This is a genomic window from Eikenella glucosivorans, assembly GCF_016025525.2.
Classification (GTDB): domain Bacteria; phylum Pseudomonadota; class Gammaproteobacteria; order Burkholderiales; family Neisseriaceae; genus Eikenella; species Eikenella glucosivorans.
The window spans coordinates 351,417-404,336 of sequence record NZ_JACSGR010000002.1 but is presented as its reverse complement, the minus strand read 5'-3'; the positions used below and the strand labels follow the sequence as shown (position 1 = coordinate 404,336).

General features: G+C 59.6%; 53 protein-coding genes, 1 tRNA gene and 1 other RNA gene (1 of these 55 cut by a window edge). 35 read left to right on the top strand and 20 right to left on the bottom strand.

The annotated features are described in order from the left end of the window. Positions 1-277: 277 nt before the first annotated feature. The 3 genes from H9Q10_RS03995 (at position 278) to rnpB (ending at position 3,114) form a co-directional block, all read left to right on the top strand. Positions 278-1,204, top strand: a complete 927-nt coding sequence (locus H9Q10_RS03995) for a patatin-like phospholipase family protein (RefSeq protein WP_197902729.1) — start codon at positions 278-280, stop codon at positions 1,202-1,204. 313 nt (positions 1,205-1,517) lie between these two features. Continuing rightward, the gene (locus H9Q10_RS03990) at positions 1,518-2,492 is read left to right on the top strand and encodes a hypothetical protein (protein ID WP_197902728.1); all 975 of its coding nucleotides are present in this window, start codon (positions 1,518-1,520) and stop codon (positions 2,490-2,492) included. A 267-nt stretch (positions 2,493-2,759) separates the two neighbouring features. After that, positions 2,760-3,114: RNase P RNA component class A (gene rnpB / locus H9Q10_RS03985), an RNA gene on the top strand. Positions 3,115-3,218: 104 nt separating this feature from the next. On the opposite strand, the gene H9Q10_RS03980 is transcribed toward rnpB, so the two are convergent. Further along, positions 3,219-3,425, bottom strand: a complete 207-nt coding sequence (locus H9Q10_RS03980) for a glycine zipper 2TM domain-containing protein (RefSeq protein ID WP_197902727.1) — start codon at positions 3,423-3,425, stop codon at positions 3,219-3,221. A gap of 105 nt (positions 3,426-3,530) precedes the next feature. Between H9Q10_RS03980 and H9Q10_RS03975 the strand changes: the two genes are divergently transcribed. The 11 genes from H9Q10_RS03975 (at position 3,531) to pyrC (ending at position 14,550) form a co-directional block, all read left to right on the top strand. Next, positions 3,531-3,977 (top strand): CopD family copper resistance protein, encoded by a 447-nt coding sequence (locus H9Q10_RS03975; protein WP_197902726.1) that lies wholly within the window; start codon positions 3,531-3,533, stop codon positions 3,975-3,977. Between the two features lie 381 nt (positions 3,978-4,358). Next, complete coding sequence (rimP, locus tag H9Q10_RS03970; protein ID WP_197902725.1) at positions 4,359-4,784, top strand: ribosome maturation factor RimP; 426 nt, start codon at positions 4,359-4,361, stop codon at positions 4,782-4,784. Between the two features lie 31 nt (positions 4,785-4,815). Beyond that, positions 4,816-6,312 carry a transcription termination factor NusA gene (gene nusA, locus H9Q10_RS03965; RefSeq protein WP_197902724.1) on the top strand — a complete coding sequence of 499 codons (1,497 nt, stop codon included), beginning with the start codon at positions 4,816-4,818 and terminating at the stop codon, positions 6,310-6,312. A gap of 15 nt (positions 6,313-6,327) precedes the next feature. Beyond that, the gene (gene infB / locus H9Q10_RS03960) at positions 6,328-9,108 is read left to right on the top strand and encodes a translation initiation factor IF-2 (protein WP_197902723.1); all 2,781 of its coding nucleotides are present in this window, start codon (positions 6,328-6,330) and stop codon (positions 9,106-9,108) included. A 296-nt stretch (positions 9,109-9,404) separates the two neighbouring features. After that, a complete protein-coding gene (locus tag H9Q10_RS03955) occupies positions 9,405-9,737 on the top strand; it encodes a hypothetical protein (protein WP_197902722.1) in 333 nt (110 codons plus the stop codon). A 19-nt stretch (positions 9,738-9,756) separates the two neighbouring features. Beyond that, positions 9,757-10,128: a 30S ribosome-binding factor RbfA gene (gene rbfA, locus H9Q10_RS03950; RefSeq protein WP_197902721.1), complete on the top strand. Its 372-nt coding sequence runs from the start codon at positions 9,757-9,759 to the stop codon at positions 10,126-10,128. Between the two features lie 119 nt (positions 10,129-10,247). Further along, positions 10,248-11,156 carry an AAA family ATPase gene (locus H9Q10_RS03945; RefSeq protein WP_197902720.1) on the top strand — a complete coding sequence of 303 codons (909 nt, stop codon included), beginning with the start codon at positions 10,248-10,250 and terminating at the stop codon, positions 11,154-11,156. Continuing rightward, positions 11,153-12,061 carry a DUF58 domain-containing protein gene (locus H9Q10_RS03940; protein WP_197902719.1) on the top strand — a complete coding sequence of 303 codons (909 nt, stop codon included), beginning with the start codon at positions 11,153-11,155 and terminating at the stop codon, positions 12,059-12,061. Before H9Q10_RS03945 ends, H9Q10_RS03940 begins: the two co-directional genes overlap by 4 nt. Before the next feature lie 49 nt (positions 12,062-12,110). Further along, positions 12,111-12,869, top strand: a complete 759-nt coding sequence (locus H9Q10_RS03935) for a HEPN domain-containing protein (RefSeq protein ID WP_197902718.1) — start codon at positions 12,111-12,113, stop codon at positions 12,867-12,869. 326 nt (positions 12,870-13,195) lie between these two features. Further along, the gene (locus H9Q10_RS03930; protein ID WP_197902717.1) at positions 13,196-13,423 is read left to right on the top strand and encodes a sulfurtransferase TusA family protein; all 228 of its coding nucleotides are present in this window, start codon (positions 13,196-13,198) and stop codon (positions 13,421-13,423) included. 89 nt (positions 13,424-13,512) lie between these two features. Next, positions 13,513-14,550 carry a dihydroorotase gene (gene pyrC, locus H9Q10_RS03925; RefSeq protein WP_197902716.1) on the top strand — a complete coding sequence of 346 codons (1,038 nt, stop codon included), beginning with the start codon at positions 13,513-13,515 and terminating at the stop codon, positions 14,548-14,550. Between the two features lie 78 nt (positions 14,551-14,628). Here pyrC and xth read toward each other — a convergent pair whose 3' ends face one another. The 9 genes from xth to H9Q10_RS03880 all read right to left on the bottom strand — a co-directional run bounded on the left by xth (position 14,629) and on the right by H9Q10_RS03880 (position 21,810). Continuing rightward, positions 14,629-15,396 carry an exodeoxyribonuclease III gene (xth, locus tag H9Q10_RS03920; protein ID WP_197902715.1) on the bottom strand — a complete coding sequence of 256 codons (768 nt, stop codon included), beginning with the start codon at positions 15,394-15,396 and terminating at the stop codon, positions 14,629-14,631. Between the two features lie 78 nt (positions 15,397-15,474). Further along, positions 15,475-15,669, bottom strand: a complete 195-nt coding sequence (gene iscX / locus H9Q10_RS03915) for a Fe-S cluster assembly protein IscX (RefSeq protein ID WP_197902714.1) — start codon at positions 15,667-15,669, stop codon at positions 15,475-15,477. An 18-nt stretch (positions 15,670-15,687) separates the two neighbouring features. After that, complete coding sequence (fdx, locus tag H9Q10_RS03910; protein ID WP_067592979.1) at positions 15,688-16,029, bottom strand: ISC system 2Fe-2S type ferredoxin; 342 nt, start codon at positions 16,027-16,029, stop codon at positions 15,688-15,690. A gap of 361 nt (positions 16,030-16,390) precedes the next feature. Next, on the bottom strand, positions 16,391-17,440 hold the full coding sequence (mltB, locus tag H9Q10_RS03905) for a lytic murein transglycosylase B (protein WP_197902713.1): 1,050 nt from the start codon (positions 17,438-17,440) through the stop codon (positions 16,391-16,393). A gap of 212 nt (positions 17,441-17,652) precedes the next feature. Further along, a complete protein-coding gene (locus H9Q10_RS03900) occupies positions 17,653-18,303 on the bottom strand; it encodes an FABP family protein (protein ID WP_197902712.1) in 651 nt (216 codons plus the stop codon). A 39-nt stretch (positions 18,304-18,342) separates the two neighbouring features. After that, complete coding sequence (locus tag H9Q10_RS03895; protein ID WP_197902711.1) at positions 18,343-18,735, bottom strand: DarG family dialkylresorcinol biosynthesis protein; 393 nt, start codon at positions 18,733-18,735, stop codon at positions 18,343-18,345. Between the two features lie 129 nt (positions 18,736-18,864). Continuing rightward, positions 18,865-20,025 (bottom strand): beta-ketoacyl-ACP synthase III, encoded by a 1,161-nt coding sequence (locus H9Q10_RS03890; RefSeq protein WP_197902710.1) that lies wholly within the window; start codon positions 20,023-20,025, stop codon positions 18,865-18,867. A gap of 123 nt (positions 20,026-20,148) precedes the next feature. Further along, complete coding sequence (locus H9Q10_RS03885) at positions 20,149-20,649, bottom strand: GNAT family N-acetyltransferase (RefSeq protein ID WP_197902709.1); 501 nt, start codon at positions 20,647-20,649, stop codon at positions 20,149-20,151. Between the two features lie 177 nt (positions 20,650-20,826). Next, positions 20,827-21,810, bottom strand: a complete 984-nt coding sequence (locus H9Q10_RS03880) for a bile acid:sodium symporter family protein (RefSeq protein ID WP_197902708.1) — start codon at positions 21,808-21,810, stop codon at positions 20,827-20,829. Positions 21,811-22,136: 326 nt separating this feature from the next. Here H9Q10_RS03880 and H9Q10_RS03875 point away from each other — a divergent pair, with 326 nt between their 5' ends. From H9Q10_RS03875 to H9Q10_RS03855, 5 genes are all read left to right on the top strand, one after another. Then, positions 22,137-22,703: an L-threonylcarbamoyladenylate synthase gene (locus tag H9Q10_RS03875; RefSeq protein WP_197902707.1), complete on the top strand. Its 567-nt coding sequence runs from the start codon at positions 22,137-22,139 to the stop codon at positions 22,701-22,703. A gap of 219 nt (positions 22,704-22,922) precedes the next feature. Beyond that, positions 22,923-24,425, top strand: coding sequence for a cytochrome c oxidase accessory protein CcoG (ccoG, locus tag H9Q10_RS03870; RefSeq protein ID WP_420841833.1), 1,503 nt, complete (start codon positions 22,923-22,925; stop codon positions 24,423-24,425). A 7-nt stretch (positions 24,426-24,432) separates the two neighbouring features. After that, positions 24,433-25,020, top strand: coding sequence for a FixH family protein (locus H9Q10_RS03865; RefSeq protein ID WP_197902705.1), 588 nt, complete (start codon positions 24,433-24,435; stop codon positions 25,018-25,020). A gap of 183 nt (positions 25,021-25,203) precedes the next feature. After that, entirely contained in the window at positions 25,204-27,486 is a 2,283-nt protein-coding gene (locus H9Q10_RS03860) for an NADP-dependent malic enzyme (protein WP_197902704.1), read from the top strand. Between the two features lie 192 nt (positions 27,487-27,678). Further along, a complete protein-coding gene (locus H9Q10_RS03855) occupies positions 27,679-28,335 on the top strand; it encodes a protein-L-isoaspartate O-methyltransferase family protein (protein WP_197902703.1) in 657 nt (218 codons plus the stop codon). Positions 28,336-28,417: 82 nt separating this feature from the next. Here H9Q10_RS03855 and H9Q10_RS03850 read toward each other — a convergent pair. Beyond that, positions 28,418-28,494: transfer RNA gene (locus H9Q10_RS03850), tRNA-Arg, on the bottom strand. A gap of 220 nt (positions 28,495-28,714) precedes the next feature. Here H9Q10_RS03850 and H9Q10_RS03845 point away from each other — a divergent pair. After that, entirely contained in the window at positions 28,715-29,518 is an 804-nt protein-coding gene (locus H9Q10_RS03845) for a c-type cytochrome (protein ID WP_197902702.1), read from the top strand. A gap of 104 nt (positions 29,519-29,622) precedes the next feature. Here H9Q10_RS03845 and H9Q10_RS03840 read toward each other — a convergent pair whose 3' ends face one another. From H9Q10_RS03840 to prmA, 4 genes are all read right to left on the bottom strand, one after another. Continuing rightward, on the bottom strand, positions 29,623-30,048 hold the full coding sequence (locus H9Q10_RS03840) for a hypothetical protein (RefSeq protein ID WP_197902701.1): 426 nt from the start codon (positions 30,046-30,048) through the stop codon (positions 29,623-29,625). A 220-nt stretch (positions 30,049-30,268) separates the two neighbouring features. After that, positions 30,269-30,814, bottom strand: a complete 546-nt coding sequence (locus H9Q10_RS03835; protein WP_197902700.1) for a DUF924 family protein — start codon at positions 30,812-30,814, stop codon at positions 30,269-30,271. 101 nt (positions 30,815-30,915) lie between these two features. Next, on the bottom strand, positions 30,916-31,743 hold the full coding sequence (locus tag H9Q10_RS12325; protein WP_197902751.1) for an MJ0042-type zinc finger domain-containing protein: 828 nt from the start codon (positions 31,741-31,743) through the stop codon (positions 30,916-30,918). Positions 31,744-31,882: 139 nt separating this feature from the next. Further along, the gene (gene prmA / locus H9Q10_RS03825; RefSeq protein ID WP_197902699.1) at positions 31,883-32,779 is read right to left on the bottom strand and encodes a 50S ribosomal protein L11 methyltransferase; all 897 of its coding nucleotides are present in this window, start codon (positions 32,777-32,779) and stop codon (positions 31,883-31,885) included. 151 nt (positions 32,780-32,930) lie between these two features. Here prmA and hscB point away from each other — a divergent pair, with 151 nt between their 5' ends. The 8 genes from hscB (at position 32,931) to H9Q10_RS03785 (ending at position 40,424) form a co-directional block, all read left to right on the top strand. Further along, the gene (gene hscB, locus H9Q10_RS03820) at positions 32,931-33,431 is read left to right on the top strand and encodes a Fe-S protein assembly co-chaperone HscB (RefSeq protein WP_197902698.1); all 501 of its coding nucleotides are present in this window, start codon (positions 32,931-32,933) and stop codon (positions 33,429-33,431) included. A gap of 96 nt (positions 33,432-33,527) precedes the next feature. Continuing rightward, the gene (locus H9Q10_RS03815) at positions 33,528-34,310 is read left to right on the top strand and encodes a BPSS1780 family membrane protein (protein ID WP_197902697.1); all 783 of its coding nucleotides are present in this window, start codon (positions 33,528-33,530) and stop codon (positions 34,308-34,310) included. Positions 34,311-34,462: 152 nt separating this feature from the next. Next, the gene (locus H9Q10_RS03810; protein WP_197902696.1) at positions 34,463-35,161 is read left to right on the top strand and encodes a phosphoglycolate phosphatase; all 699 of its coding nucleotides are present in this window, start codon (positions 34,463-34,465) and stop codon (positions 35,159-35,161) included. Further along, positions 35,148-35,609: a recombination regulator RecX gene (gene recX, locus H9Q10_RS03805; protein ID WP_197902695.1), complete on the top strand. Its 462-nt coding sequence runs from the start codon at positions 35,148-35,150 to the stop codon at positions 35,607-35,609. The genes H9Q10_RS03810 and recX overlap by 14 nt, the downstream gene beginning before the upstream one ends. A 106-nt stretch (positions 35,610-35,715) precedes the next feature. Next, complete coding sequence (locus H9Q10_RS03800; protein ID WP_197902694.1) at positions 35,716-36,324, top strand: NUDIX hydrolase; 609 nt, start codon at positions 35,716-35,718, stop codon at positions 36,322-36,324. Between the two features lie 378 nt (positions 36,325-36,702). Next, complete coding sequence (gene gcvP, locus H9Q10_RS03795) at positions 36,703-39,555, top strand: aminomethyl-transferring glycine dehydrogenase (protein ID WP_197902693.1); 2,853 nt, start codon at positions 36,703-36,705, stop codon at positions 39,553-39,555. A gap of 153 nt (positions 39,556-39,708) precedes the next feature. Further along, the gene (locus tag H9Q10_RS03790; protein WP_067592925.1) at positions 39,709-39,996 is read left to right on the top strand and encodes a putative quinol monooxygenase; all 288 of its coding nucleotides are present in this window, start codon (positions 39,709-39,711) and stop codon (positions 39,994-39,996) included. Positions 39,997-40,178: 182 nt separating this feature from the next. Continuing rightward, the gene (locus H9Q10_RS03785; RefSeq protein ID WP_197902692.1) at positions 40,179-40,424 is read left to right on the top strand and encodes a CsbD family protein; all 246 of its coding nucleotides are present in this window, start codon (positions 40,179-40,181) and stop codon (positions 40,422-40,424) included. 91 nt (positions 40,425-40,515) lie between these two features. Here H9Q10_RS03785 and H9Q10_RS03780 read toward each other — a convergent pair whose 3' ends face one another. Continuing rightward, positions 40,516-42,759, bottom strand: coding sequence for a TonB-dependent siderophore receptor (locus tag H9Q10_RS03780; RefSeq protein WP_197902691.1), 2,244 nt, complete (start codon positions 42,757-42,759; stop codon positions 40,516-40,518). 361 nt (positions 42,760-43,120) lie between these two features. Then, positions 43,121-44,221 (bottom strand): anhydro-N-acetylmuramic acid kinase, encoded by a 1,101-nt coding sequence (locus H9Q10_RS03775; RefSeq protein WP_197902690.1) that lies wholly within the window; start codon positions 44,219-44,221, stop codon positions 43,121-43,123. A gap of 322 nt (positions 44,222-44,543) precedes the next feature. Here H9Q10_RS03775 and H9Q10_RS12295 point away from each other — a divergent pair, with 322 nt between their 5' ends. From H9Q10_RS12295 to H9Q10_RS03740, 7 genes are all read left to right on the top strand, one after another. Further along, positions 44,544-44,915 (top strand): SDR family NAD(P)-dependent oxidoreductase, encoded by a 372-nt coding sequence (locus tag H9Q10_RS12295; RefSeq protein WP_197902689.1) that lies wholly within the window; start codon positions 44,544-44,546, stop codon positions 44,913-44,915. Further along, positions 44,804-45,364, top strand: a complete 561-nt coding sequence (locus H9Q10_RS03765) for an SDR family oxidoreductase (RefSeq protein ID WP_197902688.1) — start codon at positions 44,804-44,806, stop codon at positions 45,362-45,364. The genes H9Q10_RS12295 and H9Q10_RS03765 overlap by 112 nt, the downstream gene beginning before the upstream one ends. A gap of 165 nt (positions 45,365-45,529) precedes the next feature. Next, on the top strand, positions 45,530-46,375 hold the full coding sequence (locus H9Q10_RS03760) for a formylglycine-generating enzyme family protein (protein WP_197902687.1): 846 nt from the start codon (positions 45,530-45,532) through the stop codon (positions 46,373-46,375). A 360-nt stretch (positions 46,376-46,735) separates the two neighbouring features. Next, positions 46,736-47,260, top strand: coding sequence for an SMI1/KNR4 family protein (locus tag H9Q10_RS03755; RefSeq protein WP_197902686.1), 525 nt, complete (start codon positions 46,736-46,738; stop codon positions 47,258-47,260). Between the two features lie 266 nt (positions 47,261-47,526). After that, on the top strand, positions 47,527-48,228 hold the full coding sequence (locus tag H9Q10_RS03750) for a class I SAM-dependent methyltransferase (protein ID WP_197902685.1): 702 nt from the start codon (positions 47,527-47,529) through the stop codon (positions 48,226-48,228). A gap of 77 nt (positions 48,229-48,305) precedes the next feature. Next, positions 48,306-49,694 (top strand): argininosuccinate lyase, encoded by a 1,389-nt coding sequence (argH, locus tag H9Q10_RS03745; protein WP_197902684.1) that lies wholly within the window; start codon positions 48,306-48,308, stop codon positions 49,692-49,694. Beyond that, on the top strand, positions 49,691-49,999 hold the full coding sequence (locus tag H9Q10_RS03740; protein WP_238480125.1) for a hypothetical protein: 309 nt from the start codon (positions 49,691-49,693) through the stop codon (positions 49,997-49,999). The genes argH and H9Q10_RS03740 overlap by 4 nt, the downstream gene beginning before the upstream one ends. Before the next feature lie 89 nt (positions 50,000-50,088). On the opposite strand, the gene ubiB is transcribed toward H9Q10_RS03740, so the two are convergent. The 3 genes from ubiB to H9Q10_RS03725 form a co-directional block, all read right to left on the bottom strand. Then, positions 50,089-51,591 (bottom strand): ubiquinone biosynthesis regulatory protein kinase UbiB, encoded by a 1,503-nt coding sequence (gene ubiB, locus H9Q10_RS03735; protein ID WP_197902683.1) that lies wholly within the window; start codon positions 51,589-51,591, stop codon positions 50,089-50,091. A 228-nt stretch (positions 51,592-51,819) separates the two neighbouring features. Continuing rightward, the gene (locus tag H9Q10_RS03730; protein ID WP_197902682.1) at positions 51,820-52,383 is read right to left on the bottom strand and encodes a flavin reductase family protein; all 564 of its coding nucleotides are present in this window, start codon (positions 52,381-52,383) and stop codon (positions 51,820-51,822) included. A 94-nt stretch (positions 52,384-52,477) separates the two neighbouring features. Next, positions 52,478-52,920 carry the 3' portion of a hypothetical protein gene (locus H9Q10_RS03725; protein WP_197902681.1) on the bottom strand. The gene runs 109 nt beyond the window's last position, so 443 of the gene's 552 nt are visible here — the last part of the coding sequence; its start codon lies off the right edge, out of view; its stop codon occupies positions 52,478-52,480.

The following is a 52,920-nucleotide window of genomic DNA, read 5'->3' as shown; positions in this document are numbered from 1 at the left end:
ACGGCGATACGCCGTTTGAGGTGTTGCAGGCTTATTTTTCTCAACCTGTGGTGTAAACAACGCGGTTATTTTCTACATATAAAATGATTACAGGCTACCTGAAAACCCTACAGTAGCCACACCGTTTTTCAGGTAGCCCCAAATTTCACCGGTCTGATTATAACCGCCAAATCTGCCCGCACCCGAATATTTTCAGGTAGCCTTTAACCCACCTTCACACCCAATCCGCTACAATACCGCCCGTTCCCGCCACCAACCGGCTCAAAAAGGACTCCTCATGAACACATTATTCCGCCGCAGCCTCGGCATCGCCCTCATTACTCTCGCCCTCTCCGCCTGCGACACCCTCGGCAGCAGCCTCTCCCTCGGTTCACGTAAACACCAACGCCAACCGCTCACCGCCACCCAAGCCGGCAACAAGCCCCCGGCCGTAGTCGGCCTCGCCCTCGGCGGCGGCGCCTCCAAAGGCTTCGCCCATATCGGCGTGATCAAAGTATTGGAAGAAAATAATATTCCCGTGAAAGTGGTTACCGGCACCAGCGCCGGCGCCTTAGTGGGCAGCCTCTACGCCTCCGGCATGAACGCCCCCCGCCTGCAACGCGAAGCCGAAAACCTGCAACGCGCCGACCTGGTCGACCTCACCCTCTCCACCAGCGGCTTCATCCGCGGTGAAAAACTGCAAAACTACATCAACCGCCAAGTCGGCAACCGGCCCATGCAAAACTTCCCGCGCCGCTTCGCCGCCGTCGCCACCGAGTTCGACAGCGGGCGCAACGTCGTGTTCCGCAGCGGCAACACCGGCCAGGCCGTGCGCGCCTCCGCCAGCATCCCCAACGTGTTCCAGCCCGCCATCATCAACGGCAAACGCTACGTGGACGGCGGTCTCACCGCGCCCGTGCCCGTATCTGCCGCCCGCAGCCTTGGCGCCAACGTCGTGATTGCCGTAGACATTTCCGCCAAGCCCGCCCGACTCACCCAAAGCGGTTTCTTCTCCTACCTAGACCAAAGCCTCAACATCATGAGCACTTCCGCCCTCAACAGCGAGCTGGCCAAGGCCGACGTCGTGATCAAACCTCAAGTGCAGCACCTCGGCGCCGTGGGCGGTTTCGACGAAAAAGCCCACGCCATCAAGCTCGGCGAAGACGCCGCCCGCGCCGCCCTGCCGCAAATCCGCGCCGTACTGCAACGCTACCGCGTGCAATAGGCCCGCCGAAAAGGCTACCTGAAAGCGCAAGCTTCAACGTCAGTTAAAATGAGGTCTTGCGAAGCAAGGTCGAGTTTCTGCGAAGCTAAAACACAGTGCAGGCCGCCCAGGCCCGCGAGTATATTTCCCCGCACTATTTTCAGGTAGCCTCATCCGCAAGCCATTCCGTTTATTCAACACCCAACTTTCAGGTAGCCCGCACACCGCACAAAGGCTACCTGAAAACGTGAACTTCAACGAAGTTAAAATGATGCCTTGCTAAGTAAGGCAGCGTTTCCGCGAAGCCCACACCTCATCAAAAATCCCACCTCCCATGTTCACCCTCTGCCTCCCCGGCCTCCACTGGCCCCATCCCGCCGAGCTCCCCGCTCTGCACACCCACGCCCTCAACCAACTGCTGCGCTTCGGACGCTTCCAAGCCGCCCCCCGTACCCCCGCCGACTTCTGCTTCCAACACCTCAGCCCCCAGCTCCACCACCTCTTTGCCGAACCCCACGCCTTCGCCAGCCCCCTGCACCAGCAAATCGGCCTGCACAGCGCCCAGCTCCAAAGCAGCGGCCTGCACATCCAGCCCGAAGAAGCCGAAGTCTTGTGCCACGGCCTCAACACCTTCTGCCACGAAGACGGCTGGCAGTTCGCCCCCCTCTCCCCCGAACTGTGGAGCATCCGCCTGCCCCGTCCCGCCGACTGGCAAGCCCCCTGCATCCTCAATATCGCCGGCCAACACACCGACATCCCACAAGCCCTCGGCAGCCGCAAAAAACAATGGCTCCAACGCCAAACCGAAATCCAAATGTGGTTGCACGAACACCCCGTGAACACCCACCGCAGCACCGAAGGCAAACTGCCCATCAACGCCCTCTGGCTGTGGGACGAGATGCCCGCCGAATCCCCCACCGAACCCCCCGCCCTCATCGGCAGCAACAGCCCTTGGGCCGCCTACAGCCGCAGCCCCCAAGTCCGCCCCGCCCCGGCCAACTTCGCTGCCTGGCAGGCCACTGCCGCCGAATGCAGCATCCCCCTCGAGCACAGCACCCTCTACCTCGACAACCTGCAACAAGCCGCCGAGCTCGGCCGGCCAGACGACTACGCCCGCACCCTGCAACAATGGGACGAACAGTTCTTCGCCCCCCTGTGGCAAGCCCTGCAACGCAAACAACTCCCCGCCGCCCGCCTCCTCACCGACGGAGAACATGGCGGCAGCCTCGAAATTTCCGCCCGCAGCGGCTGGGCCTTCTGGAAACCCAAACGCCGCTTCACCGGCAGGCTGGATATTTCCGCCAAATAAGCACAAAAGGCTACCTGAAAAAACAGGCTACCTGAAAAACAAAACATCCGTTTCCGTTAAACAAATTCAGTTAGCCTTTTTTTTCAGGTAGCCTCAAACCAAACCACAGCCTGCCCCAACAACCGCCCACCCGTTTTCCCACTGCAACCAATATTTTTCAGCCAGCCCATCCATGCAACAGGCTACCTGAAAAACCGCCGAGCCCGTAACCCCCCTGCATTTTCAGGTAGCCTTTCCCGCCCAATCCGTTATAATCCTGCCCGTACCGCAGCAGGCCAGACAGTCGCCGCGCCCTTTGGCGGGGAGGAAAGTCCGGGCTGCACAGAGCAGGATGCCGGCTAACGGCCGGGCGCCGCGAGGCGACGGAAAGTGGAACAGAAAGCATAACCGCCGATGGCCGCAGCAATGCGGTACAGGTAAGGGTGAAATGGTGCGGTAAGAGCGCACCGTGCGGCTGGCAACAGACCGTAGCAGGCCAAACCCCATCCGCAGCAAGACCAAACAGAATGCAGTGAAGCTGCTCGCCGAGCATTCGGGTAGGTTGCTTGAGCCGCTTGGCAACAATCGGCCTAGAGGAATGACTGTCCAACGACAGAACCCGGCTTACCGGCCCGCTGCGGTACACCACCCACGAAGCCATCCGGCTTCCCCCGTACACAACGGGCGGGAGTGCATTCCACACTCCCGCCCGCATCATTTCAGCAATCTAACTTAGCGCTCTTGATTTTAGCGAACTTGGCTGCCCACCAAACCGCCCAAAGCAGCACCGCCCAAGGTAGAGCCGGTGTCGCCGCCGAGCACGTTGCCGGCCACACCGCCCACGGCCGCACCCACGGCAATGTTGCGCTGTCTGGTGGTCATGCCGTTGCAGGCGCTCAATGAAGCGGCCAGCAACATCATGGCGCAAATGGAGCTAACTGTAGATTTTTTCATGATATACCCTTTCTGTTTCAGTATAAAAAGGCATGGCGGGTTTGACCGCCCTACCTGCCTGTGAGAGTATCGCACTTTTCTGTGATTGCATCAAAAGGCAGGTAAATGTCTGTTTATTCGGTTGCGCATATCATCCACTTATTTTGCGCCATCGCCTTCGTGGGCGGCGTGTTGTTTGAATCGCTGGTTTTGTCGGTGATGCACACCAAGCGCGTGGGGCGCGAGGCGCGGCGCGAAGTGGAACGGGCGCTGTCGGCGCGGGCGGTAAAAGTGATGCCTTGGGTAGTCGGGCTGTTGTTTGCCTCCGGCCTGGTGATGATGCACCGCTACCTGCAAATCCTGCACAATCCGTTTGCCAATTCCTTCTTCATCCAGCTTTCGCTGAAAATCCTGCTCGCCTTCAGCATCCTCTGCCACTTCATCGCCGCCGTTATCCGCATGCGGCGGGGCACAATGACGGTTGGCTTTTCCAAATACATCCACCGTGCCGTACTCACGCAGATGCTGCTCATCGTGTTCCTGGCCAAGGCCATGTTTTATATCGTATGGTAGCCCGTACCCGATAAAGGCTACCTGAAAACTTATAGCGGATTAAATTAACTTTCGATACAAGGCGGCGAGCCGCAGATAGTACACACGTACAGCAAGGCGAGCCAACGCCGTAGCGAAAATTAAGTTAATTCGCTATAGCAAGCACCCAGCCTTGCAAAGCCCAAATAGGCTACCTGAAAAACCACCTGCCCGTTCCCACCCTTATTCAAGCGCCCGCACCTGTTGCGCGATTCTCACAGCCCGCCCGCCCTCTGATACAGCCCGATGCGCGCAAAGTTGCCAAGCCGGCGAATATGGTTTAGAATCGCGCCGTTTTTCAGTTATTTAACGAGATAAATGAGAAATGGCCCCGAGGCCATTTTTTTGTTTTCCAGAGACAGCATGGATATTCAAACCATTTTAGACAAAACCCTGCCCGGCCTGGGCTACGAGCTGGTGGATTTCGAGCTCACCCCGCAGGGCGACTTGCGCGTGTTCATCGATCAGCCAAACGGCATCACCGTGGAAGACTGCGCCACCGTCAGCAACCATTTGAGCCGTGTCTTCATGGTGGAAGACGTAGACTATAAACGGCTGGAAATTTCCAGCCCCGGCCTAGACCGCCCGCTGAAAAAAGCTGCTGACTTCACCCGTTTTTCAGGTAGCCTCATCAAGCTGAAAACCCGTCTGCCGATTGAAGGGCAGAAAAACTTTATCGGCCGCATCGAAGCCTTGGAAAACGATGTGCTGACCCTATCCTTCGACGGCAAAACCGTTGCCATCGAATTATCCAATATCGACCGGGCTCGCCTGAAGCCCGAATTTTGATTACCTTTGATTGAGTGGAGAGTTCATTCCCATGAGCCGCGAGATGTTGCAATTGGCCGAAGCGCTGGCCAGCGAAAAAAACGTTGATTCAGAAGTCGTATTCGAAGCCCTGGAATTCGCCCTGTCGGTGGCCGCCAAGAAGAAGGCCGACCGCGAACACATGGACGTGCGCGTGAGCATCGACCGCGACACCGGCGAATACCACACCTTCCGCCGCTGGCTGATTGTGGCCGACGAGGACTACACCTATCCCGACACGCAGAAAACCATCGAGGAAATCCAAGAAGAATTTCCCGATTCCCCGCTGCAAATCGGCGAATACTATGAAGAAGAGCTGGAAAACGTAGCCTTCGGCCGGCAAGCCGCGCAAACCGCCAAACAAATCATCCTGCAACGCATCCGCGATGCCGAGCGCGAACAAATCCTGCAAGAATTCCTCGCCCGCCGCGAAGACGTGGTGATGGGCACGGTGAAACGTGTCGAGCGCCACGGTATCATCGTGGAAATCGGCCGCCTAGACGCGCTCATCCCGCGCGACCAATGCATCCCGCGCGAAAACTTCCGCAGCGGCGACCGTATCCGTGCCCTGTTCCTGCGCGTAGACGAACAAGGCAACAGCGGCCGCAAACAGGTCATCCTCAGCCGCACCTCGCGCGAGTTCTTGGTGAAGCTGTTCGAGCAAGAAGTGCCGGAAATCGAAGACGGCCTCTTGGAAATTAAAGAGGCCGCCCGCGATCCCGGCCAGCGTGCCAAAATCGCTGTCAAATCCAACGATGCGCGCATCGACCCGCAAGGCACCTGCATCGGCGTGCGCGGCTCGCGCGTGAACGCCGTGTCCAACGAGCTGGCCGGCGAACGCGTGGACGTGGTGTTGTGGTCGCCAGAAACCGCACAGTTTGTGATCAACGCGCTCTCGCCCGCCGAAGTCAGCCGCATTTTGATCGACGAAGACAACCATTCCGTTGATGTGATCGTGGCCGAAGACCAGCTCGCACCTGCCATCGGCCGCGGCGGCCAAAACGTGCGCCTCGCCGCTGACCTCACCGGCTGGCAGCTCAACATCATGACCATCCAGGAAGCCGAAGAGCGCAACGAAGCCGAAGACGCACAAATCCGCAACCTGTTTATGCAACATTTGAATGTGGACGAGCAAACTGCCGACCTGCTGATTGAAGAGGGCTTTGCCGCGCTAGAAGAAGTAGCCTACGTGCCCGCTGCCGAACTGGTGGAAATCGGCTTCGATGAAGCCACCGTGGAAACCCTACGCAACCGTGCCCGTGATGCCATCCTTACCCTGGCCATCATGTCGGAAGAAAAATTGGACGAAGTGGAAGAGGCGTTGAAAAACCTCAGCGGCATCGACCAAGACATGCTGCGTGACCTGGCGCAGGCCGGCATCACTACCCTTGACGGGCTGGCCGAGCTTTCCACTGACGAACTGATCGAAATCACCGGCGTAAGCGAAGAAGAAGCCAAAACCGTTATTTTGGCCGCCCGCGAACACTGGTTTGCCGAAACGCAAGAATAAGGAGGCTGGAGATTTATGAGTAATACCGTACAGCAATTCGCCGCCGAACTGAAAAAATCCGTACCGACCCTGCTGGAGCAGCTCAAAGCCGCCGGCGTGGAAAAAAGCAACGGAGCTGACACCATCAGCCCGGCAGACAAACAGGCCCTGCTGGCACACCTGCGCAAGCAGAACGACAGCGGCACGCTCTCTATCAGCGTGAGCCGCACCCGCACCGAACGCAGCACCGTGGCCGGCGTGCAAGTGGAAACCCGCCGCCGCCGCCGTGTGGCTGTGCCGCCGATTGAAACCGTAGCCGAAAACAAACCGGCTACTGAAGCCGCTCTGCAGCCCGCTGCCGAGCCGGCTGCGACACCTACAGCCGTGGCTGTGGAAGCACCCGCAGCCACACCTGCCATAGAAGAACAAGATTTTCAGGTAGCCTCAACAAGCACCGAAGCAACTGTGGCAGAAACACCTGCTATCGAAACGCCTGCCGCCCAAGCTGATGCCGAACCGGCAGCCGGCAAAGCAGCCTCACCGGGTGAAGCCCCTGCAGCCGAAACCAAACCGAAACGCAGCCGTAAGCCGAAAAAGGAAAAAACGGCCGAACCCGCTCCGCAGCCGGTGGAAGTGGTTAGCGCCGCCGAAAAAGCCGTGCGTGACGAAGAAGCCCGCCGTGCCGAAGCCCTGCGCGCGCACCAACAAGCCCTATTGAAAGAAAAACAGGAGCGTCAGGCACGCCGCGAAGCCGCCAAACTGCAGGCACAGCAGGAAGCCAAAATCGCCAAAGAACAGCAGGCTGCCCCGCGCAGCGCAGCGCCGAGCGAGAAAGCCCCGCTGTCCGCCTCCGCCCCGAGCGGCAACGGCCGTCCGAAAAAAGGCGAGCGCCATCAACAACGTGATGACGATATGCCGCGTGGCCGTTCCGCCAAAGGAAAAGGCAAAGAACGTGGCAATCGTGGCGATGAAGACCGAGTGCGCGGCGGGAAAAAAGGCAAGAAACAACTCAAGCTGGAACCGAACCAACATGCTTTCCAAGCCCCGACTGAGCCGGTGGTGCACGAAGTCTTGGTGCCCGAAACCATTACCGTGGCCGATTTGGCACACAAAATGGCGGTGAAGGGTGTGGAAGTGGTGAAAGCCCTGATGAAGATGGGCATGATGGTCACCATCAACCAATCGCTCGATCAGGAAACCGCGCTGATTGTGGTGGAAGAGATGGGTCATATCGGCAAACCGGCCGCGGCAGACGATCCCGAAGCCTTCCTCGACGACAGCGAAACCGCCGTTCAGGCCGAAGCCCTGCCGCGCCCGCCGGTGGTAACCGTGATGGGTCACGTGGACCACGGCAAAACCTCGCTGCTGGACTACATTCGCCGCGCCAAAGTGGTGCAGGGCGAGGCCGGTGGTATCACCCAGCACATTGGTGCATACCATGTACACACCCCGCGCGGCGTGATCACCTTCCTCGACACCCCGGGTCACGAAGCGTTTACTGCTATGCGTGCCCGCGGCGCGCAGGCCACCGATATCGTGATTCTGGTGGTGGCTGCCGACGATGGCGTGATGCCGCAGACCATCGAAGCGATTGCCCATGCCAAAGCGGCCGGCGTGCCAATGGTGGTGGCGGTGAACAAAATCGATAAGGAAGCAGCCAACCCCGAGCGCATCCGCCAGGAACTGACTTCGCACGACGTGATTCCCGACAGCTGGGGTGGCAATGTGCAGTTTATCGACGTTTCAGCCAAAAAAGGCACCAATATCGACGCGCTCTTGGAAGCCGTGCTGCTGGAAGCCGAAGTACTGGAGCTGAAAGCACCGGTAGACGCGCCCGCCAAAGGCATCATCGTGGAAGCCCGTTTGGACAAAGGCCGTGGCGCGGTGGCCACCCTGCTGGTGCAGAGCGGCACGCTGAAAAAAGGCGACATGCTGCTGGCCGGCACAGCCTTCGGCAAAGTGCGTGCCATGGTGGACGAAAACGGCAAGCAGGTGCAGGAAGCAGGCCCCTCCATTCCGGTGGAAATCCTCGGTCTCTCCGATGTGCCCAATGCCGGCGAAGATGCCATGGTGCTGGCCGACGAGAAAAAGGCACGCGAAATCGCCCTGTTCCGCCAAGGCAAATACCGCGACGTGCGTTTGGCCAAACAGCAGGCAGCCAAGCTGGAAAACCTGTTTGCCAACGCCAGCGAAGGCCAGGCCGCGCAGAATCTGTCGGTCATCATCAAGGCCGACGTGCAGGGTTCCTACGAAGCGCTTTCAAGTAGCCTCAGAAAACTATCGAACGATGAAGTAAAAGTGGACGTGTTGCACAGCGGCGTGGGCGGCATCACCGAGAGCGACGTGAACCTCGCCATCGCCTCCGGCGCCTTCATCATCGGCTTCAACGTGCGTGCCGACGGCTCCGCCCGTAAACTGGCTGAAAATGAAGACATCGAAATCCGCTACTACAACATCATCTACGACGCCATTGATGATGTGAAAGCAGCCATGAGCGGCATGCTCGCCCCCGAACAGAAAGAGCAGCAAACCGGTACCGTGGAAATCCGCCAGGTCATCAACATCTCCAAAGTGGGCAACATCGCCGGCTGTATGGTGACAGACGGACTGATCAAGCGCGACAGCCGCGTGCGCCTCATCCGCGACCACGTGGTGATCCACACCGGCGAGCTGGAATCGCTCAAGCGCTTCAAAGACGATGTGAAGGAAGTGCGCATGGGCTTCGAATGCGGCCTGATGCTGAAAAACTACAACGACATCCAGGAAGGCGACCTGCTGGAAGCCTTCGATGTGGTGGAAGTGGCCCGCTCACTATAATCAGATACGGCGAAACCGGAGGCTGCCCGAACCCGTTTCAGGTAGCCTCCTTCCACGTATCCGACCTTGACACAGTCATAGCCAAATTGGCAGGAAATACCAAATAAAACAGCAAAACGGCAATCTTATCCACCCCATTTCCCAGCCGACCAGCAGAACGACATACATCGCGCCCGTAGCCCCCCTACCAAGTGGGCGGCGCTTGTCGTATCATGCCGGCTATGCCGTGTTACCAGCGGACACAACCGTTTGCCACACCAATCCAAACCGCTGCCCACCCATTTGAGTATGCGAAGATGAACGACAAACAAACCCATACCTTTGAAACCTACACCCTGGTGCTTGAAATCCGCCGGCGTGAAAACGCCGAGCCGCTCCTGGTGGCCACCGCCGTGATGCCCGACAACTTCGTGCTTACCGGCCGTTTTCCACTGCGCCCCGTCGATCGTGAAAACGAGCTCAACGTGATCCGTTTCCTAGAAAAAGCCTTCGACCTGAAGCCCTATTTCAAAACCCACACCTTCGAAGGGCAACTGGGCGAATTTGACCAACTGCGCATCCAGCATCGTAAAAAACAATACGACACCCTGATGGATGCCCTGCTCGACCGCACCAGCGAGCTCAAATAACCTGCCAAAGAGGAACCCCATGGCTAAATCCCACCGCGGCTACGCCCGCCAAGACCGCGTGCGCGAACAAATCATGCGCGAGCTGGCCGAGCTTGTGCGCACCGGGCTCAAAGACCCGCGCGCCGGCTTCATCACCATCAACGAAGTCGAGCTCACACGCGACTACAGCCACGCCACCGTGTATTACACCGTACTCGACGACACCACCCGCGACATCACCGCCGAAGCGCTGGAACACGCCAAAGGTCACCTGCGCAGCGAGCTTTCACGCCGCATCAAATTGTTCAAAACCCCCGAGCTGCATTTCAAATACGATGAATCGCTCGAGCGCGGCATGAGTATTTCCCATTTAATCGAACAAGTCGCCGCCGAAGAGCCGGTGCAAGATTAGGCTACCTGAAATATGCCCTGTTGGTTTGACAGGGCATATTTTCACCGCCAACGGCACAATATTTTCAGGTAACCTTTTTCAGGTAGCCCCATTCACACAATAATCAGGATAACCACAACATGAACCCCCACTTGCAAAACGTCTTCACCCAACTCAACGCCCTGATTCTCGGCAAAGAAACCGTACTCCAGCACCTGATGGCCAGCATCCTGGCCGACGGCCACGTGCTGCTCGAAGACGTGCCCGGCGTGGGCAAAACCACGCTGGCGCACGGCCTGGCCGTGGTGCTCGGCCTGGGCTACCGCCGCGTGCAATTCACCAACGACATGCTACCCGCCGACCTCTTGGGCGTGAACGTGTTCCAGCCGGCCGACGGCCAGTTCAAATTCCATCCCGGCCCCATTTTCTACCACTTCCTGCTCGCCGACGAAATCAACCGCGCCTCGCCCAAAATGCAATCTGCCCTGCTCGAAGCCATGGAAGAAAAACAGGTTTCCGTAGATGGCAAAACCTACCGTCTGCCCAAGCCCTTCTTCGTGATCGCCACGCAAAACCCGGTCGAGCAGCTCGGCACCTTCCCGCTGCCCGAATCGCAACTCGACCGCTTCATGATGCGCCTATCGCTGGGCTACCCCTCTGCCGAAGCCGAACGCCAGCTCTACGCCCAAGGCGACCGCCGCCGCCTGCTGCCCGCGCTCAAAGCCGTGTGCAACGCCGAAATCCTGCTGCAATGGCAGGCTGAGGCCATGCAGGTAACCTGTTCGCAGCAGGCCACCGATTATGTATACCGCCTGGTACAGGCCACGCGCCAGCCCGGCCTGTTTGTAAACGGCCTCAGCCCGCGCGCCGGCCTGGCTGTGGTGAAAGCCGCCAAAGCCTGGGCTTTCTTGGCCGGACGCGACTTTGTGCTGCCGGAAGACATCAAAGCCGTGTGGGTGGCCGTGGCTGGGCACCGCCTGCAAACCCTGCAGCCGCAATCCATCACTCAGCTGCTCGAGCAGATGCTGCTCCAGGTAGCTGTATCGTGAGCGCCAATCAATACAGCCCCCGCCTGCGCGATTTGCGCCTGCGCCCCACCCGCCTCGGCGTTACCCTGGCTGTGATGGTAGGGCTGCTGTGGCTGGTGGGTTTGAACTATCAAGTGAACCTCGCCTATCTGGTGGCCTTCTGGCTGGCCGGATTTTTGTGTGTGGGCCTCCTGCTCAACTGCCTGCAGCTCATCGGCCTGCGCCTCGACCTCACCCTGCCCGAAGAAATCTTCCAAGGCCAACCCGCCGACATCCTGCTGCTGCCCGCCGCCTCGGCCAAGGCGCGCCACCGCCAGCTGTGGTTCGCACCCGACAGCCGCCGCGATGGCGAGCCCGAATTCCGCGCCGCCCTGTTCACTGCCAAACAGCCTAAGCCCTTCGCCTGGCCTGTATTGCCCGCGCGGCGCGGCCGGCTGATCCTGCCGCCGCTGCGCTGCGCCAGCGTGTGGCCGTTTGCCATCAGCAGCGTCGAATGCGTGTGGCACTGGCCGGAAGAAGGCCTGGTGTACCCTGCGCCCCAGCCGCACACCGCCCCGCCCGGCAGCACCCCCGCCGAAGAAGGCGAGCCGCGCCGCAAACTCGGCGGCAACGAAGACCTCGCCTACCTGCAAGACCACCAGCCCGGCACCTCGCTGCAACACATCGCCTGGAAAAACTACGCCAAAAGCGGCCGCCTGCTCGACAAACATTTCGAAGAACCCGCCTTCCATGCCGCCGACCACATCATCAGCTACGCCGACTACCCCGCCGGCACCGGCACCGACCGCCTCGCCGGCCTCTTGTGCTACCGCGTGCTCGAAGCCCACGGCCGCGGTCAGCGCTACACCCTCATCCTGCCCGGCCAAACCATCCCCCCGCAAAACGGCCAACGCGAAAAATGCCTGGCCGCGCTGGCGGTGATGTGAGCGGTTATGTGCAGGCAGGGAAAAGGCTACCTGAAAACAGGAATTTCCTATGAGCATCAACCTATCTACCATTCAAACCCATTACCACCAACACCGCGATACCTACTCCGACCCATTCCGACTGCGCATCCACCGTGCGTTAAGCTGGTTGGATAAGGCTGAAGAGTTGTTGAGCGGCAAAGATACGGCCAATCATGCCAAGCAGCCGGCTATCCCCAAGCATATGCAGCAAATGCTGGCCCAACAGGGCGGGCGGCTTTCTTTCGCGCCGGATTGGGATACCGGCTTCCAAGCATTATGGATTGCTTTCAATGCTGCCTATGCCCGCGAAATTGATGAACGGGAAATATCCGGCGACCGAAGCCATTTCCGCCAATTCCTAAACACTATCTGCCGTTTGGATGAAGAAAAGCTGATTTATGCCTTAGTATGGCAAACCTTTCCCGGCGCAATCCGCTCCCTCTTGGGCAACCGCTATGTTTTCCAGCCGTTTGGGGATTTCCATAACGGCAAAATTTCAGAAATCGCTTGGCAAGAAGAATTTGAAAAAGCAGGGAAAAAAGCACAACGCGCCTTAGCCGCACAAGATACCGATACCGTGCTGCTAATTATGTTCGACCGCCTCTACACCCTGCGCAACCAAATTATCCACGGCGGTGCAACCTACGGCAGTTCGGCCAACCGCAATCAACTCAAAGACGCCTGCCGCATCCTCATCAGCCTGCTGCCGCTGGTACTGCATATCATGCAGCAACATCCCGACTATGCCTGGGGCAAACCGTATTACCCTTTTGTGAAAGAAGACTGAAGATGCCGATTGCGCCAAGGGAAATCGGCAAAACCGATTACTGGATATGCCGAAACTGCGGGCAGAAATATGCAGCATTTACCCGTTCGGACGCAGGCATTCCCCAGCCGGAACGTTGCACCAAATGCGGTGGCGCAGATTTTACGTTGCAAACAACAAAAGCCGATTGGCTACAACGAATTTTCTCCCTCCGATAATCTTGCCAAGCTAAAGGCTACCTGAAAAACATTTTTCCCATTTTCAGGTAGCCTTTCCACATTCAAACCAAAGTTTGCGTTGCCACTTTCCGCTATAATCCGCCCATCCAAACCAACAGAACCCACACCATGACCCCCGACCTCCAGCTCGACCTCACCGGTCTCAAATGCCCCCTGCCCATCCTGCGCGCCAAAAAAGCCCTTGCCACCATGCAGGCCGGGCAACTCCTGTCCGTGCGCGCCACCGACCCCGGCGCCCCCGACGACTTCGCCGCCTTCTGCCGCCAAACCGGCCACCAACTCCTTTCTTCCGGCACAGAAAACGGCGTATTCATCCTCGTTATCCGACACAAATAATTTTCAGGTAGCCCCAACCTTCCCGCAGGCTACCTGAAAGCGTCAGCTTCAACGAAGCTAAAAACATCACCCCCACACGAAAGTCCGCCATGCAAACCCTCACCCTCATCCGCCCCGACGACATGCACCTCCACCTGCGCGACGGCGACACCCTCCGCCACGTCCTGCCCCACACCGCCCGCCAAATGGGGCGCGCCGTCATCATGCCCAACCTCAAGCCCCCCGTCGTCAGCGTGGCCGATGCACTGGCCTACCGCGAACGCATCCTCGCCGCCCTGCCCCCCGGCAGCCACTTCCAGCCCCTGATGACACTCTACCTCACCGACCACGCCACCCCCGAGCTCGTGCGCCAAGCCAAAGCCGCCGGTATCGCCGCCTTCAAACTCTATCCCGCCGGCGCCACCACCAACTCCGACAGCGGCGTCACCGATCTGTTCAAGCTCATCCCCGTGCTCGAAGAAATCGCCGCCCAAGACCTGCGCTTCCTCGTGCACGGCGAAGTCACCGACCCCGCCATCGACATCTTCGACCGCGAAGCCGCCTTCATCGACCGCATTCTCTTGCCTGTGCTCGACCGGGTGCCCGGCCTCAAAGTCGTGTTCGAACACATCACCACCGCCGAAGCCGCCCGCCTCGTGTGCCAAAGCGGCGAAAACCTCGCCGCCACCGTTACCCCCCAACACCTGCTGCTCAACCGCAACGACCTACTCGTGGGCGGCGTGCGCCCCCACCACTACTGCCTGCCCGTGCTCAAACGCGAAAGCCACCGCCGCGCCCTGCTCGAAGCCGTGTCCGGCGCACAATCGCACAAATTCTTCCTTGGCACCGACTCCGCCCCCCACCCGCAAAGCGCCAAAGAAAACGCCTGCGGCTGCGCCGGCATCTTCAGCGCCGCCACCGCCATCGAGCTCTACGCCGAAGCCTTCGAGCAAATCGGCGCGCTACACAAACTCGAAGCCTTCGCCTCGCAAAACGGCGCCCGCTTCTACGGCCTGCCTGAAAACCGCGACACCATCACCCTGGTGAAACAAATGCAAACCGTGCCCGACAGCTTCCCCATCGGCAACGGCGGGCAGCTCGTCCCCATGCGCGCCGGCGGCAGCGTGGCTTGGACGATGCAGGAATAAACCCCGCCGCTCGAATTCTGATACAAAAAGGCTACCTGAAAATTTCAGGTAGCCTTTTTTAATCGCAGAAAGAATGCGTTAGGCAAACTCCGCCCACACCGGCGCGTGGTCGCTGGGGCGTTCAAGCGCGCGCGGGGCGGTGTCCACGCCGGCGGCAGTGAGGCGCGGCAGCAGGGCTTGGCTGGCGAGGATGTGGTCGATACGCAGGCCGAGTTTGCGGCGGAACATGTTCATGCGGTAGTCCCACCATGTGTAGAGCGGTTCGGCGGGGTGTAGGTGGCGCAGGCTGTCGGTGAGTCCGAGGCCGAGCAGGGTTTGAAACCAGGCGCGTTCTTCGGCGGAGCAGAGGATTTTGCCCTGCCATTTTTCCGGGTCGTACACATCCAAATCGGCGGGGGCGATGTTGAAATCGCCAAGCAGCACCAGCTCGGAATGGCGTGCCAATTCATCGCGTAAAAATTCGGTCAGGGCGGCAAACCATTGCTGTTTATAGGCAAATTTTTCGCTGCCCACGGCCTCGCCGTTTACGCAATACACGTTCACTACGCGCACGCCGCCGATGGTGGCGGCAATCACACGCCGCTGCGGGTCGTTGGGCAGGGCGGGCAGGCTGGTGTGCACGTCTTGGGCGGTTTCGCGGCTGAGGATGGCGACGCCGTTGTAGGTTTTCTGCCCGCTCCACACGGCGCGGTAGCCGGAGAGTTCGAAGGCGGCGAGGGGGAATTGGTCTTGATCGAGCTTGAGCTCTTGCAGGCAGAGGATATCGGGCTGCTGCTGAATCAGCCAGTCGCTCACGTGCGGCAGGCGCACTTTGAGGGAGTTGACGTTCCAGGTGGCGATTTTCATGCTTGGCTTTCGGAATGAATTTTTCAGGTAGCCTGTGTGCGGGATACGGGCTACCTGAAATAGGGTGATGGCTTAGGTTTACTCGGCTTCGTTGATCCAGGCCTGCTGCACGGCTTCGAGGATGCGCTCGCCGCTGCGCTGCGGGTCGTCGTTAAATTCGGGCAGCTCGAGGATGAGCTGGCGCAGCTGGGTGAAGCGGATGGTGTTGGGGTCGATTTCGGGATGCCGGTCGAAGAGTTCTTCGGCAATGCGCTGGGTGTCGGTCCATTTCATGATGGGGCTACCTGAAAATCAGTGATGCTCGCGGGCGTGGTTGATGGTGTATTTGGGGATTTCCACCACAAGGTCTTCGCCGGCCACTTTGGCCTGGCAGCTCAGGCGCGATTCGGCTTCCAAGCCCCAGGCTTGGTCGAGCAGGTCTTCTTCGATTTCGCTGGGCTCTTCCAGGCTGTCGAAGCCTTGGCGCACGATCACGTGGCAGGTGGTGCAGGCGCAGGATTGCTCGCAGGCGTGCTCGATTTCGATGCCGTTTTCCAGCAGCAGGCTGCAGATGCTTTCGCCTTCGGGGGCGTTTTCGATGACTTTGCCTTCAGGGCACAATTCGCTGTGCGGCAATACGGTGATTTTGGGCATGGTGTGTGGCTTTCTTGCTGATATTGTGAGTGGCGTATTGTAGCGGAAAAGGCTACCTGAAAACAGTTGATTGGTTTTTCAGGTAGCCCTTATAGCCGCGCCAAATAGAAACGATATGCCGTGGCGCCGGATATAGCGAATTAACTTAACCTTCGCTACGGCATTGGTTCGCCTTGCTGTACGTGTGTACTATCTGCGGCTCGCCGCCTTGTATCGAAGGTCAATTTAATCCGCTTATATAAGGCAATCGCCCGGCGCTGCATCAAAAGGAAAGGCTACCTGAAAAACCGGTTGCTGCTTGTTAGCTTCGTGAAGCTCACGTTTCAGGTAGCCCTATCGCCGAATGGATGCGTATGGCTGCTTACAGCTTGCCGCCGCTCACACCGTTGGCGATTTCGCGCACGGCGCTCACATACAGGCGGCTGTGGTTATATTGCCAAACGGCGTAGAAATTGTTTAGGCCGATATAGTATTCATACTGGCCGGGCGCGGTTTCCAGGCGGAACAGCACGGCTTTTTCGTGGTCGGGCACGTCTTCGAGCAGCACCACGCCCATCTGCCGCAGCTCGCCCACGGTTTTACCCAGCGCGGTTTTTTCCTCAATCAGCGTCAAAAGCTCGGGCGTGGGCGTGAGGGCCACGGGCACCATCATCCTGCCGCCGCGCTGCCAGCCGTGGGCCTTCAGATAGTTGGCCACGGAAGCGGCCACATCGGGCACGCTGCCCCAAATATTGCGCTGGCCATCGCCGTCGTAATCCACCGCCCATTTGCGGTAGCTGGAGGGCATGAACTGCGGCATGCCCATGGCGCCGGCATAGCTGCCGGTGAAGCCGAAGGGGTCGCGGCCTTCTTCTTTGGCCATCAGCAGGAATTCGTGCAGCTCCTGCTGGAAAAATTCTCCACGGCGCGGGTAGCCGAAAGCGAGGGTGGGCAGCGAATCGGCCAGGCGGAAGCTGCCCATATTGCTGCCGTAGTTGGTTTCGATGCCCACGATGGCCACCAGCACTTCGGCCGGCACGCCGTATTCGCGCGCCACTTGGTCGAGCACCTGGCGGTATTGCTGGTGGAAGCGGCGGCCGCCGTTGATTTTGCCGGCGCCGGCATTGCCGCTGCGGAACTCATACCATGGGCGGGACGTGCCGGGGCGGTTCATGATGTTGATGATGTTGCCTTTATACACCGACTGCGCGAAAAACTGCTGCAACTGCGCCTCGCCCATCACGCCTTCCCCGGCCTGGCGGCGGATAAAGCGCTGCACTTGGGGGTTTTGGCTGAAGCCGGTTTCGGAGAGCGGCAGGCTGGCTTCGGGCGTGATTCTTTGACTATCCGGCACGGGTTGCACGGGCTGCTCGCTGCTGCAGGCGGCGAGGATAAGCAGGGCGCTGAGGGCGGGGGCGAGTTTGCGTTTCATGGCGTTTGGGAAAATCGGTTGGGAAAACGGGGCACAGTGTAGCACAGGCGGGGGCGGCGGGCGAATGTGAGGGCGGAGGAGCCGGCGGAAAACATGGCGATAAACACCATAATAATCAATAAAATATCATTTTACAGCTGCAATAAAGGCTACCTGAAAACCGTCTTCTGGATTTTCAGGTAGCCTTTGCACTGCCATCGGAGCAACGGGCTTCAGCCTTTTTTCTGCGCGGCGAGGGCGGTGGGGTTGGGGGTGGGCTCGCCGATTTTGTGCAGGGTGTTGTGGTCGGTGTGGGCGAAGGGTTCGCTTTGGCCGGGAATCCGCAGCACGGTTTCTTGGCGGTAGGCCCAGGTGCCGTCGTCGTTGATGCGCACTTGGATGGTGTAGCGCTCGGTTTTGAAGGCGTGTTCGAGGAAGGGGTTGGAGGAGATGCCGTTGGTGTCGGAGCCGCGTACGGCGGTGAGGGTGAAGCTTTTGGCATCGGGGGCGGCGTGGCCGACGGCCATGGCGGTTTGGCCGCGCGGGATGGAGAGGGTGAGGATGATGTTGCCGGTGGCGGGCTCCCACAGCCAGTAGCCGACTTGGTCGTGGAAGGTTTCCACTTCGCCCGGCTGGACGATGCGGGTATGGTAGCGCAGGCCGTAGAAGAGCTGGGGGCCGTTGGTTTGGCCGTCGATGGGTTGGAGCTCGTAGCGTTCGATGTAGGCATCGGTTTCGGGGCCGTCGGCTTTGGGGTTGACATCGGTGCCTTTGCGGCCTTCCCAGATGCCGGCCATGGGGGCGAGTGGGCCGAGGTTGGCGAGGGTGTCGGGATCGACTTCTGGCTCGGTGTAGATGTCTTGGGGGAAGCGGGGTTCGGTCATGTTTCGACTCCTTGGATGTTTGAAATGACGGTTTGGCAATCAGAAGGGTTGGCGCAGCTCTGCTGGGCTGATGCCGAGGGCTTGGGCGTATCGGACGAGGGTTTTTTCAGGTAGCCTTTGAAACACGGCGGGCTGCATGTGGCGGCACACCTGCCAGCGCCACAGCCCGGCGGCTTGGGCGAGGCTGGCTTCGTCGTGGCGGCTGCGGTACATGTGGTAATAGAGGGGGGAGCGTTCGCCGCGTTCTACGGCCTGCCGGGCGGCTTGGGTTTGCGCTTCGAGCTCGGCCACGGCCTGGCCGGTGGCGTAGGCTTCGTCTTGCCAGCCGGTGCTGGTGGCGGCTTGGTAGCGGCCGTTTCGGGTGCCGTAGATGATTTTTTGGTGGCCGTGGTAGCTGGGGCTGTCGTCTTGGGGGATGTCGTTGATGTCCATCTGGTGTTGTCCAAGCGGATATTTGGCGGTTTGAATATTGGCGGAGGGCTACCTGAAAAGTTGTTTGGGCAAAGCCGCAACTTGTTGCTGCGCTGAAGCCGATATTTTCAGGTAGCCTTTCTGGGTCATTCAGGCATACACGGCTTCGAGCAGCATGAAGCAGGTGGAAAAGCGGCCGCTTTCGGGGATATAGCACAGGATTTTCTGGCCGGCGCGGATGTCGGGACGGCGCATGAATTCTTCCAGGATGATGTAGATCGCGGCGGAGCCGGTGTTGCCTTTATACGGCAGGTTGGTAAACCATTTTTCTTCGGCAATCGGCAGCCCGGCGGCGGCAAGGCCATCGGCCAGTTTGCTGCGGAAGAAGCCGGAAGAATAGTGCGGCAGGAACCAGTCGATTTGGCCGGACTGCAAGCCGTGTTTGGCGATGAGGCGGTGCAGCGGTTTTTCCACGGTGTAGGCGACAATGTTGTCATTGAGCAGCTTCACGTCCTGCTTCACTGCCATCAGGCTGCGTTCGGCGCAGGTGGCGGCATCGGCTTCTTTCCAGCTCAGCCATTCGCCGCCCTGCCCCACTTCACCGCCGGCATACATGCACACCGGCATTTCGTTGGCATAAGACAGCAACTCGATCCAATGGATTTTGAAATTGAGTTGCCCGGACAGGGGCTCGCTGCCCAGCTGTACTGCACCGGCGCCGTCGGAGAGCATCCAGCGCAGGAAATCTTTTTCAAACGCGATTTCCGGCTTGGCGTCTTGCAGGCGCAGGCAATCGGTTTCAATTTGGAAGCGCTCGCCGCGCAGCACGGCGGAAGCCGCTTCCGAAGCCGCTGCCACCGCCTCGCGGCATTCGCCGGTGCGTACGGCGCGTTCGGCCTGCTTCATCGCCGCCATGCCGGCCACGCACACGCCCGCCGTGCTCACCACTTCGCAGGGCGGAATCTGCGGCAAAAGCCCGTGCACCATCACAGCGTGGCCGGGCAATATCTGGTCGGGGTAGGATGTGCCGCAGGCGAGGCTGCCGATAGTTTCGGGCTGCAAGCCCTGTTCCAGCAGGCCGCGGATGGCCAGCGCGGAGAGTTCGGTGTTGCTGTGGGTGGCGCGGCGGGTGTGCGGATCGATGGCGTAGTGGCGGCTGGTGATGGCGTTGGAGCGCAATATCATTTTGCGCACGCGCGAGGGCGTTTCGCCCGCCATGCCGAGCACGGCTTCCATTGTGTCGTTGCCCACCGGCTGGTTGGGCAGGAAGGCGGCGGCGCGCTTGATGTAGACATCGGATAGGGTGGCCAATTATTGTTTTCCTTTGGTAGCCGTTGTGTTTGGGGGTTGTGCTTGCAGGCAAGCATAAATAATGCCGTTTGCCCGGTGTGTTTGAGTTGTACGATAAGCCGGCGGATATTTTTCAGGTAGCCTTTAGGCCGGCGACAGTGCCTTGCCGAGGATGACGATATCCGCCAGCCGCGTTTCTAAATCGCATACCTGCGGCAGCCGCCCCCACTCAGCGAAACCGTAGCGCCCGAACAGCGCCAGGCTCGCCGCGTTGTGGGCAAAGATGACGGCCAGCACGTTGCGGATACCCAAATCCGGCGCCTGCGCCAGCATATGCTCCAAAATCCGGCGGCCGTGCCCCGCGCCCTGTGCCTGCGGGCTGATATAAATGCTGATTTCGGCGCTGATGTGGTAAGCGCGGCGCGGGTAGTAATCGCTGAAACTGCCCCAACCGCACACTTCGCCGGCTTCGTTTTCCAGCACATACAGCGGGCGCGTGCCGCCGTGCGCGGCAAACCAGGCTTCGCGTTCCGCCACAGTTACCGGCTGCAAATCGGCGGTGGCTTGGCGGACAGGGATGCTGGCATTATAAATGCCGACAATGGCCGGCAAATCGGCATGAATGGCGGGGCGGATGGCGGGCATAATAAAAATGGTAAAAACAAGGATAAGGCGCGACAAGTATAGCAAATCGCGCCTTAAAATTTAGCTTCGCAGAAACTCAGCCTTGGCTTGCCGCCAAGACATCGTTTTAACTGACGCTGAAGCTTGCACTTTCAGGTAGCCTGTTGGGCGCACGGCAGGCTTGCGGCAACAGCGGCTTTATTGCTGCTCAGGATTTTCCTGCGCTTTAGCCGCCCCCTGCTCCGCCTTTTCCGCTTTGGCCGCCCAGTAAGACGCCAGGAGCGAGCCGGAAATATTGTGCCATACGCTGAAAATTGCGCTGGGCACAGCCACCAGCGGCATGGCGGCGAAATGCCCCTTGGCCAGTGCCGCGCCGAGGCCGGAGTTTTGCATGCCCACTTCGATGGCCAGTGTTTTCTGCGCATCATAGGGCAGCTTGAACATTTTGGCGGAGAGGAAGCCCAGCGCATAACCGATGGCGTTGTGCAACACCACCACGCCGAAAATCAGCAGCCCGGTTTCGATAATCTGCCGGCGGCTGCCCGCCACCACCGCGCCGATAATCAGCACAATCGCCAATACCGATACCAAGGGCAGGATATCCACCGCCGCTTCCGTCTGCTTGCGGAACAGCGTGTGCGCCACCACGCCCAGCACAATCGGCAGCAGCACCATTTTCAAGATATCGCCCAGCATCTTGGCGGCGGCAATATCCAGCCATTGGTGGGCAAAAAGGTAGAACACGGCGGGCGTGATCAGCGGGGCGAGCAGCGTGGTGATGGAGGTAACCGCCACCGATAGCGCCACATTGCCGCGTGCCAGGAAAGTCATCACATTGGAAGCCGTACCGCCCGGGCAGGAGCCTACCAGAATCACGCCCACGGCCACTTCGGCAGGCAGGTTCAGCGCCAGCGACAGCAAATAGGCCGTGGTGGGCATAATCACAAACTGCGCCACCACGCCGATAAGCACCGCTTTCGGATGCTGGCCTAAAATTTTGAAGTCCGACGGCGTGAGCGTGAGCCCCATGCCGAACATCACGATGCCCAGCAGCCAAGGAATATACGGCGCAATCAGCTGGATAAACACATCCGGCAGCACAAAGCCGGCCATGGCGAACAGCGCCGCCCACAGCGCGAAAGTTTTACCGATGAAGCGGCTGAATCTCTGTAACACGTTCATGATAGAATTTTGCAATTTTTAACGGAAAGGGTGCAAGGATACAAGAAAGCACGGAGGAGCGAAAGAGGAAAAAGCCGCCGGAAACCGGGTTTACATTCCGAACCCGCCGCAGCCAGCATGCAATTACGCTGAAGTTTGTGTTTTCAGGTAGCCACACCGACAGTCAAAGAGGCTACCTGAAAGCGTGAGCTTCAACGAAGTTAAAACGATGTCTTGGCATAAGTCAGGCCGAGCTCCCGCTAAATCCAAAGCCTCCCCCCAATCGAAAGCCAACCCATTTCGCATTACAATAGCGCACGGCAGCCCGCCATCACACACGAGAAACCATGTTCCCCCGCTCCCTTTCTGCCACCGCCGCCCGCCGCCTGCAAGCCCACCTGCGCCGCGGCGGCCTCGTGGCCTACCCCACCGAATCCAGCTACGGCCTCGGCTGCCTGCCCACCAACCCGCGCGCCCTACACCGCCTGATGCGGCTCAAACAGCGCCCGCAACACAAAGGCCTCATCGTGATCGGCAGCAGCCTGCCCCAACTGCAACCCCTGCTCGCTAGGCTACCTGAAAACCAAAAACAGCTCGCCGAAGCAACCTGGCCCGCCCCCGTCACCCTGCTGTTCCGCGCCGCCCCCACCATCCCCGCCCCATTGCGCGGCCGCCGCCGCAACAAACTCGCCGTGCGCATCCCCGCCCACGCCGGCGCCCGCCGCCTGTGCGCCGCCCTCGGCACCCCACTTGTGTCCACCTCCTGCAACAAAAGCGGCCGCCGCGCCTTGCGCCACCAGCGCGAAGTGCGCCGCTGCTTCGGCCGCGACGTGTGGGTGCTGCCCGGACGCTGCGGCGGCGCCAAACAGCCCAGCCGCATCATCGACGCCGAAACCGGCAAACGGCTGCGCTGAACGTGCGGCAGGCAAACAGGCTACCTGAAAATATCAGCACAGCTCAAACAAAATGATTTCCTACCAAACCCATGCTCCAGCTTTTACCACAACTTTGCACCATAATTTTCAGGTAGCCCCAACCCCGCTCATCATATACGATTGCCTTTCCCTATCCTCCGCCATATCCTGCTGACACCCTTCCCCCCGCAGCGTATAATCCCGCACGCAAACCGCAGTATCCATACCAAAAAGCAAGCCGCAGCCATAGCGGCGCCAAAAAGGAACACCACCATGACGGAACCCGCAGCCAAAGCGCCCCAACCGGCGCCCAAAGAGCAGGTGATTTCCCTGTATCAGGGCGCCAAACGCATCCATCCCAAGCAGGCCAAAGGCCGCTTTGCCAACCTGCGCATCTGGGCCATCCTCGCCACCCAATTCGTGTTTTACGTGATCCCCTGGTTCAACCTACACGGCCGCCAAGCCGTGTGGTTCGACATCCCCGGGCGGCGTTTCCACATCTTCGCCTTCACCCTCGTGCCCAACGATTTAATCTACCTTACCGGCCTCCTGCTGCTTTCCGCCTTCGGCCTGTTCTGGTGGACCACCATCGCCGGGCGCCTGTGGTGCGGCTATGCCTGCCCGCAAACGGTTTATACCGAAATCATGCTGTGGATCGACCGCCTGGTGGAAGGCGACCGCAACAAGCGCCTCAAGCTCGATAAATCGCCGTGGAATTTCAGCAAAATCCGCATCAAGCTCACCAAATACCTGCTGATTTTCGCCGTCTGCGCCTGGACGGGCATCACCTTTGCCGGCTGGTTCAGCCCCATCCGCCCACTGGTGGCACACATCTTCACGCTCAACTGGGCGGCCGTGTCCGGCGCCGCACTGATTGCCGCCGCACTCTACGGCACCTTCACCTGGTTATTTGCCCATATCATGCGCGAACAGGTGTGCAAATACATGTGCCCCTACGCCCGCTTCCAAAGCGCCATGTTCGATCGCGACACGCTGATCATTTCCTACGACCCGGCACGCGGCGAGCCGCGCGGCGCGCGCAAGAAGAACATCAGTCGAGAAGAAACCGAGTTGGGCGACTGCATCAACTGCACCATGTGCGTACAGGTGTGCCCCGTGGGCATCGACATCCGCGACGGCCTGCAATATGAATGCATCGGCTGCGCGGCCTGCATCGACGCCTGCGACGAAATCATGGATAAAATGAACTATCCGCGCGGCCTCATCCGCTATACCACCGAAGGCGCGCTGGAGAAAGACTATCCGGAAAAACAAATTCCGCGCCGCATGCTACGCCCGCGCGTATTGGGCTACGGCTCGGTGTTGGCCGCCGTGGCCGTAGGCTTGGTTATCGGGCTCCTGATGCGGCAGGAAGTGCACATCGACATCGTGAAAGACCGCGGCGTGATGGTGCGCCAAAACCAAGACGGCTGGCTGGAAAATGCCTACAACCTGCGCATCACCAACGCCAGCGAACAGCCGCAAATCCTCACTGCCAGCGTATCCGGCTTGGAAGACATCAAAATCACCGGCCTGCCCGAAGGCGGCCTGCGCATCAACGGCAGCGACAGCATTACCGTGCCCGTTCAAGTGGCCGTGATTCCCGACTATGCCGAAAAAGGCAGCAACCCCATCGTATTCACCTTCCGCTATGCCGCCGAAGGCAAACCCGATGCCGAAGCCGCCACCATCAACACCAAAAGCACATTCATCGGAGAGTAAAACAGAAATGAACAAGCCCCGCCCGCCCGGCTCCGGCAGCGCGCCGGCCAAACCTTGGTATCGACACCCCTGGCCGTGGCTGCTGATGGCCGGGCCCGCCATCGTGGTGGCAGCCGGCTTCTACACTTATTATCTGGCCGCCCACCGCAACAACCCTTCGCTGGTTACCGACGACTACTACCGTGAAGGCAAAAACATCGCCCTGCAAATGGAACGCGACGAAGAAGCCGAGCGTCGCCAAATCCGTGCCGACGTGCTCATCAGCCCCGATGGCAGCCGCGCCAAAATCCTGCTCAGCGGCCAAATCGAGCCCGACACCCCGCTCAAACTCACCTGGCTGCACCCCGGTCGCGACCAATACGACCAAACCGTGGAAATGCAGCGCCAAGGCAGTGCCGAAACCGCAGCCGATCGGGTAGAATACGCGGCGGTTTTCCAGCCGCTGCGCCCCACCGACCACTGGTATGTGCGCGTGGAAGACGACGCCGGCAAATGGCGGGTGCAAGGCATCTGGTATCCGAAAAACGGCTACAGCATGAACCTGGTTCCGCAGGTGCAGCCGGTGGCGCCCAACCCGCCGGCCGCCGAAAAATAACGGCACACGGCATTTAACCCCCGCGGCCGGTTGTTTGACAGCCTGTTTTCCGTTTGGCAGAAAGCCCGCCGCGCAGTATTTTCAGGTAGCCTTTGCTTTTATTGCAGCCGCATTTTCAGGTAGCCTCTTTCAACCACCCATGTTTCCCCTCTTCTTCTCATTCTCACGATAAAGGACTCCCCCATGGACGACATGATTAAGCAAGCCGCCCTCGATTTCCACCAATACCCCCAGCCGGGCAAAATTCAGGTAGCCCCCACTAAGGCGCTGGCCACCCAGCACGACCTTTCGCTGGCTTATTCGCCCGGCGTGGCTGCACCCTGCATGGAAATCCACGCCAATCCGCAAGATTCCTACAAATACACCGCCCGCGGCAACCTGGTGGCCGTGATTTCCAACGGCACCGCCGTGCTCGGCTTGGGTAACATCGGCGCCGAGGCCAGCAAGCCGGTGATGGAAGGCAAAGGCGTATTGTTTAAGAAATTCGCCGGCATCGACGTGTTCGACATCGAAATCAACGAAACCGACCCTGAGAAACTGGTGGAAATCATCGCTTCCCTAGAGCCCACCTTCGGCGGCATCAACCTGGAAGACATCAAAGCGCCTGAATGCTTCTATATTGAGAAAAAACTGCGCGAACGCTGCAAAATCCCGGTATTCCACGACGACCAGCACGGCACGGCCATCATCACCGCCGCCGCCATCCTCAACGGCCTGCGCGTGGTCGGCAAAGACATCGGCCAAGTACGCCTGGTGTGCTCCGGCGCCGGCGCCGCCGCCATCGCCTGCCTCGATTTGCTCGTGGCCTTGGGCATGAAGCGCGAAAACATCACCGTATGCGATTCCAAAGGCGTCATCTACCAAACCCGTGCCGACCGCGACCGCATGGACGAAAGCAAAGTGCGCTACGCCATCGCCGACAACGGCTGGCGCGCCTTGGGCGATGCCGTGCCCGGTGCCGACATCTTCCTCGGCCTCTCCGGCCCCAATGTGCTGAGCACCGATATGCTCAAACAGATGGCCGCCTCGCCCATCGTGCTGGCCATGGCCAACCCGCAGCCGGAAATTTGGCCGCCGGAAGCCAAAGCCGCCCGCCCCGACGTGATTATCGGCACCGGCCGTTCCGACTTCCCGAACCAAGTGAACAACGTGCTCTGCTTCCCCTTCATCTTCCGCGGCGCGCTGGATGTGGGCGCCACCACCATCAACGAAGAAATGAAGCTGGCCGCCGTGCGCGCCATTGCCGATTTGGCCATGGCCGAGCAGAACGACAAAGTGGCCACCGCCTATATGGGCGCCGAGCTTAAATTCGGCCCCGAATACCTGATTCCCAAGCCCTTCGACCCGCGCCTGATTGCCCGAGTGGCGCCCGCCGTGGCCAAAGCCGCCATGGATTCCGGCATCGCCACCCGCCCGATTGCCGATTTCGCCGCCTATGAAGAGAAGCTGAACGAATTTGTGTATAAATCCGGCCTGTTTATGAAGCCGATTTTCGCCCAGGCGCGCACCGAGCTCAAACGAGTGGTGCTGGCCGAAGGCGAAGACGAACGCGTGCTGCACGCCACCCAGCAGATTGTGGCCGGCAAGCTAGCCGCGCCGATTCTGATCGGCCGCCCCAACGTGATCGAAGAGCGCATCCAGAAAATGGGGCTCACCATCCGCCCGGGTACCGATTTTGAAGTCGTGAACAACGAAAACGACCCGCGCTATCCAGAATACTGGCAGGAATACTACCGCCTCCAGCAGCGCAACGGCATCACCCCCGATCTGGCCAAACGCCGCGTGATCTCCAACACCACCCTCATCGGCTCGCTGATGCTGGAGCTCGGCCACGCCGACGCCATGGTGTGCGGCACCGTCGGCCACTTCCAACACCACCTCGGCATCATCTCCAACGTGGTCGGCTACGACAACCCCCAACACACCGCCTGCGCCATGAACGCGCTGATCTTCAGCGGTCACAACCTGTTCATCGCCGATACCTATGTAAACGCCAACCCCACCGCCGAACAGATTGCGCAAAGCACTCTAATGTGTGCCAAAGAAATCAAACGCTTCGGCATCACCCCAAAAGTGGCGCTGCTTTCGCACTCCAACTTCGGCTCCGTGCCCTCCGAAAGCGCCGGCAAAATGCGCCGCGCCCTCGAGCTCATCCGGCAAGCCGACCCGCAGCTGGAAATCGACGGCGAAATGCAGGGTGACGCCGCCCTAGTGGAAAGCCTGCGCCAACAAAGCCTGGCCGAATCCACCCTCAAAGGCGCCGCCAACCTCCTGGTGATGCCCAACGTGGAAGCCGCCAACATCAGCTGCAACCTGCTGCGCGTCGCCACCCCCGAAGGCGTCACCATCGGCCCGATTCTGCTGGGCATGAAAAAACCGGTACACATCGTGAACCAGTTTGCCTCCGTTCGCCGCCTGGTGAACATGGTGGCACTCGCCGCCGTGGACGCGCAACGCCAAGGCTAAACGGCTGAATCCGTAACAGCCAAAAGGCTACCTGAAAATTCCGGCTCCGCAGAAACCCGCGCAGCTCGTTTTCAGGTAGCCTTTCTAACGTTTAAACAGCCTAAATGAATTTGCCTAAGCATATATCGGATAAAAACCAAATTCGCTATAATCCCGCCCCAAACCACATATCAAACCGCCGCCGGAGCAGAAATGAACTACTTTGAACAAGCCCGCTTCAACATGGTCGAACAGCAAATCCGCCCTTGGAACGTGCTCGATTTCGACATCCTCGACGTATTGGCCGAGCTGCCGCGCGAGCAGTTCGTCGCCCCCGAACAACAAGCCTACGCCTATGCCGATACCACCCTGCCCCTGCCCAACGGCGGCGCCATGCTCGAGCCCAAAATCGTCGCCCGCCTGATTCAAGGCCTCAAGCTGAGCAAAGAAGATACCGTGCTCGAAATCGGCACCGGCTCCGGCTACGCTACCGCCATCCTCTCCAAACTCGCCGACCGCGTCATCACCGTCGATACCGACCAAGCCCAACAGCAAAAAGCCCGCACCGTGCTCGAGCGCCTGGGCATCACCAACATCGAATACCGCATCGGCGACGGCCTGGCCAACCCGCCCATCGCCACCGTCAGCGCCATCTACGTGGGCGGCTCCTGCCCCGTGATGCCCGAAACCCTGCGCAACAAATTAACCGCCGACGGGCGCATGGCCGTCATTCTCGGCCGAGAGCCCGTCATGCGCGCCCTGCTCGTGCGCCGTAGTGGCGAAGGCTTCGAGCAAAACGTATTGTTCGACACCGTCGCCCCCGCCCTGAGCAGCCCGGCGGTAAACCAGCCTGCTTCATTCCGCTTCTAACATTTTCAGGTAGCCTCACTCAGCACAAAGAGGCTACCTGAAAAACAAAAAAGCAGCCAACCGGCTGCTTTTGCACGAAAACTGGCGCACCCAACAGGGATCGAACCTGTGACCTTCAGCTTCGGAAACTGACACTCTATCCAACTGAGCTATGGGTGCGAAGCGCGTAAGAGTACCCCAAAACCGCAGCAAAGGCAAAAAATTTTGTCGCCTTCCGGCGGCATACCGGTACAGAATACAAATTTGCAATTGGAAGCACCTGCCGAATTCAGTATAATTTGGCAAAATTTACAAACCGCTTAACAAACCGATACCGAAACGCAGTCTGTGCCACCAAGTATCGTGTCTCCAATAACTACCAAAACAGCGAGGCTCCCGCATGAACACCACTACCACCAGCATCAAAGGCTCCGCCCTCACCACCTTCATCGGCGGCTTGGCCGTATTGCTGATTGTTTTATTCCTACTGGTCAAACTGGCCACCACCGGCTACTCCAGCGAAGTGGCCGATATGACGCCAAGCGCCGTGGAAACCCGCATCCAGCCCGTCGGCCGCCTGCAAATGGGCGACGGCACCCCCGTGGGTGAGCGCGAAGGTGTGCAGGTTTTCAACAAAGTCTGCATCCAGTGCCATGGCGCCGATGTTAATGTCGCCTTCGCCCCCAAAATCACCCATAACGCCGAGTGGACCGCCCGCATCGCCAAAGGCTTCGACACCCTCGTGAATCATGCCGTCAACGGCTTTAACGGCCCCGATGGCGGTCAGATGCCAGCCCGTGGCGGCGATACCTCCCTTACCGATGACGAAGTCGCCCGCGCTGTAGCCTATATGGCCAACCAATCCGGCGGCAACTTCACCGCCCCCGCCGTGCAGAAAGGCGATGCCGCCGCTTCCGGCGCCTCCGCCCCTGCCGGCCAGGGTGCAGCCGCCAACGGCGAAGCCGTGTTCAACAAACTGTGCATCGCCTGCCACGCCGCCAACTCCGCCTTCCCCAATTCACCCAAAATCACCCACAACGACGACTGGGCACCGCGCTTGGCGCAAGGCCGCGCCACCCTAGTGCAGCACGCCATCCAAGGCTTCAAAACCATGCCCGCCCGCGGCGGCGATGCCAACCTGAGCGACGCCGACGTGGAAGCCGCCGTGGTATATATGGCCAACCAATCCGGCGGCAAACTGTAAGCCACCCTACTCATACAAAAGGCTACCTGAAAGCGAGCAACGCAAGTTTCTGCGAAGCTAAAATTTTCAGGTAGCCTTTATTTCACACCGATCAGGCGGACAAACTATCCGGCCGTTTTCAAAAACGCCGCTATCCTGCGCTCAAACGCCCGCACTGCCCGCTGGTCGGCACGCGGCGCCGTGCACAGCTGTGCATTCCGGTAGCCGTTCACAGGCCGGCAGCGCACACCGTCCAACTTGTCCCAGCCGATATAGGCCTGCAAACCACGCCGGTTCAGCAGGAAATAGCCGCTCGGTGCCGTGCTGGGCTGGCTATCGCCTTGCGCATACAGCCCTTCCCAAATATTGCCTTCCAGATTTTCCAGCTTATATTGCTCAATCAGCGCACGGTCGGACGCGCGCGGCGCCGTTTTCAGCAGCTGCGCGGTTTCGCCACGCAAACGCTGTATCTGCTGCTCAGAGCCGTATTGCTGCGCCAGAGCCGTGCCGCCGCAAACCAGCAGCAATGTTGCCAACATCATCTTTTTCATCGATTTTCTCCCAATCAACTGCGGATATTCCGCAACCTTTAAAACCGCAGCCAGTCTAACACCGGCCACAATAACAGGCTACCTGAAAAACCAACTCCCTTGCCTTCCAGCAATACTTTCCACTTTGCAGCACCGCCCCGGCTCCGCCAAGGCACCGACCCGCTCCGTTAAAGCCGGTATTTTCAGGTAGCCTTTTCAGGCATCAAACCATCATCAGCACTTAAAACGACGAGCCCGGCTGCTGCAAAAATGCCAGCTCCTCCGCCGTACTCTGCCGCCCCAGCACCGCATTGCGGTGCGGATAGCGCCCGAAGCGCTCAATGATCACCTGATGCTTGATTTCAAAATCCAGCGCGTATTCATTGGTGTAGCGCGTAAACAATTCCACCGCCTGCCGGTGGATAACTCGGCTTTCGCTGTGCATCAGCGGCATCAGCATAAAGTGCCGCTCTTCCGGCCGCATCTCAGCAAAACCGGGCTGGCGCACCGCTTCCTGCGCCAGCGCCACGGCCATATTGTCCTGCGCGAAGGCCAGCGGGCTGTTGCGGTGCAGGTTGCGCGAAAACTGGTCGAGCACGATGATTTCCGCCAACCGGCCGCGCAGCGTATCGCGCCACGTATCCAATTCCGACTGCGCCGCTTGCGCCCACACTTCGGCAAAGCGCCCATAGATTTGCCGGTCAAACTCCTCGCTCTTGGCAAACCAAAACGGCTTATTCTCCTCGGCAAACCAAAATGCCAACACGTCATCCGGGCGGATACTCATTAACTTTCCTTTCATTTACAATCGGTTAAACAATATAAAGGCTACCTGAAAATCTGCGGGGATGTTTCAGGTAGCCTTTTGGGGATCTTTATGCAGAGCCATCAATGCTTCATGATCAGCAGATAGTAAAACAGCTGCATAATCAAAACAGTGAGCGCCACCAACGAAGCCAGCGTCCAGTTGAATTCGCTGTGGGTGGCGGCGGCACCGCCGCCGGATGCGGCAGGGGTGGGCGCGGGCGCGCTATCGGCAGCGGGCTGGTCGATGACGGCGGGCAGCTTGGCGGCGCTAGTGGGCAGATGCAGCGCACCGCCTTCCCGGCCGGACACGAGGTTGAACACCAGGCTCTCGGCCTGGATGTGGATATTTTGCGTTTGACCGTTGCCGGCGGCGGCCGATTGCGCGCTTTTCAGCAGGGTGTCGATACTGGGCAGCACGGTGGGCGGAGGCGGGGCGGCAGCGGAGCGTTGCAGCAGTGCTTCGATGGCGGAAGCATCAGTGTGCACGTTGGCGGCGGCGCTTTCTTCATCAGCATAGAGTTTGAAAGGCATGGCCTGGCCGGTGTCGTTGTCGAGCGCCATACGCTGACGGCGCAGGCGGCTATCGATTTCGTCGAGCTCGGCGGCCACGGCATTTTTCTGCGATGGGGCGCTCTCTTCTCCGCCCTCATGTTGGGCGGCCATGGCGGCGGATTGCTGCTTGAGGCGGGCGAGCTTTTCCCGCAGCGGTATTTTGGCGTGAATCAGGTCTTCTTTCAGGATGCCTTCGCCGGCCGGCGCGGCGGCCGGCTGGGCTTTGGGCTTGCGCGCCACGGTAAAGGCATGCCGGCACTGGCTGCATTGCACCCGGCCGTTGGCCGCCTGCAAATCGGCTACGGCATAGTGGTTCTCCGCACGGCAGCGGGGGCAATTGAGTTTCACGGTTTTCATGTGTTCGGCAATCCAATACTGATGTTTCGGCCGTTATTTTAAGAAAATTAATGCGCTTTTACCATTTTCAGGTAGCCTCTTGGCGGCTAACTGTCGGTTTTTTGTATATTTTGGAGCCGTTGTACGGATTTTGCGGGCGTTACCCGGCTTTACGCACGCCGGTGAGCCGCACCCAGCCGCCCTCTTCCGCTGCGGGCTGCATGTCGAACCATTCGCTGTAGATGCCGCCCAATTCCTGCGCCTGCTCGGCCAGAATGCCGGAGAGGATGATGCGCCCTCCCGCTCGGGTGCGCCCGGCCAGCATACCGCCCAACAGGCGCAGCGGGTTGGCCAGGATGTTGGCGACGACCACGTCGTATTGCTGCGCGGCAGGCAGGTCGTCGGGCAGGAAAAAGCGGGCGGCGGCTTGGTTTTGCCCGGCGTTGCTGCGGCTGGCTGTGATGGCCTGCTCGTCGATGTCCACACCGTCGGCGGCAGCGGCGCCGAGCTTGAGTGCGGCAATGGCCAAAATGCCGGAGCCGCAGCCGTAGTCGAGCACTCGGTCGGCAGCGCGGATGTTTTCATCCAGCCATTGCAGGCACAGGCGGGTGGTGGGGTGGCTGCCTGTGCCGAAGGCGAGGCCGGGGTCGAGCCGCAGGTTTACGGCGGATTGGTCGGCAATATCGTGCCAGGTGGGCACAATCCACAGGCGTTCGGAAATGCGGATGGGGTCGAACTGCGATTGTGTGAGCCGCACCCAATCCTGCTCCGGCAGCTGCTCGATATGATACTCCGGCACATCCAGCCGGCTCTCGGCGGCGGCGGCGGAAACGGCAGCAGCCACGTCGGTGCTATCGTCAAACAGGGCGATCACGCGGCTGCGCTGCCAGATTTGGCCGGTTTCCTCGCCCGGTTCGCCGAAAATGGCCTGTTCTTCATCCGTGCCGGCATAGGCGTCTTCAATCGCGGCAGACAGAGCGCCGGCGGCCATCAGCGCATCGGAAAACTGTTCGGCCCGGTCGGCTCCAACCGGGATACTGGCTTGTTGGTAAGGCATAATCGCCACCCTTTCAAACGGTAAGGGCGCGTATTGTATAGCAAGCCGCCAACCGGCGCAGCATCGGGCTACCTGAAACCCGTCGGTTGAAGCCCCTCCGTTTCCTCTCTACAATATCCCCCATCCCCAAAGGCCACCTGAAAGCACACACATGCCCCGTCCCTTCCAACTTTTCAACCTGCCCCCGCAGTTCGACCTGGACCCCGCTGAGCTCGAGCAAACCTACCGCCGGCTCGCCGCCCGCTTCCACCCAGACAACACCGCCACCGCCTCCGCCTTCGAGCAGAAACAGGCCGTGATGATGGCCGCCGCCGTAAACGAAGCCTACCGCCTGCTCAGCCAGCCGCTGGAACGCGCCGTTTTATTGTTGCAGGCACAAGGCATCCAAGCCGACTCCGAAGAGCGTACCGCCTTCGACCCCGAATTCCTCATGCAGCAGATGGAATGGCGCGAAGAACTGGCCGATGCCCGGGCCGAATCCTCTACCGAACGGCTGGCCGCACTCGACAAGCGAGTGGCCGCCGAAGAAGCGCAGCTGCTGTCCAAACTCAGCGCCGCCTTCCAAGCCGCAAACTACGCCCAAGCCGCCGAAATCGTGCCGCAAGGCCGCTTCCTCGCCAAACTGCGGCAGGAAATCCGCGCGGCTTTGTAAACACAACAGGCTACCTGAAAAACCATAGCCGCGATGTGATGCAATCAAATTTTCAGGTAGCCTGCTCACTTCCACCAACTCAACAAGGAATCCATAATGGACAACCCGCAATTCAACCGATACGCCCCGCCGCGCACCAGCGGCGAACCGGATTCCGCCGCCCGCAGCGGCTACCTGGCCGAGCCGCAAGCCGTGCCGGCCGGCAATGCCAAAGCATGGATCGGCGATGCCTGGCGTTTGTTCAAACTACGACCGGGCAAACTTATCGGCGCCACGCTGTTGGTTGGCGCCATCAATATCGGCTTGAGCATGCTTCCATATATCGGCGGCCTGTTGCAGGCAGCCTTCGCCATCTTTGCCGTCGCCGGCTTTTCATTTGTTGCCAAACAATTGGAAGAAGAAGGCGATTTCGACTTCGGCCAAATTTTCATCGGCTTTCAGGAAAACACCAAAGCGCTGTTGACTATCGGCGCAATCGGCGCAGTAGTGGCCTTGCTTAGCAACCTTGCCTTAATGGCCTTGTTGATCGGGCAAGTGGGCGATGTCAGCAGTGCTGCCAATCTGGATATGGATGAAGCGCAAATCATGTCTGCCGGCCTTTCCGTGATGGGGCTGTCCCTGCTGCTGGGCATCATTTATTCCGCCTTCACTTTCCTCGCCCCAACCTTGATTATCTTGGAAAACGAAACACCCATGCGCTCCATCCTGTTGAGCTGGCAAGGTTTCAGCCGCAATATCGTCGGCGCGGCATTATGCGGCCTGATTTCGGTATTATTGATGATTGCCGGCGCGATTCCCCTGCTCCTCGGCTTGCTGGTGGTGATGCCCACATTGATGATGGTGCCTTATACCGTGTACCGCGATTTGTTCTTCAAATAATGGCCAAAGGCTACCTGAAATTTTTAGCTTCGCAGAAACTCCGCTGTGCTGCGTTTTAACTTCGTTGAAGCTTGCGCTTTCAGGTAGCCTTCTTATCGCCCGCCCATGCTAAAATCCGCCATCCTTTCCTACTCCACTCCAGAGGCCATCCCATGACCACCCGCCCCGATATCCGCGCCGCCGCCTTCGACCTCGACGGCACCCTAGTCGACTCCCTTGCCGACCTCGCCGCCGCCGCCAACGAAGCCCGCCGCAGCGAAAACCTGCCCCTGCTGGATGAAAAGCAAATGATGTCCTACGTGGGCGACGGCGTGGGCAAACTCGTGCACCGCGCCCTCACCGCCGACCCCAACGGCCAAGCCCCCGATGACGTATGGCAGCGCGCCTTCGCCGTGTTCGCCCAACACTACGCCGAACACCTCGACCGCCACACCTACATCTACCCCGAAGTGCAAACCGGCCTCCAGCTCCTCAAAACCCTCGGCCTGCCGCTGGCCGTGGTCACCAACAAACGCGAAGCCTGGGCCGCCGAGCTGCTGCGCCGCCTCGGCCTCTCCGACCTCTTCAGCCTCATCGTGGGCGGCGACACCCTGCCCCAGCGCAAACCCGATGCCGAGCCGCTCCTGCATGCCGCCGAAGTATTGGGCGTACAGCCGGAACACCTCGCCATGGTAGGCGATTCCCGCAACGACATCCTCGCCGCAAAAGCCGCCGGCTGCTTTGCCATCGGCGTGCGCTACGGTTATGCCGACATGGACAAATTGGCCGAAAACCCCGCCACCCGCCCCGACTGGATCGTTTCCACCCTGCCCGAAATCTACGACCGCCTGCGTGCCGATGAGCGCCGTTAAATCTCTGCGCAGCCGCGCCCTCGCCCTGCTCTCCCGACGTGAAATGTCTCAAGCCGAGCTGCGGCGCAAGCTCGCCCCCTACGCCGAAGACCCCGCCGAAATCGACGCGCTGCTGCAAGAATTTGCCGATCGCAACTGGCAATCCGACCGGCGCTACGCCGAAAGCTATGTATACAGCAAAGGCAGCCGTTACGGCCGCCTGCGCCTCGCCCAAGGCCTGCAGCAGCAAAACCTCGACAGCTGCCTCATCGAAACCGCCCTGCCAAGCCGCAGCAGCGAACGCGCCACCGCCCGCGCCGTATTGCGCAAAAAGTTCAAACAGCCGCCTGCCGACTTTGCCGAACAGCAGCGCGCCGCCCGCTTCCTCGCCTACCGCGGCTTCGACAGCGACACCATCCGCCACGCCCTCGACCACGCCTGGCAGGAAGAAGACGAATGGCAGGAGTAAACCAGGCTACCTGAAAAACTAAACCGCAATGCGAGTTAAAGCGAATTTCCGTAAAGCACAAACCCTACGCCAACTTTTCAGGTAGCCCCAAGCCAGCCAGCACACCATGCCCTTCCATCCCGCCCCCTTCCTCAACTTTGCCGCCACCGCCCCCGAGCCCGAAAGTTTCCGCCAGCGCCGCCTCATCTGGCAGCCACTCCGCACGCACTTCACCCCCGCCGCCGTGCTCGTCGGCTTCGTGCCAAGTGACCAAGGCAGCGGCATCCTGCTCACCCTGCGCAGCAGCAACCTGCGCGACCACGGCAACCAAATATCCTTCCCCGGCGGCCAAATCGACCCCGCCGACACCGGCCACACCGCCGCCGCCCTGCGCGAAACCCAAGAAGAGCTCGGCATCCCGCCCGGCATCTGGCAAATCCACGGCAGCCTCCCGCCCAGCTACCTGCCCAGCGGCTACCAAGTCACCCCCGTGCTCGCCACCGCCCGCCGGCAGCCCGCCTGCCGTCCCAACCCGCAGGAAGTGGCCGAAGCCTTCATCGTGCCGAGCAGCCTCGCCCTCAACCCCGCCTCCTACCGCCTCGAAACCTACCAACACCAAGGCCTCAGCGCCGCCATGCCCGTGCTGCAATATCACCACCGCCTCATCTGGGGCGCCACCGCCGCCATCCTCTACCGCCTCGCCCATATTCATGCCGATTACCGCCAAATCAGCTGAATACCCCAAATCTCAGGCTACCTGAAAAACAAAACCCCGCTTAAAACACAAGCAAAAAGCCGCCTTCCCAAACAGCCAATACACCAGCCCTCTTGCTAAAACCATTTTTCAGGTAGCCCAAACACCCAAAAGGCTACCTGAAAACCTGCCTACATCACATTTTCCCCATCGTTCCACCACGCAACCCCCGCCAACAACCCACACCCCCGCACGGCACAAAATGCCACGCCCAAACGGTTTATTAAACTTATCATGACCCAACACAAAATATTTCCCCCCGCCGCCCGCCGCAGCTGGTCCGTTTTGCGCTACAATGTTAACCGTCTGTTCCAATCCCCCTCCATCTCAACCCTGAGTCAGTAGAAAGGATGCAGAAACATGAAGTTTAACGAACTCTTCCACGGCAACGACTTTGTCGGACGCCACCTCAGCCTGCCCGACCGAGCCGCACTCCTGGCCGCACTGGGCGAAAAAGACATCGACAGCTTCCTGAAAAACACCGTGCCGCACAACGTGCGCATGCCCGGCACCATCAAGCTGCCCGAAGCCCTGAGCGAAGCCGAAGCCTTGGGCAAACTCAAAGGCATCGCCGCCGAAAACCGCATCAACAAAAGCTACATCGGGCTGGGCTACTACCCCACCCGCCTGCCCAACGTCATCCTGCGCAACGTACTGGAAAACCCGGGCTGGTACACCGCCTACACCCCCTATCAGGCCGAAATCTCGCAAGGCCGCCTCGAAGCCCTGCTAAACTTCCAGCAAGTGTGCCTCGACCTCACCGGCTTCGAACTGGCCGGCGCCTCCCTGCTGGACGAAGCCACTGCCGCCGCAGAAGCCATGGCCATGGCGCGCCGCGTGGGCAAATCCAAATCCAACCAATTCTTTGTGGACGAGCGCGTGTACCCGCAAACGCTCGACGTCATCAAAACCCGCGCCAAATTCTTCGGCTTCGAGCTGGTGGTCGGTAATTTCGACACCGCACGCAACGGCGAATACTTCGGCGCCCTGTTCCAATATGTGGGCAAAGACGGCGACGTGGCCGACCTGGCCGACGTGATTGCCGCTGTGAAAGCCAAAGGCGCAATTGTGGCCGTGGCGGCCGACATCATGAGCCTCGTACTCTTGAAAGCGCCGGCAGAATTGGGTGCCGACATCGCCTTGGGCAGCACCCAGCGCTTCGGCATCCCGATGGGCTTCGGCGGTCCGCACGCCGCTTATTTCGCCTTCAAAGACAAAGATAAACGCTCCGCCCCCGGCCGCATCATCGGCGTATCCGTGGATGCCAAAGGCAAACCGGCGCTGCGTATGGCTTTGCAAACCCGCGAACAGCATATCCGCCGCGAAAAAGCCAATTCCAATATCTGTACCTCGCAGGTATTGCTGGCCAACCTCGCCGGCATGTATGCCGTGTATCACGGCCCCGAAGGTGTAAAACGCATCGCCTGCCGCATCCACGCGCTGGCCTCCGCCTTTGCCGACGTGTTGCAGGCAGCCGGCTGCAAGGTGCTCCATTCCGTGTTCTTCGACACCGTGGCCGTAGATTTCGGCGGCAAGGCCCAGGCCGACGCCGTGTATCAGAAAGCGCTGGACAAAGGCTACAACCTGCTGCGCATCGGCGATCAGGTGCTGGCCGCCGCCTTCAGCGAAACCTCCACTGCCGAAGAATTTGCCCAGCTGGCCGAACTCTTCACCGGCAAGGCTGCCGCCCTGCCCGAAAACGCCCCGGCCAGCAGGCTACCTGAAAAACTCCAGCGCCAAGGCGACATCCTGCAACACCCCGTGTTCAACAGCTACCACACCGAACACGAAATGCTGCGCTACCTGAAAAAACTGGAAGAACGCGACCTGGCCATGAACCGCAGCATGATTTCGCTCGGCTCCTGCACCATGAAGCTGAACGCCACCAGCGAGATGATTCCCATCACCTGGCCCGAGTTCACCGAAATCCACCCCTTCGCCCCGCGCGAGCAGGCTCAAGGCTACCTGAAAATGATTCACGGCCTGCAAGAGCAGCTCAAAGCCGTAACCGGGTTTGACGCCGTCTGCATCCAGCCCAATTCCGGCGCGCAAGGCGAATACACCGGCATGATCACCATCCGCCGCTACCACGAAGCGCAAGGCCACCCCGAGCGCAACGTGTGCCTGATTCCGCGTTCCGCCCACGGCACCAACCCCGCCACCGCCCACATGGCCGGCATGCAGATTGTGATTGTGGACACCGACGAACACGGCAACGTAGACATCACCGACCTCAAAGCCAAAGCCGAGCAGCACAAAGACACCCTCGGCGCGCTGATGATCACCTATCCCTCCACCCACGGCGTGTATGAAGAAGGCATCCGCGACATCTGCCGCATCATCCACGAAAACGGCGGCCAGGTGTACATGGACGGCGCCAACATGAACGCCCAAGTCGGCATCATGCAACCCGCCGAAGTGGGCGCCGACGTGCTGCACATGAATCTGCACAAAACCTTCTGCGTTCCGCACGGCGGCGGCGGCCCCGGCATGGGCCCCATCGGCCTCAAAGCCCACCTCGCCCCCTACGCCCCGAGCCACGCAGTCGCCCCCGTGGAAGGCTTCACGCCCGGCATGAGCGCCGTGGCCGCCGCCCCGTATGGTTCCGCCAGCATCCTGCCGATTACTTGGATGTACATCAGCATGATGGGCGCCGACGGCCTGCGCCGCGCCACAGAAACCGCGCTGCTCAACGCCAACTACGTGGCCAAACAGCTCTCCGCCGACTACCCCGTGCTCTACACCGGCAAAAACGGCCGCGTGGCGCACGAGTGCATCATCGACCTGCGCCCGCTCAAAGCCGAAAGCGGCATCACCGAGCTGGACATCGCCAAACGCCTGATGGACTACGGCTTCCATTCGCCCACCATGTCCTTCCCCGTGGTCGGCACGCTGATGATCGAGCCCACCGAGAGCGAAAGCAAGGCCGAGCTCGACCGCTTCATCGCCGCCATGAAGCAGATCAAGCAGGAAGCGCTCAAAGTACAGCGCGGCGAATGGCCGAAAGACGATAACCCGCTGGTGAACGCCCCCCACACCGCCGCCGACGTAACCGGCGAGTGGAACCGGGCCTACAGCCGCGAAGAAGCCGTTTATCCGCTGCCCTATGTGCGCGAAAACAAATTCTGGCCGAGCGTGAACCGCATCGACGACGTATACGGCGACCGCCACCTCGTCTGCTCCTGCCCGAGCATCGAGCACTATGAAGGCTAATCAGCCCTAACCGCACAGGCTACCTGAAAACATCCGCTTCAACGGAGTGCAAACACGCTCCGCCAATTTCTGCGAAGCGAAAAACCATTTGCAATATTTTCAGGTAGCCTGTATTTTGCCTTCCCTTTTCCAACCACCATCAAGGAGACATCCATGATTACCGTAGTAGCCCAATTCGAAGTCAAACCCGCCCAGCTCGACGCCTTCCTCAAGCATTGCGACGAGCTGATTGCCGAAACCCGCAAAGAAAACGGCTGCCTCTCCTACCACCTCTACCAAAACACCCAGCAGCCCAACCAAGTGAGCTTCATCGAGCTGTGGCAAAACCAAGCCGTACTCGACACCCATTCCGCCTCCGCCCACTTCACCCGCATCGTGCCCATCCTGGTGGAAGCCTGCGAAAAACCGCCCGTGATCCAGCTCTACACCCAGATTAAGTAAGCACCCCTGCCAAACCAAAGGCTACCTGAAAACTGCAACACGGTTTTCAGGTAGCCTTTGGTTTGCGGGGCAACGCGCGCATCCAAAGCAAACCGTAAAGCCGCGTTAATCGGTTTTACGCCGCCGCCCGCACAGTTTATATTAAGCGCTCCCATCCACACTCATTACTAAGGAGTATCAGCATGAGCAATTTTGACGAAATCGTAGGTAAAGTGAAGAAAGAAGTGGGCGATGCCGTGGGCAGCGGCAAGCTGCAAGCCGAAGGCCTGATTCAGGAAGGCGTGGGCAAAGCCAAAGAGGCCATTGCCGACGTGGAAAAACAGGCCGCCGAAGTGCTGGAGAAAGGCAAGAAATCCGCCGAAGAGCTGGTGAGCGAAGCCAAAGGCAAAGCCGAAGGCTTAATCAACGACATCAAAGGCAAGTTCTAAGCCGCCAGCCCGTATAAAAGGCTACCTGAAAACCTCAGCTTCTTTGCGGAAGCGGGTTTCAGGTAGCCTTTTTGTTGCCTAAGCGTTTGCCTTACAGCTTCCAATCAAGCTTAAGCATGATGTTGCGCGGTTCGCCAAAGAAGTTGTTGATACCACGAGTGCGCACACGATTGTTTTCGTAATAGCGCTTGTCGGTCAGGTTGGTGCCGATCAGGCTCAGCTTAATGTGGTCGTTGAACTCGTACTGCACGTTGGCATTCCACAAGGCATAGCCGCCCTGGGTGCTGCTTTGCAAGGTGCCGGTATACAGATTGCCGGTTTTACTCTGCGCGCTCACACCGCCGCCGATTGTCCACCTGCGTTCACCGAACGGCAGACGGTAGCTGGTATAAAGCCGGAACATATGCTTCGGCGTCCAGCTGTTGTAGTTGGCGCCTTCTTGGAAATATGCCTGCGAGCCTTCGGTTGTGCGGTATTTGCTGGTGTTGAACGTATAGCCGGCAAAGATTTTCCAGTTTTCGTTAAGGCTACCTGAAATTTCGGCATCAAAACCGTGGCTTTGGATGCGCCCCAACGGAATGTTGTAGTAACGGCCGGTATAGGGGCTGCGGTCGGCGGAACCGATGGAACGGTTTTTCTGGATAATGTGGAACAGCGCCAGTGCGGTATTGAGGCTGTTGTCACCGAACCAGTCGGCCTTCCAGCCCACTTCGATATTGGTACCGGTCATTGGGCTCAGGGGCTTACCCACCGCATCTCTCGCACTCAGGTGCGGATTGAAAATTTGAGTGTAGCTGGCATACAGGCTGTGGTTGGGAGTGATGTCCCAAGTCAGGCCGAAATAAGGAACGAAGCGGTTTTTGGTTTTGTAGTTGGGCTCGTAAGTCCATACGCCGCTCGTACCGGCATAGCGGTCGTGATAATCGCTCTTCCAGCGGGTGTAGCGTGTGCCGGCAATCAGGTGCAGGTTATCTAGAATATTAAAGCGCGTGCCGGCAGCAATGCCCTGCGTGGTCAGGGTGTAATCCTCATATTCGTGAAAACGGTAAGGGCCGGTGTTGAAATCAGGATAGACAATGTTGTGGTGGAAGTCATAGGCGTTGAAATTGGCGGTGCTTGTGTGCTGGCGCCAGTGGGCGTGCAGTTTTTCGCGGGTATGGTTCAGGGTAACGAATACATCATGTTCGCGATTAAGCAGCCTGTATTTGCCGACCAAGTTGGCTTGGAGGCCGAATTGGGAGCCGTTGTTGTCCATGCGCGTGTCACGGCCGCTCACCGCCAGCGTGCCGTCTGCCGGCAGGCCGGTATACGTAGTGGCAGTATTGCCCAAAGCCGCCCATTCGGTCATGTAGCGGGATTTCGTGTAATTGACTTTGCCGGTCAGTTTCCAGTCTTCGTTGAAGCGGTATTCCACTTCACCGAATAAATTGAGCTTGCTGGTTTCCTCTGTGTTCCAGTCGGCACCCAGGAAAGTTTTGCGCGAGAAACCGGCATCACGGCCACCCAATGCCATCGGCACACCGTAGCGGTCGGGAACGGAATGCTCGTTTTGATAGGTGGCACTGATGGTGGCTTTGGTGTTTTCGCCAAGGTCGGCATCCAATACGCCGTAGAGAACGTATTTTCGGCCATCCACTACATCTTTGAATGAGTCGCTGCGTTCGGCTGCCACCACGGCGCGGCCGCGCACGGTACGGGCTTCGTTGAGTGCGCCGGAGAAATCACCCACGCCGCGCACGCTGCCGAACCGATCAGCACTGATGCTGGCGCTGGCCTGCCTCATAGAAGTCGGACGTTTGCGCACTACATTGATGGTGCCGCCCGGTTCGCCGTTGCCTTGAGTCAGGCCGGTCGCACCGCGCACCACTTCGATGTGGTCGTAAATTGCCAAATCAGTTTGGCTGTGCGGATCGGCATTGGTGTTCAACATCGAGCCGCTCACCGTTACCGCCATGCCGTCTTCTTCAATGCGGTTGATATAGAAGCCGCGCGACTGGAAGCGGAAGCGGTTGCTGTCGCGGAACACATTCACGCCGGTGGTGGTTTTCAGCGCGTCTTCGATGCGGCTGATATTTTGGTCGTCCAACTGGGTCTTGGTAATCACGCTCACCGATTGCGGCGTTTCCTTGGGCGACAGAGCCAGGCCGGTGGTGGTGCGCATGGCGGAGGTGGTGTAGCTGTTTCTGTTTTCGGTGCGGGTGCTACGGTTGCGCGAGGTAACTTGGATGGTTTCCAGCTCGGCCGTATTAGCGGGTTCGGTGCTTTGGTCGGCCCAGGCCGGTGCGGCGGCAGCCAGCAGGGCGGCGATGAGGCTGAGTTTGAACGGTTGCTGCATGATTTTCCCTTTAAATTAAATAGAATAGATAAAGCAATACAGATAGCGCGGCGCATTATAAACGTTTGCAAAACCATGCAAATAGATTTAATTCTTATTACCTGCCAGACTGTCGATAAATAACCACAGCCGCCGCCAAGGTTATTTGGCACCTGACAATCTACCCGCACTCAATTTATTGTTATTTAAATGCTTATACATTCATCCGTTTGCAACTAAGGCTACCTGAAATATCTGCCGGCGATTTTTCAGGTAGCCTTAAAACGTATCCGTGGCGATGCTTGTTGCGCCCAAATTTTCAGGTAGCCTCCCGCACACGGCAGAGGCTACCTGAAAACTTGTGTGCCCGCAAAACAACCTTTCACGCGCAATGCCAGGCGCCGAGAATATATGGCCGGGCGGCACCGGTGGCGGCGTGCGGGTTGCCGGGTTGGCGGTGGAGGCGGCAGGCGGCGAGCCAGGCGAAGGCAGCGGCTTCCACCCATTGCGGCGGCAGGGCGAGCTCGTTGGTGTCGGCGGTGCGGATGCCGAAGGCGGCGAGCCGTTCGGCGATCTCGCCCATCAGCACGGGGTTGAACACACCACCACCGCAGGCGAACACTTCGCGCGCATCGGTGGCGTGCGCGGCAATGGCGTCGGCAATGGTTTGCGCGGTGAAGGCATTGAGCGTGCGCACGATGTGGGGCGGGCCGTAGTGAGGTTTCAGGTAGCCTTGCAGCCAGCCATAGGAAAAAAGATCGCGGCCGGTGCTTTTGGGCGGGGTGCGGCGGAAATAGGGGTGCTCAAGCAGGGTGTGCAGTAGCTCGGGAATGACGCGCCCTGTGCGGGCAAGCTCGCCGTTGCGGTCGCAATCTTGGCCGAAATGCTGCTGCATATAGGCATCGGCCAGCATATTGCCGGGGCCGGTGTCGAAGCCGTGCGGGGGTGTGCCGGGCTGCAGCACGCTGATGTTGGCGATGCCGCCGATGTTGAGCACCACGCGGCTGTGCTCGGGGCTGCCGAACACGGCCTGGTGGAAGGCGGGCACCAGTGGGGCGCCCTGCCCGCCGCCGGCCATGTCGCGGCGGCGGAAATCGCCGACGGTGTCGATGCCGGTGAGCTCGGCCAGGAGCGGCAGGTTGATGAGCTGCACGGTGTAGCTGTGCTCGGGGGCGTGGCGGATAGTTTGGCCGTGCGCGCCGATGGCGGCAATATCGCCGGGGGCAAGCTTTTGCTGCGCGAGCAGGCCGTGCACGGCTTGGGCGTTGAGCCGCGCCAGCTCTTGCGCCAGCATTTCGCTGCGGTGGATTTCATTGGCGCCGGCATCTTGCAGCGCGAGCAGGCGTTGGCGCAAATCGCTGCCGTAGGGCACGGAAAAGTGGCCGAGCGCGCCCTGCCAGCGCGTGCCGTCGAGCGCGGCCAACACGGCGTCCACGCCGTCCATGCTGGTGCCGGACATCAGGCCGATGTAGTGTTGGGTCATGGTGTGGCAAATGATTGGTGGGTGGGAGAACGGCGGCATTATATAGCGAACGGCGGCGGCTTTCAGGTAGCCCCACCTATTAGGGGCTACCTGAAAACATCAGCTTCGGCAAAATGAAAACGGAGTGCCTGAAGCAGGCGGGCTTGCCGCCACGCGAAATTTAACGCTGCAATGCAGCCAAAACCTGGTTTTCCTTTTTCAGGTAGCCTTGATTCGTGAACCGCACTCATAAGCCTAAGTACTCGATACGGCTTAATCCCGTGCCGCCACCGGCGTAGAATGCACCCATTCCCTCCATCACTCAAACCCAAGGAGCAGAAAAATGCCCCAAAAACAAGTAACCGTACTCGTCGGTTCGGGCGCCATCGGCGTCGCCATCGCCCGCCGCGTGTCCGTTGGCCGCGAACTGGTGCTGGCCGACCTGAAACCGGAAAACGCCGAACGCCAGGCCGAAGAACTGCGTAACGCCGGATATAGCGTACACACCGTCGCCTGCGACGTGTCCAACCGCGAAGCCATCCGCAACGTGGTGGATTTTGCCGCCAAACTGGGCGAATCACCCGCGTCATCAACACCGCCGGCGTGTCGCCCTCGCAGGCATCCGCCGCACTGCTGTTCAAGGTGGATTTGTACGGCACGGCGGTTTTGCTGGAAGAGTTCGGCAAGGTCATCGCGCGCGGCGGCAGCGCGGTGATGATTGGTTCGCAGTCGTCGCACCGCTTGGAGCCGCTCACGGTGGAACAAAACCGCGCCCTCGCGCTCACGCCCGCCGAAGAACTGCTGGATTTGCCGTTTATCAAAGGGGTGGACGACAGCCTGCGCGCCTACCAGCTCTCCAAACGCGGCAACGCCCTGCGCGTGGCGGCACAGGCGGTGGAATGGGGCAAACGCGGCGCGCGCGTGAACTGCATCAGCGCGGGCATCATCCACACGCCGCTGGCCAACGACGAACTGAACGGCGAACGCAAAGACTTCTACCGCGCCATGCTCGCCGCCCTGCCGGTGGGACGCGGCGGCACGCCCGACGAAATCGCCAATCTGGCCGAGCTGATGATGGACGAGCGCGGCGCGTACATCACCGGCAGCGATTTCTTAATCGACGGCGGCGCGACGGCGAAGTTTTGGTGGGGCGCAGAAGAGTAAGCCTGCCAACATAAAGGCTACCTGAAAGTGCAGCTTCAACGAAGTGGACCGATGTCTTGCGAAGCAAGGTGGAGTTTCTGCGAAGCTAAAACGAAATCCTGATTTCCCCATTACCCGCAATTTTCAGGTAGCCCAACCAAAAACCACCAATCGGGAACCCCAACCATGCAACTCAAACCCATCCTCCTTGCTGCCGCCCCGCTGCTGCTCCTGTCCTCCTGCGCTGAAAGTGCGCCCGCAGAAGCCGATCGTGTTTCTGCCAGTTCAGCCGTTTCCGCTCCTGTCCCTGCCGCGCCCGTCCGCACCATCACCAATTCCTTGGGGATGAAGTTCGCCGCCATTCCCGCCGGCACGTTCCAAATGGGTTCGGCCGAAGCCGCCGCCGACGCCCGCGAAAAACCACAGCACGCGGAAACCGTCCAAGCCTTTTATCTGGGCGTGTACGAAATCACCCAGGCCGACTGGCAGCGCGTGTTGGGCGAAAACCCGTACAGCCGCAACCGTTCCAACCCCTATTACAACCTGCCCGGCATGGCCGCGCGCATCACCAAGCCGAACCATCCCGCCACCGTGTCGTGGAACGACGCACAGGAATTCATCGCCGCGCTCAACCGCCAAGACACGCGCTACCGCTACCGCCTGCCCACCGAAGCCGAGTGGGAATACGCTGCCCGCGCGGGTACGCAGAGCCGCTATTTTTTCGGCGACGACGACAGCCGTTTAAGCGGTTACGCCTGGTACGGCGGCAACTTCGCCACCGGCGGCACGCACCCCGTCGGACAGAAGCAGCCCAACCCGTGGGGCCTGTACGACATTTACGGCAACGCGTGGGAATGGGTGCAGGACGCGTACCGCCCCAGTTACGATCACGCGGCAACAACGCAAAAAACCGTACGCGGCGGCAGCTGGCACAGCACCGCCGACGGCTGGCACAGCGCGTGGCGCAAACCGTATGACGCGGACTATCGCGGCATCAGCATCGGATTTCGTTTGGTGGCAGAGGAGAAATAGGCCGTTCGCGCCGCCAAAGGCTACCTGAAAGCGCAGCTTCAACGTAGTTAAAACGATATTTCGGCGCAGCCGAAGCTGAGTTTCTGCGAAGCTAAAACATTTTCCAAACCACCCGACTGCTTTTCAGCTAACCTCCAATCCTTCGCCAAACCCCATCGACAAGCGGATTGGGGAACTTCTGATACCCAGCCGCAGCAAAAGCCGCAAAATTCGCCATCAATCCTTATCCGCTTCCCATTCATCACGCCTTGCCTTACCATTGCCCATCTTTTTCAGGTAGCCCCTGCCGCACAGAAGGCTACCTGAAAATATCCGCTCCGGCACAGCCGAATTTGAAACACCCTCCGCAAAAGGCTCCCCATGCAAACCCTCCTCCGGCGCATCCTCACCCAGCTCAAAGCGCTTCAACAGCAATATCCCGCCGCCGTAGACGAACTCGGACTCAACTACACCCTCAATCCCGGCGCCACCGATGCCGATTTCGCCCAGCTTGAGCAAACCCTAGGCTTCCCCCTGCCTGAAGACTTCAAAGCCCTCTACCGCGCCGCCAATGGCGAAAACGGCATCGCCGGCATACTGATCGACGAAGAATGGCTGTCGATTGAACGCATTACCCAAGAATACAAAGTTTGGAAAACCCTGTTTGACGACGGCAGTTTCCAACACGGCAACGGCACCGATTTCGGCTGTACCCCCGAACACCCCGGCATCAAACCCGATTTCTGGTGGAATCCCAAATGGATCCCGCTCACCGCCGACGGTGGCGGCAACGGCAACATGATCGACCTCGACCCCGCCCCGAGCGGCACCGCCGGGCAAATCATCCGCATGTGGCACGACAGCCCCGAACGCAGCCTCGAAGCCCCTCCCTGCATGCCCTGTTAGAACAGTTCGCGCAAGGCCTGGAAAGCGGGCAATACCTGCTCCATGAAGATTACGGCTTGATTTCCCAATCGGAATTCAAAGAACTGGAGCAACACAAATCACAGCCCACCTGAAGAATCATCCGCATCAACATTTTCAGGTAGCCTTCAAATAGCGACATCAAGGCTACCTGAAAACATAAATTTCTATGCAGCCAAAAATATCCGCTTCAGCCAAATTCAAATAAGCCACGCAAGCTTCCCCAAAACCCAACCCCAAAACACACCATGAACCACACCATCCAAACCCAATTCAACGCCACCTCCGCCCGCTACGACAGCCAGCGCCGCGCCCTTATCCCCTGCTTCGACCTGTTCTACCAAACCGCCGCCGGGCTGGCCGAAAGCGTGCCAAACGTGCGCCGCGTGCTCGACCTCGGCGCGGGCACCGGGCTGATGAGCGCGTTTGTGTACGAACGCCGCCCCGAAGCCGAATTTGTCCTCGCCGACATCTCCATGCAGATGCTCGCCAAAGCCCGCGAACGCTTCCACGGCCTGCCGAATTTCCGCTTTATCAAACAAGACCTCACGCAGCTCGAACCGTGCGAAAGGCTACCTGAAAACCGCTTCGACCTCATCATCTCCGCCCTCGCCATCCATCATCTGAGCGGCACGCAAAAGCAAACCCTGTTCCGCCAAATCGCCCGCCTGCTCGCCCCGCACGGCCGCTTCATCAACGCCGACCAGGTGCTGGGCGAAACCCCCGAAGCCGAAGCCGCCTACACCCAAGCCTGGCGGCAACACGTCCTGCGCCATCCCGGCCTATCCGAAGCCGACAAAACCGCCGCCTTCGAGCGCATCAAGCTCGACCGCATGAGCAAGCGCTCCGAGCAGTTCCAATGGCTGCACGAAGCCGGCTTGCAGCCTGCACTGTATTTCCAGCATTACAATTTTGTCGTGTTCGCCGCAGATAAAGGGAAGGCTGCCTGAAAACCTGTTTCTCGTTTTTCAGGTAGCCTTTCCGCCCAAACCGTATAATCACCCTGTTTTCAACCAAAGGAATCCCCATGACCGACAACAAAACCTGGTCCGGCCGCTTCAACGAGCCTGTGTCCGAACTCGTCAAACAATACACCGGCTCGATCGGTTTCGACCAACGCCTCGCCCGCTGGGACATCCAAGGCTCGCTCGCCCACGCGCAGATGCTGCACGAAGCAGGCGTGCTTTCCGCGCAGGATTTGGCCGATATTCAGCGCGGCATGGCCGAAATCCAGGCCGAAATCGATTCAGGCAGCCTGCAATGGTCGCTCGATTTGGAAGACGTGCACATGAACATCGAACGCCGTCTCACCGGCAAAATCGGCGATGCGGGCAAACGCCTGCACACCGGCCGCAGCCGCAACGACCAGGTCGCCACCGACATCCGCCTGTGGCTGCGCGACGAAATTGCCGTCATCCGCACGCTCATCCAAGACGTGCAGGCTGCCTTGCTGGATTTGGCCGAAGCCAACGCCGCCACCGTCATGCCCGGCTTCACGCATTTACAGGTAGCCCAGCCCGTCAGCTTCGGCCACCACCTGCTCGCCTATGTGGAAATGCTCGGTCGCGACAGCGAACGCATGGCCGACTGCCGCCGCCGCACCAACCGAATGCCCTTGGGCGCGGCCGCGCTGGCGGGAACCACCTTCCCCATCCGCCGCGAGCGCACCGCCGAATTGCTCGGCTTCGAGCAAATCTGCCAAAACTCGCTGGATGCCGTGTCCGACCGCGATTTCGCCATTGAGTTCACCGCCGCCGCATCGCTGGTGATGGTGCATTTGAGCCGCCTGTCGGAAGAGCTGATTTTGTGGATGTCGCCGCGCTTCGGCTTTATCGACATCGCCGACCGCTTCTGCACCGGTTCGTCCATCATGCCGCAGAAGAAAAACCCCGACGTGCCGGAACTGGTGCGCGGCAAATCGGGGCGCGTCATCGGCCACCTTACCGGACTGATTCTGCTAATGAAATCGCAGCCACTGGCCTACAACAAAGACAATCAGGAAGACAAAGAGCCGCTGTTTGACACGGTGGACACGCTCATCGACACGCTGCGGATTTACGCCGACATGATGCGCGGCATCACCGTGAAGCCCGAAAATATGCGCGCCGCCGTGCTGCAAGGCTTCGCCACCGCCACCGATTTGGCCGATTATCTGGTAAAAAAAGGCCTGCCCTTCCGCGATTCGCACGAAGCGGTTGCACTAGCCGTGCGCCACGCCGAACAGGCAGGCTGCGGCTTGGAAGACCTGCCGCTGGCCGTGCTGCAAGGCTTCAGCCCGCTGATTGAAAACGATGTGTACCAAGTGCTCACCCCCGAAGGCAGCCTGAACGCCCGCAACCACTTGGGCGGCACCGCGCCGGAGCAGGTGAGGTTGCAGGTGGCGCGCTGGCGCGGATTGTTGGAGAAACAGGCTTGACCCGTATTTTTCAGGTAGCCTCAATCCTGGCTCTATCCGCTTGCGGTATGCTGGGTTTGAGCTCGCCTTGGAACGAACGCTGCCCCGAGCCGACAAACACACGCAATGGCAATTTAGTGCTTGAAGACGGGCGTACTTTGAAATGCCAAATCCGTGCGTACACCCGTTATCTCGGTTGCAGCGAGAGGTTTACCAATCCCCAAGGTGATGACGGCTTGGCCTGCACCGACGGCGAAGGTAAAGGCGTGATCTTTTTCTTCCACCCAAACGGCGTGCTGAAAAGCCACGAATTTTTGCAGAAATAAATGACCGCAACACAAAAGGCTACCTGAAAACATCCCGCCCATGCGGCAGATATTTTTCAGGTAGCCTCTTTCCCTATTTTAATCAATCCCTAATCCAACAGCACCATCAGCAGCAACACCAGCGCAATCAGCGCCAGCCACATATTCTGCCGCTGCTGGGTGCGTACCAGGTGCAGATAGGCGTCGCGCATTTCCTGCTGGCGCGCTTCGTCTACCAGCATATTCAGTTTGCGCGGCAGGGCGGGCAGGATTTCCGCCCAATCCGGCGCTTCCTGCTTTAGGTTGCGCCACAGCGCCTTCACGCCCACCTGCTCGTGCATCCAGTCCACCAAAAACGGCTTGGCCGTGGCCCACAAATCCAGCTGCGGGTCGAGCTGCCTGCCCAGCCCTTCGATATTGAGCAGGGTTTTTTGCAGCAACACCAGCTGCGGCTGAATCTGCACATTGAAGCGGCGGCTGGTTTCAAACAGGCGCATCAGCACCAGGCCGAAGGAAATCTCGGCCAAAGGCTTGTTGAAAAACGGCTCGCACACGGCGCGCACCGCCGCTTCCAATTCTTCCGGCCGCGTATCCGCCGGCACCCAGCCGCTTTCGATGTGCGCCGTGGCCACGCGGTGGTAGTCGCGGTTGAAGAAGGCGAGGAAATTGATGGCGAGGTAGCGCTTGTCGTAATCTGTGAGGCTGCCCACGATGCCGAAATCCAGCGCGATGTAGCGGCCTTCATCGTCCACCAGGATATTGCCCGGGTGCATATCGGCATGAAAAAAGCCGTGTTTGAATACTTGGGTGAAGAAAATCTCTACGCCGTAGCGCGCCAGCCGCTGCAAATCGATGCCGCGCCGCTTGAGTGTGTCGATATCCGCAATTGGCGTGCCGCTCATCCACTGCATGGTCATCACGCTTTCGCTGCAATAATCGTAATACACCTGCGGCACGCGCAGCATGGTGCTGCCGCTGAAATTGCGCCCGATCTGGCTGGCGTTGGCGGCTTCGCGCAGCAGGTCGAGCTCGTCGTGCAGATATTTGTCGAACTCGGCCACCACTTCGCGCGGACGCAGGCGTTTGCCGTCCGGCAGCAGCCTTTCCAGCAGCCGCGCCGCAGTGCGCATCAGCGCCAAATCCTGCTCGATTACCGGCTCCAAGCCCGGCCGCAACACCTTCACCGCCACGTCTTCGCCGCCGAACAGCCGTGCGCGGTGCACTTGCGCCACCGAAGCCGCGGCCACCGGCTCGGCTTCAAACTCGGCATAAATCTCTTCCACCGGCCGCCCGAGCGAGCGCTCAATCTGCTGCCGCGCCAAATCCGCATCGAAGGGCGGCACTTTGTCTTGCAGGCGGCTCAATTCCAGCGCATAGGCTGCCGGCAGCAAATCCGGCCGCGTGGAGAGCACCTGCCCGAGTTTCACGAAAATCGGCCCCAGGCTCTCCAACGCCAGCCGCACGCGCACCGGCAGCGGCGTATCCCGCATTTTGCGCGAACGCGGCAACAGCCGCAGCAGCCAATGCGCCCTGCCCCGCGCGGCCAAAAGCTCGGCCAGCCCGAAGCGGTACACGGTTTTCATGATCACAGCCAAGCGGCCAAGCCATTTCATAGCGGAAATCCGGAATGTGGGAAGGGAGGCGATTATAAAACAAAAGCCTGCGGCGGGGCAGCAGGCAGTGGGAATGGAAGCGGGATGATTTTTCAGGTAGCCTGCGGCATGCGCATCAGGCTACCTAAAAATTTTAGCCGCGCGGTTTTAAAGAGAGCCATCCGGTTGTTCTGTTTTTCAGACAGCCTTTGCCAACAATAGTAAGGCTACCTGAAAAGTTCCCGTGTGCTACTCCACCTTCAAGCCCGAGCCGATGCGGTAAAACTGGCCGGCAGACACATAATGCAGCGTTTTCAGCCCGTCGGGCACGCTGTCGAACAACCAACGCCCGCCGGCATACACGCGGTCGTCTGCCCAGGCGGCGGCCACTTCGCCGATAAACAAATCGTAGCTTTGCTGGTTGTGCGGCTCGGGCAACAGGCGGCAGATCAGGTAGGCGGCGCAGCCTTTCACCAGCGGCACGCCGAAGCCTTCCTGGTAAAACAGCTCCACGCCGCAGTCGGCCAGCTTGTCGGGATTGTTTTTGCGGCTCTGGCTGCCCACCGCCATCACCATTTCCGCCTGCTCGGCCAGCGGCACCTGCACGGCAAACCAGCCGCCCTGTTCCACCAGGCCGCGCGTGAACGCGCCTTTGTCGAGCACCACGGTCAGGCGAGAGGGCGCATAATCCAGCGCGCACGCCCAGGCAACGGACATCACATTGGCCACGCCGCCGTGCTCGGCGGACACCATCACTGTGGGGCCGTGGTTGATCAGGCGGGTGGATTGGGAGAGTTCGATGGGTTGGAGCATGATTTTCCTTTGCTGATAAATAGTTTGGGATGGCAGGCTACCTGAAAGCGATATTTTGGTGCAGCCAAGGCCGAGTTTCTACGAAGTTAAATTTTCATTGCAACAATGCGCCGAGCGTTTTGCGCCGGAACTCGGCATCATCCGCCGGCCATAAGCGGGCCACACGGCCTGCCGTTCGATTGAAGGCGGCCGCCTGTGCGGCGAGGAAAGAGGCTAAATCCTGATCGGTCGGATACAGGCCGCGGCTTTCTTGCCAACACCAAATCCGATTATCGCCGTCGGCGGTGAGCAAAAAATAGTCGGCCGCAGTATCGGCGGCAATCAGCAGCATTTGCCGCCCGACAGGTTCCACTCCGGCTGCATGGACAATACTGCGGTCTTCATCATCATATTCCGCCCAATTTTGCCGAAACAGCGGTTTGGCTGCGCCGCCATACAGCGCGCAACTGTGCGACAGCAAAAGACCGCCGGAGCATTTGCCCATCTGATACAGCAAATCGTGCAGTTGCCCGGTAATATTCAAATTATATCGTTCGG

What these genes read in the sequence shown, in the direction of transcription:
- H9Q10_RS03995 (WP_197902729.1), top strand. Translation starts at nt 278, where the DNA reads ATGAACACATTATTCCGCCGCAGCCTCGGCATCGCCCTCATTACTCTC.
- H9Q10_RS03990 (WP_197902728.1), top strand. Translation starts at nt 1,518, where the DNA reads ATGTTCACCCTCTGCCTCCCCGGCCTCCACTGGCCCCATCCCGCCGAG.
- H9Q10_RS03980 (WP_197902727.1), bottom strand. Translation starts at nt 3,425, where the DNA reads ATGAAAAAATCTACAGTTAGCTCCATTTGCGCCATGATGTTGCTGGCC.
- H9Q10_RS03975 (WP_197902726.1), top strand. Translation starts at nt 3,531, where the DNA reads ATGTCTGTTTATTCGGTTGCGCATATCATCCACTTATTTTGCGCCATC.
- rimP (WP_197902725.1), top strand. Translation starts at nt 4,359, where the DNA reads ATGGATATTCAAACCATTTTAGACAAAACCCTGCCCGGCCTGGGCTAC.
- nusA (WP_197902724.1), top strand. Translation starts at nt 4,816, where the DNA reads ATGAGCCGCGAGATGTTGCAATTGGCCGAAGCGCTGGCCAGCGAAAAA.
- infB (WP_197902723.1), top strand. Translation starts at nt 6,328, where the DNA reads ATGAGTAATACCGTACAGCAATTCGCCGCCGAACTGAAAAAATCCGTA.
- H9Q10_RS03955 (WP_197902722.1), top strand. Translation starts at nt 9,405, where the DNA reads ATGAACGACAAACAAACCCATACCTTTGAAACCTACACCCTGGTGCTT.
- rbfA (WP_197902721.1), top strand. Translation starts at nt 9,757, where the DNA reads ATGGCTAAATCCCACCGCGGCTACGCCCGCCAAGACCGCGTGCGCGAA.
- H9Q10_RS03945 (WP_197902720.1), top strand. Translation starts at nt 10,248, where the DNA reads ATGAACCCCCACTTGCAAAACGTCTTCACCCAACTCAACGCCCTGATT.
- H9Q10_RS03935 (WP_197902718.1), top strand. Translation starts at nt 12,111, where the DNA reads ATGAGCATCAACCTATCTACCATTCAAACCCATTACCACCAACACCGC.
- H9Q10_RS03930 (WP_197902717.1), top strand. Translation starts at nt 13,196, where the DNA reads ATGACCCCCGACCTCCAGCTCGACCTCACCGGTCTCAAATGCCCCCTG.
- pyrC (WP_197902716.1), top strand. Translation starts at nt 13,513, where the DNA reads ATGCAAACCCTCACCCTCATCCGCCCCGACGACATGCACCTCCACCTG.
- xth (WP_197902715.1), bottom strand. Translation starts at nt 15,396, where the DNA reads ATGAAAATCGCCACCTGGAACGTCAACTCCCTCAAAGTGCGCCTGCCG.
- iscX (WP_197902714.1), bottom strand. Translation starts at nt 15,669, where the DNA reads ATGAAATGGACCGACACCCAGCGCATTGCCGAAGAACTCTTCGACCGG.
- fdx (WP_067592979.1), bottom strand. Translation starts at nt 16,029, where the DNA reads ATGCCCAAAATCACCGTATTGCCGCACAGCGAATTGTGCCCTGAAGGC.
- mltB (WP_197902713.1), bottom strand. Translation starts at nt 17,440, where the DNA reads ATGAAACGCAAACTCGCCCCCGCCCTCAGCGCCCTGCTTATCCTCGCC.
- H9Q10_RS03900 (WP_197902712.1), bottom strand. Translation starts at nt 18,303, where the DNA reads ATGACCGAACCCCGCTTCCCCCAAGACATCTACACCGAGCCAGAAGTC.
- H9Q10_RS03895 (WP_197902711.1), bottom strand. Translation starts at nt 18,735, where the DNA reads ATGGACATCAACGACATCCCCCAAGACGACAGCCCCAGCTACCACGGC.
- H9Q10_RS03885 (WP_197902709.1), bottom strand. Translation starts at nt 20,649, where the DNA reads ATGCCCGCCATCCGCCCCGCCATTCATGCCGATTTGCCGGCCATTGTC.
- H9Q10_RS03880 (WP_197902708.1), bottom strand. Translation starts at nt 21,810, where the DNA reads ATGAACGTGTTACAGAGATTCAGCCGCTTCATCGGTAAAACTTTCGCG.
- H9Q10_RS03875 (WP_197902707.1), top strand. Translation starts at nt 22,137, where the DNA reads ATGTTCCCCCGCTCCCTTTCTGCCACCGCCGCCCGCCGCCTGCAAGCC.
- H9Q10_RS03865 (WP_197902705.1), top strand. Translation starts at nt 24,433, where the DNA reads ATGAACAAGCCCCGCCCGCCCGGCTCCGGCAGCGCGCCGGCCAAACCT.
- H9Q10_RS03860 (WP_197902704.1), top strand. Translation starts at nt 25,204, where the DNA reads ATGGACGACATGATTAAGCAAGCCGCCCTCGATTTCCACCAATACCCC.
- H9Q10_RS03855 (WP_197902703.1), top strand. Translation starts at nt 27,679, where the DNA reads ATGAACTACTTTGAACAAGCCCGCTTCAACATGGTCGAACAGCAAATC.
- H9Q10_RS03845 (WP_197902702.1), top strand. Translation starts at nt 28,715, where the DNA reads ATGAACACCACTACCACCAGCATCAAAGGCTCCGCCCTCACCACCTTC.
- H9Q10_RS03840 (WP_197902701.1), bottom strand. Translation starts at nt 30,048, where the DNA reads ATGAAAAAGATGATGTTGGCAACATTGCTGCTGGTTTGCGGCGGCACG.
- H9Q10_RS03835 (WP_197902700.1), bottom strand. Translation starts at nt 30,814, where the DNA reads ATGAGTATCCGCCCGGATGACGTGTTGGCATTTTGGTTTGCCGAGGAG.
- H9Q10_RS12325 (WP_197902751.1), bottom strand. Translation starts at nt 31,743, where the DNA reads ATGAAAACCGTGAAACTCAATTGCCCCCGCTGCCGTGCGGAGAACCAC.
- prmA (WP_197902699.1), bottom strand. Translation starts at nt 32,779, where the DNA reads ATGCCTTACCAACAAGCCAGTATCCCGGTTGGAGCCGACCGGGCCGAA.
- hscB (WP_197902698.1), top strand. Translation starts at nt 32,931, where the DNA reads ATGCCCCGTCCCTTCCAACTTTTCAACCTGCCCCCGCAGTTCGACCTG.
- H9Q10_RS03815 (WP_197902697.1), top strand. Translation starts at nt 33,528, where the DNA reads ATGGACAACCCGCAATTCAACCGATACGCCCCGCCGCGCACCAGCGGC.
- H9Q10_RS03810 (WP_197902696.1), top strand. Translation starts at nt 34,463, where the DNA reads ATGACCACCCGCCCCGATATCCGCGCCGCCGCCTTCGACCTCGACGGC.
- recX (WP_197902695.1), top strand. Translation starts at nt 35,148, where the DNA reads ATGAGCGCCGTTAAATCTCTGCGCAGCCGCGCCCTCGCCCTGCTCTCC.
- H9Q10_RS03800 (WP_197902694.1), top strand. Translation starts at nt 35,716, where the DNA reads ATGCCCTTCCATCCCGCCCCCTTCCTCAACTTTGCCGCCACCGCCCCC.
- gcvP (WP_197902693.1), top strand. Translation starts at nt 36,703, where the DNA reads ATGAAGTTTAACGAACTCTTCCACGGCAACGACTTTGTCGGACGCCAC.
- H9Q10_RS03790 (WP_067592925.1), top strand. Translation starts at nt 39,709, where the DNA reads ATGATTACCGTAGTAGCCCAATTCGAAGTCAAACCCGCCCAGCTCGAC.
- H9Q10_RS03785 (WP_197902692.1), top strand. Translation starts at nt 40,179, where the DNA reads ATGAGCAATTTTGACGAAATCGTAGGTAAAGTGAAGAAAGAAGTGGGC.
- H9Q10_RS03780 (WP_197902691.1), bottom strand. Translation starts at nt 42,759, where the DNA reads ATGCAGCAACCGTTCAAACTCAGCCTCATCGCCGCCCTGCTGGCTGCC.
- H9Q10_RS03775 (WP_197902690.1), bottom strand. Translation starts at nt 44,221, where the DNA reads ATGACCCAACACTACATCGGCCTGATGTCCGGCACCAGCATGGACGGC.
- H9Q10_RS12295 (WP_197902689.1), top strand. Translation starts at nt 44,544, where the DNA reads ATGCCCCAAAAACAAGTAACCGTACTCGTCGGTTCGGGCGCCATCGGC.
- H9Q10_RS03760 (WP_197902687.1), top strand. Translation starts at nt 45,530, where the DNA reads ATGCAACTCAAACCCATCCTCCTTGCTGCCGCCCCGCTGCTGCTCCTG.
- H9Q10_RS03755 (WP_197902686.1), top strand. Translation starts at nt 46,736, where the DNA reads ATGCAAACCCTCCTCCGGCGCATCCTCACCCAGCTCAAAGCGCTTCAA.
- H9Q10_RS03750 (WP_197902685.1), top strand. Translation starts at nt 47,527, where the DNA reads ATGAACCACACCATCCAAACCCAATTCAACGCCACCTCCGCCCGCTAC.
- argH (WP_197902684.1), top strand. Translation starts at nt 48,306, where the DNA reads ATGACCGACAACAAAACCTGGTCCGGCCGCTTCAACGAGCCTGTGTCC.
- ubiB (WP_197902683.1), bottom strand. Translation starts at nt 51,591, where the DNA reads ATGAAATGGCTTGGCCGCTTGGCTGTGATCATGAAAACCGTGTACCGC.
- H9Q10_RS03730 (WP_197902682.1), bottom strand. Translation starts at nt 52,383, where the DNA reads ATGCTCCAACCCATCGAACTCTCCCAATCCACCCGCCTGATCAACCAC.